51 protein-coding genes (2 of these 51 only partly in view) are annotated in these 56152 nt (G+C 67.0%); 27 read left to right on the forward strand and 24 right to left on the reverse strand.

The window, feature by feature from the left end:
- Together K5Q19_RS07260 and K5Q19_RS07265 are read right to left on the reverse strand one after the other, a co-directional pair.
- Nucleotides 1-863, reverse strand: partial view of a flavin monoamine oxidase family protein gene (locus K5Q19_RS07260; RefSeq protein ID WP_292942763.1) — the 5' portion only. 727 nt of this gene lie to the left of the window's left edge; 863 of the gene's 1590 nt are visible here — the first part of the coding sequence; its start codon is at nt 861-863; the stop codon falls past the left edge of the window.
- 37 nt (nt 864-900) lie between these two features.
- Complete coding sequence (locus K5Q19_RS07265) at nt 901-1344, reverse strand: cytochrome c (protein WP_292942766.1); 444 nt, start codon at nt 1342-1344, stop codon at nt 901-903.
- Between the two features lie 202 nt (nt 1345-1546).
- Here K5Q19_RS07265 and K5Q19_RS07270 point away from each other — a divergent pair, with 202 nt between their 5' ends.
- From K5Q19_RS07270 to glgX, 7 genes are all read left to right on the forward strand, one after another.
- The gene (locus tag K5Q19_RS07270) at nt 1547-2047 is read left to right on the forward strand and encodes a Rid family hydrolase (protein WP_292942768.1); all 501 of its coding nucleotides are present in this window, start codon (nt 1547-1549) and stop codon (nt 2045-2047) included.
- 286 nt (nt 2048-2333) lie between these two features.
- Complete coding sequence (locus K5Q19_RS07275; protein ID WP_292942919.1) at nt 2334-4724, forward strand: glycogen/starch/alpha-glucan phosphorylase; 2391 nt, start codon at nt 2334-2336, stop codon at nt 4722-4724.
- Complete coding sequence (glgB, locus tag K5Q19_RS07280) at nt 4721-6907, forward strand: 1,4-alpha-glucan branching protein GlgB (protein ID WP_292942770.1); 2187 nt, start codon at nt 4721-4723, stop codon at nt 6905-6907. The genes K5Q19_RS07275 and glgB overlap by 4 nt, the downstream gene beginning before the upstream one ends.
- Before the next feature lie 29 nt (nt 6908-6936).
- Nucleotides 6937-8196, forward strand: coding sequence for a glucose-1-phosphate adenylyltransferase (gene glgC, locus K5Q19_RS07285; protein ID WP_292942772.1), 1260 nt, complete (start codon nt 6937-6939; stop codon nt 8194-8196).
- Nucleotides 8197-8313: 117 nt separating this feature from the next.
- Nucleotides 8314-9765: a glycogen synthase GlgA gene (gene glgA / locus K5Q19_RS07290; RefSeq protein WP_292942775.1), complete on the forward strand. Its 1452-nt coding sequence runs from the start codon at nt 8314-8316 to the stop codon at nt 9763-9765.
- On the forward strand, nt 9762-11390 hold the full coding sequence (locus K5Q19_RS07295) for an alpha-D-glucose phosphate-specific phosphoglucomutase (protein ID WP_292942777.1): 1629 nt from the start codon (nt 9762-9764) through the stop codon (nt 11388-11390). The genes glgA and K5Q19_RS07295 overlap by 4 nt, the downstream gene beginning before the upstream one ends.
- Complete coding sequence (glgX, locus tag K5Q19_RS07300; protein ID WP_292942780.1) at nt 11387-13168, forward strand: glycogen debranching protein GlgX; 1782 nt, start codon at nt 11387-11389, stop codon at nt 13166-13168. Before K5Q19_RS07295 ends, glgX begins: the two co-directional genes overlap by 4 nt.
- Here the strand turns inward: glgX and K5Q19_RS07305 are convergent.
- A complete protein-coding gene (locus K5Q19_RS07305; RefSeq protein ID WP_292942783.1) occupies nt 13148-13819 on the reverse strand; it encodes an alpha/beta hydrolase in 672 nt (223 codons plus the stop codon). The genes glgX and K5Q19_RS07305 overlap by 21 nt on opposite strands.
- Before the next feature lie 312 nt (nt 13820-14131).
- On the opposite strand from K5Q19_RS07305, the gene K5Q19_RS07310 reads away from it, so the two are divergent.
- From K5Q19_RS07310 to K5Q19_RS07330, 5 genes are read left to right on the forward strand one after another with little or no spacing between them, the layout of a single operon-like run.
- Nucleotides 14132-14905, forward strand: a complete 774-nt coding sequence (locus K5Q19_RS07310; protein WP_292942786.1) for a polysaccharide deacetylase family protein — start codon at nt 14132-14134, stop codon at nt 14903-14905.
- A complete protein-coding gene (locus K5Q19_RS07315; RefSeq protein WP_292942789.1) occupies nt 14902-16074 on the forward strand; it encodes a glycosyltransferase in 1173 nt (390 codons plus the stop codon). Before K5Q19_RS07310 ends, K5Q19_RS07315 begins: the two co-directional genes overlap by 4 nt.
- 40 nt (nt 16075-16114) lie before the next feature.
- Nucleotides 16115-17065 (forward strand): hypothetical protein, encoded by a 951-nt coding sequence (locus tag K5Q19_RS07320; protein WP_292942791.1) that lies wholly within the window; start codon nt 16115-16117, stop codon nt 17063-17065.
- Between the two features lie 5 nt (nt 17066-17070).
- Nucleotides 17071-17592 carry a DUF2141 domain-containing protein gene (locus K5Q19_RS07325; RefSeq protein WP_292942922.1) on the forward strand — a complete coding sequence of 174 codons (522 nt, stop codon included), beginning with the start codon at nt 17071-17073 and terminating at the stop codon, nt 17590-17592.
- An 8-nt stretch (nt 17593-17600) separates the two neighbouring features.
- Entirely contained in the window at nt 17601-18791 is a 1191-nt protein-coding gene (locus K5Q19_RS07330) for a glycosyltransferase (RefSeq protein WP_292942794.1), read from the forward strand.
- 10 nt (nt 18792-18801) lie between these two features.
- Here the strand turns inward: K5Q19_RS07330 and K5Q19_RS07335 are convergent, their stop codons facing one another.
- Nucleotides 18802-19191, reverse strand: coding sequence for a nuclear transport factor 2 family protein (locus K5Q19_RS07335; RefSeq protein ID WP_292942797.1), 390 nt, complete (start codon nt 19189-19191; stop codon nt 18802-18804).
- Nucleotides 19192-19303: 112 nt separating this feature from the next.
- Here K5Q19_RS07335 and K5Q19_RS07340 point away from each other — a divergent pair, with 112 nt between their 5' ends.
- Nucleotides 19304-19819, forward strand: a complete 516-nt coding sequence (locus K5Q19_RS07340) for a MarR family transcriptional regulator (RefSeq protein ID WP_292942800.1) — start codon at nt 19304-19306, stop codon at nt 19817-19819.
- Between the two features lie 136 nt (nt 19820-19955).
- Nucleotides 19956-20381, forward strand: coding sequence for a DoxX family protein (locus K5Q19_RS07345; protein ID WP_292942803.1), 426 nt, complete (start codon nt 19956-19958; stop codon nt 20379-20381).
- A 78-nt stretch (nt 20382-20459) separates the two neighbouring features.
- Here the strand turns inward: K5Q19_RS07345 and K5Q19_RS07350 are convergent, their stop codons facing one another.
- Nucleotides 20460-23051, reverse strand: a complete 2592-nt coding sequence (locus tag K5Q19_RS07350; RefSeq protein ID WP_292942806.1) for a TonB-dependent receptor — start codon at nt 23049-23051, stop codon at nt 20460-20462.
- 422 nt (nt 23052-23473) lie between these two features.
- On the opposite strand from K5Q19_RS07350, the gene K5Q19_RS07355 reads away from it, so the two are divergent.
- On the forward strand, nt 23474-24166 hold the full coding sequence (locus K5Q19_RS07355) for a murein L,D-transpeptidase catalytic domain-containing protein (RefSeq protein WP_292942809.1): 693 nt from the start codon (nt 23474-23476) through the stop codon (nt 24164-24166).
- A gap of 253 nt (nt 24167-24419) precedes the next feature.
- Here K5Q19_RS07355 and K5Q19_RS07360 read toward each other — a convergent pair whose 3' ends face one another.
- From K5Q19_RS07360 to K5Q19_RS07390, 7 genes are all read right to left on the reverse strand, one after another.
- Nucleotides 24420-24884, reverse strand: coding sequence for a MaoC family dehydratase (locus tag K5Q19_RS07360; RefSeq protein WP_292942812.1), 465 nt, complete (start codon nt 24882-24884; stop codon nt 24420-24422).
- Nucleotides 24885-24980: 96 nt separating this feature from the next.
- A complete protein-coding gene (locus K5Q19_RS07365) occupies nt 24981-26915 on the reverse strand; it encodes a biotin carboxylase N-terminal domain-containing protein (protein WP_292942814.1) in 1935 nt (644 codons plus the stop codon).
- Nucleotides 26912-27376, reverse strand: a complete 465-nt coding sequence (locus K5Q19_RS07370) for a nuclear transport factor 2 family protein (RefSeq protein ID WP_292942817.1) — start codon at nt 27374-27376, stop codon at nt 26912-26914. Before K5Q19_RS07370 ends, K5Q19_RS07365 begins: the two co-directional genes overlap by 4 nt.
- A 5-nt stretch (nt 27377-27381) precedes the next feature.
- A complete protein-coding gene (locus K5Q19_RS07375) occupies nt 27382-29040 on the reverse strand; it encodes a carboxyl transferase domain-containing protein (RefSeq protein ID WP_292942820.1) in 1659 nt (552 codons plus the stop codon).
- Nucleotides 29041-29055: 15 nt separating this feature from the next.
- Complete coding sequence (locus tag K5Q19_RS07380; RefSeq protein WP_292942823.1) at nt 29056-29349, reverse strand: hypothetical protein; 294 nt, start codon at nt 29347-29349, stop codon at nt 29056-29058.
- A gap of 2 nt (nt 29350-29351) precedes the next feature.
- Nucleotides 29352-29753: a nuclear transport factor 2 family protein gene (locus tag K5Q19_RS07385; RefSeq protein WP_292942826.1), complete on the reverse strand. Its 402-nt coding sequence runs from the start codon at nt 29751-29753 to the stop codon at nt 29352-29354.
- Nucleotides 29754-29764: 11 nt separating this feature from the next.
- On the reverse strand, nt 29765-30931 hold the full coding sequence (locus tag K5Q19_RS07390; protein ID WP_292942829.1) for an isovaleryl-CoA dehydrogenase: 1167 nt from the start codon (nt 30929-30931) through the stop codon (nt 29765-29767).
- A 93-nt stretch (nt 30932-31024) separates the two neighbouring features.
- On the opposite strand from K5Q19_RS07390, the gene K5Q19_RS07395 reads away from it, so the two are divergent.
- From K5Q19_RS07395 to K5Q19_RS07405, 3 genes are all read left to right on the forward strand, one after another.
- Entirely contained in the window at nt 31025-31897 is an 873-nt protein-coding gene (locus K5Q19_RS07395) for a LysR family transcriptional regulator (protein WP_292942832.1), read from the forward strand.
- Between the two features lie 63 nt (nt 31898-31960).
- Nucleotides 31961-33229, forward strand: coding sequence for a polysaccharide pyruvyl transferase family protein (locus K5Q19_RS07400; protein WP_292942835.1), 1269 nt, complete (start codon nt 31961-31963; stop codon nt 33227-33229).
- Complete coding sequence (locus K5Q19_RS07405; RefSeq protein ID WP_292942838.1) at nt 33226-34503, forward strand: glycosyltransferase family 4 protein; 1278 nt, start codon at nt 33226-33228, stop codon at nt 34501-34503. The genes K5Q19_RS07400 and K5Q19_RS07405 overlap by 4 nt, the downstream gene beginning before the upstream one ends.
- Here K5Q19_RS07405 and K5Q19_RS07410 read toward each other — a convergent pair.
- Entirely contained in the window at nt 34443-34934 is a 492-nt protein-coding gene (locus K5Q19_RS07410) for a hypothetical protein (RefSeq protein ID WP_292942841.1), read from the reverse strand. The two genes, K5Q19_RS07405 and K5Q19_RS07410, sit on opposite strands and share 61 nt — an antisense overlap.
- Nucleotides 34935-35165: 231 nt before the next feature.
- Here K5Q19_RS07410 and K5Q19_RS07415 point away from each other — a divergent pair, with 231 nt between their 5' ends.
- Complete coding sequence (locus K5Q19_RS07415; protein ID WP_292942844.1) at nt 35166-36452, forward strand: outer membrane beta-barrel protein; 1287 nt, start codon at nt 35166-35168, stop codon at nt 36450-36452.
- A 5-nt stretch (nt 36453-36457) separates the two neighbouring features.
- Entirely contained in the window at nt 36458-37669 is a 1212-nt protein-coding gene (locus K5Q19_RS07420) for a cell wall hydrolase (RefSeq protein WP_292942847.1), read from the forward strand.
- Nucleotides 37670-37710: 41 nt separating this feature from the next.
- On the opposite strand, the gene K5Q19_RS07425 is transcribed toward K5Q19_RS07420, so the two are convergent.
- Entirely contained in the window at nt 37711-38616 is a 906-nt protein-coding gene (locus K5Q19_RS07425; RefSeq protein ID WP_292942850.1) for an MBL fold metallo-hydrolase, read from the reverse strand.
- A gap of 549 nt (nt 38617-39165) precedes the next feature.
- On the opposite strand from K5Q19_RS07425, the gene K5Q19_RS07430 reads away from it, so the two are divergent.
- Complete coding sequence (locus K5Q19_RS07430) at nt 39166-39630, forward strand: HPP family protein (protein WP_292942853.1); 465 nt, start codon at nt 39166-39168, stop codon at nt 39628-39630.
- Here the strand turns inward: K5Q19_RS07430 and K5Q19_RS07435 are convergent.
- A complete protein-coding gene (locus K5Q19_RS07435; protein ID WP_292942856.1) occupies nt 39627-40229 on the reverse strand; it encodes a polysaccharide biosynthesis/export family protein in 603 nt (200 codons plus the stop codon). The two genes, K5Q19_RS07430 and K5Q19_RS07435, sit on opposite strands and share 4 nt — an antisense overlap.
- Before the next feature lie 502 nt (nt 40230-40731).
- Between K5Q19_RS07435 and K5Q19_RS07440 the strand changes: the two genes are divergently transcribed.
- The 4 genes from K5Q19_RS07440 to K5Q19_RS07455 all read left to right on the forward strand — a co-directional run bounded on the left by K5Q19_RS07440 (nt 40732) and on the right by K5Q19_RS07455 (nt 46495).
- A complete protein-coding gene (locus K5Q19_RS07440; protein ID WP_292942859.1) occupies nt 40732-42900 on the forward strand; it encodes a polysaccharide biosynthesis tyrosine autokinase in 2169 nt (722 codons plus the stop codon).
- Nucleotides 42901-43309: 409 nt separating this feature from the next.
- On the forward strand, nt 43310-44347 hold the full coding sequence (locus K5Q19_RS07445; RefSeq protein WP_292942925.1) for a glycosyltransferase: 1038 nt from the start codon (nt 43310-43312) through the stop codon (nt 44345-44347).
- Nucleotides 44344-44898, forward strand: a complete 555-nt coding sequence (locus tag K5Q19_RS07450; RefSeq protein WP_292942861.1) for an acyltransferase — start codon at nt 44344-44346, stop codon at nt 44896-44898. The genes K5Q19_RS07445 and K5Q19_RS07450 overlap by 4 nt, the downstream gene beginning before the upstream one ends.
- 40 nt (nt 44899-44938) lie before the next feature.
- On the forward strand, nt 44939-46495 hold the full coding sequence (locus tag K5Q19_RS07455) for a hypothetical protein (RefSeq protein ID WP_292942864.1): 1557 nt from the start codon (nt 44939-44941) through the stop codon (nt 46493-46495).
- 9 nt (nt 46496-46504) lie between these two features.
- On the opposite strand, the gene K5Q19_RS07460 is transcribed toward K5Q19_RS07455, so the two are convergent.
- The 4 genes from K5Q19_RS07460 to K5Q19_RS07475 all read right to left on the reverse strand — a co-directional run bounded on the left by K5Q19_RS07460 (nt 46505) and on the right by K5Q19_RS07475 (nt 49948).
- Entirely contained in the window at nt 46505-47755 is a 1251-nt protein-coding gene (locus K5Q19_RS07460; RefSeq protein ID WP_292942928.1) for a DUF6596 domain-containing protein, read from the reverse strand.
- A gap of 5 nt (nt 47756-47760) precedes the next feature.
- Nucleotides 47761-48120, reverse strand: coding sequence for a YciI family protein (locus K5Q19_RS07465; protein WP_292942867.1), 360 nt, complete (start codon nt 48118-48120; stop codon nt 47761-47763).
- Nucleotides 48121-48299: 179 nt separating this feature from the next.
- Nucleotides 48300-49304, reverse strand: a complete 1005-nt coding sequence (locus K5Q19_RS07470) for a hypothetical protein (protein ID WP_292942870.1) — start codon at nt 49302-49304, stop codon at nt 48300-48302.
- 62 nt (nt 49305-49366) lie between these two features.
- Complete coding sequence (locus K5Q19_RS07475) at nt 49367-49948, reverse strand: MarR family transcriptional regulator (protein ID WP_292942873.1); 582 nt, start codon at nt 49946-49948, stop codon at nt 49367-49369.
- A 136-nt stretch (nt 49949-50084) separates the two neighbouring features.
- Between K5Q19_RS07475 and K5Q19_RS07480 the strand changes: the two genes are divergently transcribed.
- Complete coding sequence (locus K5Q19_RS07480; RefSeq protein ID WP_292942876.1) at nt 50085-50486, forward strand: OsmC family protein; 402 nt, start codon at nt 50085-50087, stop codon at nt 50484-50486.
- A gap of 265 nt (nt 50487-50751) precedes the next feature.
- Here the strand turns inward: K5Q19_RS07480 and K5Q19_RS07485 are convergent, their stop codons facing one another.
- On the reverse strand, nt 50752-51705 hold the full coding sequence (locus K5Q19_RS07485; protein ID WP_292942879.1) for a GlxA family transcriptional regulator: 954 nt from the start codon (nt 51703-51705) through the stop codon (nt 50752-50754).
- A gap of 79 nt (nt 51706-51784) precedes the next feature.
- Between K5Q19_RS07485 and K5Q19_RS07490 the strand changes: the two genes are divergently transcribed.
- On the forward strand, nt 51785-52474 hold the full coding sequence (locus K5Q19_RS07490) for a DJ-1/PfpI family protein (protein WP_292942882.1): 690 nt from the start codon (nt 51785-51787) through the stop codon (nt 52472-52474).
- Here K5Q19_RS07490 and K5Q19_RS07495 read toward each other — a convergent pair whose 3' ends face one another.
- The 4 genes from K5Q19_RS07495 to K5Q19_RS07510 form a co-directional block, all read right to left on the reverse strand.
- Nucleotides 52475-53044, reverse strand: coding sequence for a twin-arginine translocation pathway signal protein (locus K5Q19_RS07495; RefSeq protein ID WP_292942885.1), 570 nt, complete (start codon nt 53042-53044; stop codon nt 52475-52477). It lies immediately after the preceding gene.
- A 70-nt stretch (nt 53045-53114) separates the two neighbouring features.
- Entirely contained in the window at nt 53115-54578 is a 1464-nt protein-coding gene (locus tag K5Q19_RS07500) for an oligosaccharide flippase family protein (protein ID WP_292942888.1), read from the reverse strand.
- Nucleotides 54575-55648: a glycosyltransferase family 1 protein gene (locus tag K5Q19_RS07505; RefSeq protein ID WP_292942890.1), complete on the reverse strand. Its 1074-nt coding sequence runs from the start codon at nt 55646-55648 to the stop codon at nt 54575-54577. The genes K5Q19_RS07500 and K5Q19_RS07505 overlap by 4 nt, the downstream gene beginning before the upstream one ends.
- Before the next feature lie 7 nt (nt 55649-55655).
- On the reverse strand, nt 55656-56152 hold the 3' portion of the coding sequence (locus tag K5Q19_RS07510; protein ID WP_292942893.1) for a glycosyltransferase family 2 protein. Its footprint extends 373 nt past the window's final position; only the last 497 of its 870 coding nucleotides appear in the window; its start codon lies off the right edge, out of view; it ends in the stop codon at nt 55656-55658.

The following is a 56152-nucleotide window of genomic DNA, read 5'->3' on the forward strand; positions in this document are numbered from 1 at the left end:
TTGCCGATATGGTCCATGCCGCCCTTGGGCTGGAACATCGCCGGTTGCATGACATATTCGGCAAAGAAACCCAATGTTTCCCAGATCTTGCTGTCGAGCGTGTCGCTGAGGCTGAAGGGATCGTTGGGGATCGGCGCGCCGTTCACGCCGCCGCCCGGCGCACGCTCCCAGCCGCGCTGCTCGCCCAGCTTCTCGCTCTTCACATAGGCCATGTTCTTGTCGAGCACGCCCCAGCTGCGCATGGCTTCAAGAAGCTTGGCCTTGTCTTCCTTGGTGACTGCCTGATCCAGTGCACCGGCATTCAGCGCCTTGCCCAACAACTCCGACACGTGGCCCTTCCAGTCGGTCACAACATCGCGGTAGCGCTGTGGTTTTCCGCCGAAGGCCGCCTTGCGGTGGACGAAGGCATTGGTGTTGTTCTGGATATAGGGCTCAAGCTCGACGCCCAGCTCCTTGCAATAGTGCAGCACCGTGCGGTGGTGGTGCGGAATGCGCCAGGGGCCGGGGTTGATGTAATTGCCCTTCGCGAAGCCGACTTTCTGGACCGAGCCGAGTTCGGTGACCACATCGCCGCCGCGCAGGGTCATGTTGCGCCCGCCCGCGCGGCCTTGCGTTTCGAGGATCTGGACCTTGTAGCCCGCCCTGGTCAGTTCATAGGCCGCGAGCATCCCGGCAAGCCCGGCTCCGAGGACAAGCACCGAAGCGCCGGGCTTCGCACCCGAAAGCCCCGGCGGCCCGGTGAACTGAGATTCCGCCGCGTGGCCCATCACCGTCATCGCCTGATAGAGCGCCGCCCCGCCGCCCACCTTGCCGATCAGGCTGAGGAGATCGCGGCGGGTCGTCGGCAGAACGGGCTCGGTCATGCGGGGCACCTTGCAGGCGTGAGGTTCTGGCGGGACATCAGTGGCCGCAGTTGCAATCGGGCACCGGCGGATTGGCGGTGGTGATGCGGTCGAGATCGGCCTCGGTCACCGCATCAGGATAGGCGTTGAAGTGGCCGCGCACGTAATTGATCACAGCCGCGATCTGGGGCCGGGTGAGCATGCCGGAAAACCACGGCATGCCGCCGCGCCCCTTCAAGACGACAATGCTGGCATAATCGTGATCGGCAAGGCGCGGATTGCCGGCGAGCGCGGGGAACATCGCACCGGGAACGCCGCCGCCCCTGGCATCGGCCATGTGGCAGGACTGGCAGATCTGCTCGTAGATCTCGCGCCCCTCGTCCGCCACGGCGATATCCGATGCGCCGCCACGGTCTTGCGCGCGGCCCGGCGCGGCGAAGGCAATCGCGGCCGCAAGCGCAAGCGCGCCAGCGAAAAGGGAAGTCAGGCGATATCCCGGCAAGGTCGTGGTCCCACTCCTGCTACCGTCGGTCTTGCACCAAGCTATGCTGCATTGCAGCGCCGTCAATGCAAAATGTTGCCGAAGTGGTTCGCAGCGCCCTGACCATTCGGGCACAAGCACCGCTTTTGCACCCGCGAATTGTCGCGTATGGTCCGGGCCGGAACCGCCGCCTGCCGCGGCGCTGTATCAAGGGGAACCACCGATGCGCTTCACGCTTCTTCCCGCGCTGGCTCTGGCCGCGCTTGCATTTGCCCAGCCCGCCGCAGCGCAAGTGACCCGCGTGCAGAGCAATCCGCAGTCGCTGATTCTCGACGGGGCGGACGTGAAGGCGGGGACGGACCTGTTCTACCTCTCGGGCCAGCTCGCCTCACCGGTCGATCCGGCCAAGACCTTCGCGGACGTGAAATCGATCGAGGACCTTGGCGATACCAAGACCCAGACGATCAGCGCGCTCGCCAGGATCAAGGCGATCCTCGAGGCGCGCGGCTATGCGATGTCGGACGTGATCAAGCTGACCTTGTTCGTGGTGGCCGATCCCAAGCTTGGCAAGATGGATTTTGCTGGCGTGAACGAGGGGTTCAAGCAGTTCTTCAAGACGGCGGAAAACCCCAATACCGTCGCCCGTTCGACCTTCCAGGTCTCGGCCCTTGCCGGCCCCTATTTCCTGATCGAGATCGAGGCCATCGCTGCGAAGAAGCGCTGATCGATGCGCGGCACGGCGCCGCTGCGTGCGATTGCAATCGTATTCCTTTGGACAGCCGTCCGGGTTCGGTCTCTTTGGCAGCAGATGGTGGCTTGCCGCCGGTAACTTCCGTCGCCTAGTCTGCGAAGTGAAGCTCCGGGAGAGGCCGGAACCATTCAGACGCCAGAGCGAGGGCCGCCGCAGAAGCCCGTGCCATGCCGCGTCTGCACAGGGGGAGTGACAATCCGTGCGCCTCGACCAGAGTGACAAGCCCGCCGCCAGCCCGGCCCGCGCCGAGCCCGGCGACATGCAGGCCCATATTCTCGATGTTCTGCGCCACCGCGTGGGCAAGGACGTCCATTCCGCCACCCCGCACGACTGGTTCACCGCAACCGTCCTCGCGCTGCGCGACAAGGTGATCGACCAGTGGATGGAATCGACGCACCGCACCTATGAAGAGAGCGGCAAGCGAGTCTATTACCTCAGCCTCGAATTCCTGATCGGCCGCCTGCTGCGCGATGCGCTCTCCAACATGGGGCTGACGCGCGAGATGGAGAAGGCGCTCCGGTCCTATGGCTTCGACCTCAGCGCGATCGAGGATCTGGAACCCGATGCGGCGCTGGGCAATGGCGGTCTCGGGCGGCTGGCAGCTTGCTTCATGGAAAGCCTCGCCAGCCTTGATATCCCGGCATACGGCTACGGCATCCGCTACGTGAACGGCATGTTCCGCCAGCGGCTGGACGATGGCTGGCAGGTGGAACTCCCGGAAACCTGGCTGAGCCACGGCAATCCCTGGGAATTCGATAGACGGGAAAGTGCGTACCGCATCGGCTTCGGCGGTGAAGTGGTGGACAGGGGCGACCGCGTCGAGTGGATTCCCGCCGAGCAGGTCGAAGCCTCCGCGGTCGATACGCCGGTGGTCGGCTGGCGCGGCAAGCGCGTGAACACGCTGCGGCTGTGGACCGCAAGCGCGCTCGATCCCATCCGCCTCGATGCCTTCAACGCGGGCGATTATGCCGGGGCGCTCGCCGAGGAAGTGCGCGCCGAAACGCTGGTGCGCGTGCTCTATCCGGCGGATTCCAGCCCGGCCGGGCAGGAACTGCGGCTGCGGCAGGAGTATTTCTTCACCTCCGCCTCGATCCAGGACATCGTGCGCCGCCACGTGCAGACCTATGGCGATATCGCGACCTTGCCGGACAAGGCCGCGATCCAGCTCAATGACACGCACCCGGCGGTGGCGGTGGCGGAGATCATGCGGCTGCTGGTCGATGTCCATGGGCTCGATTTCAACGAGGCGTGGGACGTGACCCGGCGGACCGTCGCCTATACCAACCACACCCTGCTGCCAGAGGCGCTGGAGAGCTGGCCTCTTCCCCTGTTCGAGCGGCTGCTGCCGCGCCACATGCAGATCATCTATGCGATCAACAGCCGCGTGCTGCGCGAGGCCAGGAAGAGCGGGCTGGACGACCGCGCCATTGCCGCGATCAGCCTGATCGACGAGGCGGGCGAGCGGCGCGTGCGCATGGCGAACCTTGCGTTCGTGGGCTCGCACAGCGTCAACGGGGTGGCCGCGCTCCATACCGAGCTGATGAAGTCCACGGTGTTTTCGGACCTGCACGGGCTCTACCCCACGCGGATCAACAACAAGACCAACGGCGTCACGCCGCGGCGCTGGCTGCAGCAGTGCAATCCCGGCCTCGTCAGCGTGATCACCGATGCGATCGGGCCGGCGTTCCTCGACGATGCCGAGAAACTCGCCGACCTCAACGCCTTTGCCGGCGATGCCGCGCTGGGTGAACGGATCGCCGAAGTGAAGCGCGCCAACAAGGTCGCGCTCGCGGCCTATGTGCGCCAGACCATGGGCCTCAGGCTCGATCCCGATGCGCTGTTCGACGTGCAGATCAAGCGCATCCACGAATACAAGCGCCAGCTGCTCAATCTGGTCGAGACCGTGGCGCTCTACGACCAGATCCGCAGCCATCCGGAGCGCGACTGGGTGCCGCGGGTCAAGATCTTCGGCGGCAAGGCGGCGTCGAGCTATCACAACGCCAAGCTGATCATCAAACTGGCGAGTGACATCGCCCGGCGGGTGAATGCCGATCCGTCGGTCGGCGGCCTGCTCAAGGTCGTGTTCATGCCGGACTACAACGTCTCGAAGGCAGAGCGGATCATCCCCGCGGCGGACCTTTCGGAGCAGATCAGCACCGCGGGCATGGAAGCTTCCGGCACCGGCAACATGAAGTTTGCGCTCAACGGCGCGCTCACCATCGGCACGCTCGACGGCGCAAACGTTGAAATCAAGGACCACGTCGGCGACGACAACATCGTGATATTCGGCCTCACCGCAGACGAAGTCGCCGAGAAGCGCGCCGGGGGCTACAATCCGCGCGCGGTGATCGAGCGCAGCCGGGAGCTCCAGCAGGCAGTCTCGGCCATTGCGACCGGGGTATTCTCGCCCGATGACCCCACCCGCTATGCCGGGCTGATGGGCGGAATCTATGACCACGACTGGTTCATGGTCGCCGCCGATTTCGACAGCTACCACGCATCGCAGCGCAAGGTGGACCGCATGTGGGAAGATCAGGCGAGCTGGCGCGCCAAGGCGATCCGCAATATCGCCAATGTCGGCTGGTTCTCGTCCGACCGCACCATCGGCGAATATGCCCGCGACATCTGGGGGGTCGGGGCCGCCTCATGAAGCCCTCCCCCGCCGCGCTCGAGGCCCTGCTCAATGGGACCCATGCCGATCCCTTCGCCTTGCTGGGGATCCACGAGGGACCGGGCGGCGCTTTTGCCCGCGCGGTGCTGCCGGGGGCGGAGACGGCGGAAGCGCATTCCCTTGGCGGCGAGGCGCTGGGCGAGCTCAAGCGCATCGATGATCGCGGTCTGTTCGAGGGCCATGTCACGGGCACCCGCCAGCCGGTGAAGTATCGCTGCGCCGCAGGCCCGCACGAATGGTGGCTGACGGATGCCTATTCGTTCGGGCCGGTGCTTGGGCCGCTCGATGATTTCCTCATCAACGAGGGCACGCACCTCCGGCTGTTCGACAAGCTGGGCGCGCATGTGATCGAGCATGAAGGCGCGCGGGGCGTGCACTTCGCGGTCTGGGCGCCCAATGCCGAGCTTGTTTCGGTCGTCGGCGATTTCAACGATTGGGACGGCCGCCGCCACCCGATGCGTCGGCGCGCGGACATCGGTGTGTGGGAGGTGTTCCTGCCCGATATCGAGGCCGGGCGCGCCTACAAGTACCGCGTGATGGGGCCGAACGGCACGGTCCAGCCGCTGAAGGCCGATCCGTTTGCCTTCCGCTCCGAACTGCGGCCCGCAACGGCGAGCGTGATCGCCGCGCCCGATGCGCATGCGTGGGGCGATGCCGATCACCGCGCAAGCTGGGCCAAGACCGACCCGCGCCGGGTGCCGATCTCGATCTACGAAGTCCATCCCGGTTCATGGCAAAAGCCCAAGGCCGATCTGGGCGATGGCCGCGAGTTCTATTCCTGGGACGAGCTGGCCGACCGGCTGATCCCCTATGTTGTCGAGATGGGCTTCACCCATATCGAGTTCCTGCCCGTCTCCGAACATCCCTTCGATCCCAGCTGGGGCTACCAGACCACTGGCCTGTTCGCGCCCTCTGCCCGCTTCGGAGAGCCAGAAGGCTTTGCGCGCTTCGTCGACGGGGCGCACCGGGCCGGAATCGGCGTGCTGATCGATTGGGTCCCGGCGCATTTTCCAGTCGATGCCCACGGCCTTGCGCAATTCGACGGGACCTATCTCTACGAACATGCCGATCCGCGCCTCGGCTTCCATCCCGACTGGCAGACCGCGATCTACAATTTCGGGCGGCGCGAGGTGCTTTCCTTCCTCGTCAACAATGCGCTCTACTGGGCCGAGCGTTATCATGTCGACGGTCTGCGCGTGGATGCGGTCGCATCGATGCTCTACCGCGATTACAGCCGCAAGGACGGCGAGTGGATCCCCAATCAGGAGGGGGGCCGCGAGAACTGGGAAGCGGTGGCCTTCCTGCAGGCGATGAACCGCGCGGTCTATGCCAGCCATGCCGGATTCCTGACCGTCGCCGAGGAATCGACGAGCTGGCCGGGCGTGACGCTCCCCACCGATGCGGCAGGCCCGCCGCGCGGCGGCCTCGGGTTCGGGTTCAAGTGGAACATGGGCTTCATGCACGATACGCTCGCCTACATGGCGCGCGATGCGGTGCACCGGCGCTATCACCACGACGAGATCACCTTCGGGCTGATGTATGCCTTCAGCGAGAACTTCGTGCTGCCGCTGAGCCATGACGAAGTGGTCCACGGCAAGGGCTCGCTGCTCGGCAAGATGAGCGGCGCGGATGCCTGGCAGAAGTTCGCCAACCTGCGCGCCTATTATGGCCTGATGTGGGGCTATCCTGGCAAGAAGCTGCTGTTCATGGGGCAGGAGTTTGCGCAGGGGCGCGAATGGAGCGAAGCCCGCCAGCTCGATTGGGATCAACTGGACATCGCCGAGCACGCCGGCGTGCAGCGCTGGGTGAAAGACCTCAACCACGCCTATCGCACCCTCCCCGCGCTCCACGCGCGCGATTGCGAGGGCGAGGGCTTCGAATGGCTGGTGGTCGATGATGCCGCCGCCTCGGTCTTCGCCTGGGCGCGCAAAGCACCGGGCGCACCGACGGTCGTCGTCGTCAGCAACATGACGCCGACGCTCCACGGGCAATACCGCCTGCCGTTCCCGCAAGACGGCACGTGGCGCGAGGCGCTCAACAGCGATGCGGGGCTCTATGGCGGATCGGGCCAGGGCAATCTGGGCGGCGTGATAGCGGAGCATGGCGCGGCACTCGTCGTCCTGCCGCCCCTTTCAACGGTCATGTTCGTATTCGAAGGATAAGCCACAAGGCAAACGGAGGGAGATGGGTCATGCGTGATACTTATGGGCAGCCGCTGGCGCGCGACGCCATGGCCTATGTTCTGGCCGGCGGGCGCGGCAGCCGCCTTTATGATCTCACCGACAACCGCGCCAAGCCTGCGGTCTATTTCGGCGGGGTCAGCCGGATCATCGATTTCGCGCTTTCGAACGCGATCAATTCGGGCATCCGCCGCATCGGCGTCGCCACGCAATACAAGGCGCATTCGCTGATCCGCCACATGCAGCGCGCGTGGAACTTCATGCGGCCGGAGCGCAACGAGAGCTTCGACATCCTCCCCGCCTCGCAGCGCATTTCCGAACACGCGTGGTACGAAGGCACGGCCGACGCGGTCTACCAGAACCTCGACATCATCGCGAGCCACGCGCCCAAGTACATGGTCATCCTTGCGGGCGATCACATCTACAAGATGGACTACGAGCTGATGCTGCAGCAGCACGTCGCCACCGGCGCGGACGTGACGATCGGCTGCCTGGTGGTGAAGCGCGAGGAAGCCAAGGGCTTCGGCGTGATGGCGGTTGATGCGGCGAGCGTGATCACCGATTTCATCGAAAAGCCCTCCGATCCGCCTTCGATCCCGGGTGATCCCGAACACTCGCTCGCCTCGATGGGCATCTATGTGTTCGACACGAAGTTCCTGTTTGACGCGCTGCGCCGCGATGCCGACGACCCCAACTCCAGCCGCGATTTCGGCAAGGACATCATCCCCCAGATCGTGAAGAACGGGAAGGCCGTGGCCCACCGCTTCACCGACAGCTGCATCCGCGCCGCCGAGGAAATCGGCGAATACTGGCGCGATGTCGGCACGCTGGACGCCTATTTCGAGGCGAACCTCGATCTGACGGACGTCGTGCCCAAGCTCAACATGTATGACCGCGAATGGCCGATCTGGACCGATCAGGTCGTGGCGGCCCCGGCCAAGTTCGTCCACGATATCGAAGGGCGGCGCGGCATGGCAATTTCCTCGCTGATCTCGCAGGACTGCATCGTCTCGGGCGCGATCGCGCGGCGCTCGCTGCTGTTCACCGGCGTGAAGATGGGCTCTTTCTCCAGCGTCGATGAAGGCGTGATCCTGCCCTATTGCAACATCGGGCGCGGGGCGCGGCTGAAGCGCGTGATCCTCGATTCCGGCGTACGCATTCCCGAAGGGCTGGTCGTGGGCGAGGACCCGATCCTCGACGCCAAGCGCTTCCGCCGCACCGAAAACGGCGTGTGCCTGATCAACAAGGCGATGATCGAGCGGCTGAAGTGATGGGGCTGCACATGCCGCTGCCCACCCCCAACCCCTCCCGCAAGCGGGAGGGGCTAATGAATCGTGTACCTGTCAGTCCCCCTCCCGCTTGCGGGAGGGGTTAGGGGTGGGCCAGCCATGACGAACGTCCTCTCCGTCGCCTCCGAAGCGGTCCCGCTGGTCAAGACCGGCGGCCTTGCCGATGTCGTCGGCGCCCTGCCCGAGGCGCTCGCCCCGCACGGCGTCGCCATGACGACCCTGCTGCCGGGCTATCCCGCAGTGACCGCCACGCTCGGCAAGAAACCCAAGGTCCTGCACAAGTGGGAGAGCCTGCTGGGCGAACCGGCGCGCCTGCTGGCGGGCAAGATCGGCGCCCATCCTCTGCTCGTGCTCGATGCGCCGGGGCTCTATGCGCGCGAGGGCGGGCTCTATGGCGATGCCACCGGGCGCGACTGGGCGGACAACTGGAAACGCTTTGCCGCCTTCGGCCGCGCGGCGGCGGATGTGGCGGGCGGCGTGGTGAAGGGCCTCGGCTTCGACCTTATCCACGCGCACGACTGGCAGGCGGGGATGACGCTGGCCTATCAGCGCTTCTCACCCGCCGGGCCACCGCTGCCTTCGGTGATCACGATCCACAACATGGCGTTTCAAGGCCACTACGGCGCGGACCTGTTCCCCGCGCTCGGCCTGCCGCCGCAGGCCATGGCGATCGACGGCATCGAGTACCATGGCGGCATAAGCTTCCTGAAGGCGGGCCTCGCTTCGGCCAGCCGCATCACAACGGTGAGCCCGACCTATGCGCGCGAAATCCGCGAGCCGGGCTTCGGCATGGGCCTCGAAGGCCTGATCCGCGCGCGTGAAAGCGAGGTAAGCGGAATCGTCAACGGGATCGACGCCGCAGTGTGGAACCCGGCCAGCGATCCCGCACTGAAGGCCGCCTACAGCGGGAAGGCGCTGGCCAAGCGGGCCGCGAACTCGCGGGCGCTGGAGGCGGAGTTCGGCCTCGAGAAAAATGGGGACAGTCCCCTTTTTATCGTGATCAGCCGCCTCACCTGGCAAAAAGGCATGGACGTGCTGCTCGAAGCCGCCGACCACCTTGTCGGCATCGGCGGGCGGCTGGCGCTGCTGGGATCGGGCGATGCCGCTTTGGAAAGCGGCTTTCATGCCGCCGCCGCGCGCCATCCCGGACGGATCGCGGTGCGCATCGGCTATGACGAAGCGCTCTCGCACCGCATGCTGGCGGGCGGCGATGCGATCCTCGTGCCGAGCCGGTTCGAGCCTTGCGGCCTCACCCAGCTCTACGGCCTCGCCTATGGCTGCGTGCCGGTGGTGAGCCGCACCGGCGGCCTTGCCGATACGGTCATCGACGCCAACCTCGCCGCGCGGCAGGCCGGCGTCGCCACCGGCGTGCAGTTCGACGGGGTGCGCTATCAAACGCTAGCGGACGCCCTCACCCGCACGGTGCACCTGTTCCGCGATCCCGCCGCCTGGCGCAGCCTGCAGCGCGCCGGGATGGGCGCGGATTTCTCGTGGCGCGGCAGCGGCGGGGCCTATGCCGACCTCTACAAGAGCCTTACGGTAACCGCATGATCCAGACGATTCCTTCCTCGCCGTTCGCCGATCAGAAGCCGGGCACATCGGGCCTGCGCAAGAAAGTGCGGGTGTTCGCACAGCCGAACTATGCGGAAAACTTCATCCAGTCGGTGTTCGATGCGGTCTCGCCGGAGCGGGGCTCGACCTTGGTCATCGGGGGCGACGGACGCTATCACAACCGGACGGTGATCCAGGCGGCGATCCGGATTGCGGCGGCGAACGGCTATGGCCGCGTGCTGGTGGGGCAAGGCGGCATTCTCTCGACCCCGGCGGCCAGCCACGTGATCCGCAAGTATGGCGCCAGCGGCGGGCTGATCCTTTCGGCCAGCCACAACCCCGGCGGGCCGGACGAGGACTTCGGCATCAAGTACAATATCGCCAACGGCGGCCCCGCGCCCGAGGCGATCACGGACGCGATCTTTGCGCGCACCAAGGTGATCGACCGCTGGCTGACGGTGGAGGCGGCTGACGTCGATCTCGATACACTCGGCACGAGCGAAGTCGCGGGCATGGCGGTCGAGGTGATCGACTCTGTCGCCGACTGGGCGGACCTCATGGAAACGCTGTTCGATTTCCCCGCGATCCGCGCGGCGGTGGCGAATGACCTCACCATGGCGTTCGATGCCATGCACGCTGTCACCGGCCCCTATGCGATCGAAGTGCTGGAGAAGCGGCTGGGGTTCCGCCCCGGCACCGTGCACAACGGCGTGCCGCTGGAAGACTTCGGCGGGCATCACCCCGATCCCAACCGCGTCCATGCCAAAGTGCTGTTCGACCTCATGTTCTCCCCCGATGCGCCCGCGTTCGGCGCCGCTTCGGACGGGGACGGCGACCGCAATCTGATCGTCGGCAAGGGCATCTTCATCACCCCGTCTGACAGCCTCGCGATGCTTGCGGCCAATGCGCACCTCGCGCCGGGCTATGCCAAGGGCCTTGCCGGGATCGCGCGCTCGATGCCGACCAGCGCGGCGGCGGACCGGGTGGCCGAGGCGCTGGGGATCCCCGCGTTCGAGACGCCGACGGGGTGGAAATTCTTCGGCACCCTGCTCGATGCGCAGCTGGCGACGATCTGCGGCGAGGAAAGCGCCGGGACCGGATCGGACCATGTGCGCGAGAAGGACGGGCTCTGGGCGGTGCTGCTCTGGCTCAATATCCTCGCCGTGCGCGGTGAGAGCGTGGAGGCGATCGCCCGCCAGCACTGGGCGAAGTTCGGCCGCAACTACTACGCGCGCCACGACTATGAAGCGCTGCCCAAGGATGTTGCAGAAGCGCTGATGGCCGCGCTGGAAGCCTCGTTCCCCACGCTGCCGGGCAAGTCCTTCGGCCCGCTGACGGTCGAGACGGCAGACAGCTTTGCCTATGACGATCCGGTCGATGGCTCGCACAGCGCCAATCAGGGGCTGCGGGTGCTGTTTGTCGGCGGATCGCGCATCGTGCTGCGGCTGTCCGGCACGGGCACCGAAGGCGCGACCTTGCGGCTCTATCTCGAACGCTACGAACCGGCAGGCGGCACACTCGATGCCGATACCGATGCCATGCTCGGCGATCTGATCGCCGCCGCTGAAGCCATCGCCGGGATCGCCGCGCGCACCGGCCGGAGCGCGCCTGACGTGATCACATGACCCGGCTTTCGGTGCGCGCCCCGCGCGCCGAGGCGGTCATGCTCTGCCTGTTTGACGGGGATACCGAAACCCGCGTGCCGATGGTGCGCGCAGGCGATGACTGGATTGCGCACGCCCCTCCCCCCGGCACCCGCTATGGCCTGCGCGCGGCAGGCGAATGGGCGCCTGAAAAGGGGCTGTGGTTCGATCCCGCCAAGCTGCTGGTCGATCCGCGTGCAGTCGAGCTCGACCGGCCTTTCACATACAATCCGGCGCTGTCTGCATACGGCGTGGACACGGCACCGCTTGTGCCGCGTGCGGTGATGCAGGGCGCGCTGCCGGAGGTACCGCTCGCACCGCCGGTCTTCAAGCGCGGCGGGCTGATCTACGAAGTCAACGTGCGCGGGCTCACCATGCTGCACCCGGATGTGCCGGAAGCGCAGCGCGGCACGGTGGCGGCGCTCGCGCATCCGGCAGTGCTGGCGCATCTCGAAAAGCTGCATGTGAGCGCGGTCGAACTGATGCCGATCACGGCGTGGATCGACGAGCGCCATCTGCCCCCGCTCGGCCTCAGTAATGCCTGGGGCTACAACCCGGTCGTCCCCATGGCGCTCGATCCGCGCCTCTGCCCCGGCGGAGTGGCGGAACTGCGCGAGACGGTCGCCGCGCTTCACGCGCGCGGGATCGGCGTGATCCTCGATCTCGTGTTCAACCACACTGGCGAGAGCGACATTCTGGGGCCGGTGCTCTCCTTTCGCGGGCTCGATGATGCGGCCTATGCCCACAATGCAGCTGGGTCGCTGATCAACGATACCGGCTGCGGCAACACGCTCGATTTCGCGCAGCCTGCGGTGCGCGCGCTGGTAGTCGAAAGCCTGCGCCATTTCGTGCGCCATTGCTGCGTGGACGGGTTCCGCTTTGACCTTGCGACGGTGATGGCGCGCGGGCCGGGTTTTGCGGCGGACGCACCGATCTTCGCCGAAATCGCCGCCGATCCCTGGCTGGCGGATAGGGTGATGATTGCCGAGCCGTGGGATATCGGCCCCGGCGGCTACCAGCTCGGCCGCTTCCCAGCGCACTGGCTCGAATGGAACGACCGGTACCGCGACGATGTGCGGCGCTTCTGGCGCGGGGATGCGGGGCTCGGCCTTCTGGCGACGCGGCTTGCGGGTTCTTCCGACGTGTTCGGCAAGGACTGCCGCGCGGTGAACTACCTCGCCGCGCACGATGGCTTCACGCTGGCGGACACGCTGGCCTACGAACACCGCCACAACCACGCCAACGGCGAAGACAATCGCGACGGGCATGGCGAAAACTTCAGCTGGAACAACGGCGCCGAAGGGCCGACGGACGATCCGGCGGTGCTTGCCCGCCGCGCCGCCTTCGCCCGCGCGATGCTCGGCACGCTGTTCGTCTCGACCGGCACGATCATGCTGACCGCCGGCGACGAGTTCGGCCGCACCCAGCAGGGCAACAACAATGCCTATGCGCAGGACAACGCGGTGATGTGGATCGACTGGGAAGGCCGCGACCGCACGCTCGAAGACCATGTCGCGGCACTGGCAGCATGGCGCGCAGGCCGCGACTTCGCACAGTTCCCGGAAGACGGCACATGGCACGCGCTGGACGGCGCGCCGATGGATGCTGCGCGCTGGGAAGACCCGGCAACCCCGGGCTTTGCATGGCACGCAAAAAGCGAGGCGGCGCGATCAACGGGATTGCGGATCGATCGCGCCGCCCCCTATGCCGGCCCCGGAGTGAACGGGGCCGAAAAGGGATCAGGCACGTTGCCAGAGTAGCGCCGGATCGAATTCTTCACGTGCCGCAGGTTGCGCGCGCGGCGTATCCTGCACCACCGGCAGCGGCTCGGGCAGCAGGGTGTGGAGCAGCAGCCTTCCAAACGCCCAATCGCCCAGATCGGACGCAGCATTGATGTGCCCCGCCTCCCCTGCATCGGCGAGGCGCGCACCCCAGCGGCGGGCAAGGCCGCGGGCCTGCGCCATCGTCAGGTAGGGATCGTTGCGGCTGGCGACGAGGACTGTAGGGAACGGCAGCGCGCTTTCAGGCACCGGCGCAAAGCAGGTGAGCCGCCGGTCAAGCGGGCGCTCCTCGACATCGGGCGGAGCCACCAGCAGCGCGCCGATCACCTTGCCGCCATCGACCGGGCCTCCGGGCCGCTCATACTCCGCCCACCACGCCACTGCGAGGCAGCCGAGGCTGTGCGCCGCGAGCACCACCGGCCCTTCGGCGCGCTGGATCGCAAGGTTGAGCTTGTTCACCCAGGTGTTGCGGTGCGGATTGTCCCACAGCCCCAGATCGACCCGGCGGCAGCGCGGCAGCTGCGCTTCCCAGATCGTCTGCCAGTGACCGGGGCCGGAGTTGCCAAGGCCCGGCACGGTGAGGATCACGGGTGGGGCAGGATCATTCAAAGTATTGATTTCATGGGCCATATTACGTCTCCAGGAGAGGAAATGGCCGGTCGACTCGGTGTACGTCCCGACCAGCTCGATGTTAACTCAACCCTTTCGATAGACAATAGCCTCGCGACGAAGCGCGCGGGGATTTCGCCGGTCTGCGCACTGATGCCCGCCATCTTGCGAATTGCGGGTGCGATTGCCATGTCCACGCCGCAGTTGGCGTGCAGAAGCAAGGCAGGCGAACCAAACCAGTTCACGCGCAGGGGTCACACCCATGAAGACAAAGCATAGCGGGATGTGGCTGCGCCTTGCGGCAATGCAGCATGTGGTGATACCGGCACGCGCATGACCGCCCCCGCGCCTTCCTCCTCTGCTTCTGCGCGGCGGCTGCTCGTTTCGATCCACGATGTTTCGCCGCGGTTCGAACGTCAGGTCGATGCACTGGCCGAGCGGCTGGCGCGGCACGTCGGCGAGGCAAAGTTCGCCATGCTGGTGATCCCTGACCATTGGCGCGGCGCACCGATTGCCGGCAACGCAGCCTTCGCGGCGCGGCTTCGCGGCTGGGCCGATCAGGGCATCGAGATGTTCCTCCACGGCTGGAGCCACAAGGACGAAACGCCGGCGACCGAAGGCCTAGCTGCGATCAAGGGCAAGCATATGACCGCGGGCGAAGGCGAATTCCTCAACCTGCCGCAGGCCGAAGCGCTGGCCCGCATGCGCGATGGCCGCGCGCTGGTGGAAGACACGATCGGCCGCCCGGTTGCTGGCTTCATCGCGCCTGCCTGGCTCTATGGCGAAGGCGCGCACGCGGCGATGCGCGAACTTGGCTTTGCGCTCGCCGAAGACCACATGAAAGTCTGGCGCCCGGCGAGCGGCGAAGTGCTGGCGAAAGGCCCGGTGATCACCTGGGCGAGCCGCAGCAAGGCGCGCATCGCCAGTTCGCTGTTTGCAGCATCGCTGGGCCGGGCCGCGCTGCCTTTCACCCGCACGATCCGCGTGGCAGTGCATCCGGGCGACACGACCGTGCCCACATTGCTGACGAGCATCGACCGCACCTTGGCGCGGTTTGTGCGCACGCATGCGCCTTCACGCTATGCATCGCTGAGTAGCGCGGCATGAATGCGCTGTCGGCAGGCCTGAACCAGCTGACGCCTGCCGCCGCGCGGCCGCTGCGCGTCCTCACGTTCCTGCACAGCTTCGAGCCCGGCGGGGTGGAGCGGGTAGCGCTGCGGCTGCACGAGGCGTGGCGCGCGCAGGGGCTCGACGCGCGGCTCGTGCTGGGGCGCACGGCGGGGGCGATGAAGCGCGAGTGGCCGGACCTCGGGTACGAGATCCTCGGCCCCGAGGCGATCCCCAGCAGCGCGTGGGAAACGCTGTGGATGATCTTCCATCTGCCGCGCGCGATCCGGCGGATCCGGCCCGACGTGCTGTTCTGCGCGGGCAATTCCTACACCATCGTCGCCGTGGCGATGCGGCTGCTGCTGGGCAAGGCCTGCCCGCCGGTCGTCGCCAAAATCAGCAATGACCTGACGCGCCACGACCTCCCGGCCCCGGCCCGGCCGTTCTACCGCCTGTGGCTGCGCATCCAGGGGCGGATGCTGCAGCGCCTTGTCGGCATGGCGCCGCCGATGCGCGCGGAGATCGGCAGCCTGATGCGCGTGGAGGATGCGCGGATCGCGGTGATCGACGATCCCTCGCTTTCCGAAGCCGATATCCAGCGCCTCGCTGCCGCGCGCGCCGCGGCAAACGCGGCGCCGCGCGGGCCCGGACGGCGCTTCCTTGCCATCGGGCGGCTTGCTGCGCAGAAGAATTTCGGCCTGCTGATCGATGCCTTTGCGCGCATGGCCGGGCCGGATGACCGTTTGGCCATCATTGGCGAGGGCTCCGCGCGCCGCGCGCTGGAAGCGCAGATCGAACGGCTGGGGCTCGGCGCGAAAGTGCGTCTGCCGGGCCACATCAGCCCGCTCGATGCCGAACTGGCCGCGGCCGATGCACTGGTGCTTTCCTCGGACTATGAAGGTGTTCCGGCCGTTGTTGCAGAGGCGCTGGCGGCCGGACTCCCGGTGGTCTCGACCCGCTGCAGCGTGAGCATGGACGACATGCTGGGCGGCGGCCGCTTCGGCCTGCTGGTGCCGGTCGGCGATGCGGCGGCGCTGGCGCAGGCCATGGGCAACATTGCCAACTTGAAATTTGACGAAGCGGCTGCGCGAGACCAATCGCGTCGGTTCACCGTAGAGATAGCTTCGCATGGCTATCGCGCTCTGATGGAGGACCTCGCCCGTGCTTAACGTGGATGGCGAGGCAGGCTCCTCGAAGGATATCTCTCCCATGGCACCACCCGAAGCGCTGATTGAGACCTTGCCACCGGTTCTGCCCACCGCGCTCCCGTCCGCCGCGCCGCTCGAGCGCAGCCTGCGCAAGTGGAGCGGCTGGGTGGGTCCGGCCATTTCGCTCGCCATTCTGGCTGCCGTGCTGTGGCAGCTGCGCAAGATCGACTGGAGTCAGGTCTGGTCGATCGTGCCGACAAGCCCGTGGATCTGGCTGGTGCTGGCGGCGAGCTACTTCGCGGGGCCGATGGCGGACTGGGTGATCTTCCGCAAGCTGTGGGGCATTCCGGTTTCGGGCATCCTGCCGCTGCTCAAGAAGCTGATCGGCAACGAACTGCTGCTGGGCTATGTCGGTGAAGTCTATTTCTACGATTGGGCGCGCCGCCACGTGAAGATGGAAGGCTCGCCCTTCGGCGCGGTGAAGGACGTCGCGATCCTTTCCGCGCTGGCCGGCAATATCATGACCGTGCTGCTGCTGATCGTCACCTGGCCGATCATCAGCCAGCTGGGGCTCGATGGCGCGGGCAGCAGCAACGGGCATGTGCTCAGTACCTCGATCGGCGTGGTGCTCATCACCAGCCTCGTCATCATGTTCTTCCGCAATGGCCTGCTCAGCCTGCCCAAGGCCGACCTTGCGTTCGTGTTCGTCGTCCACACCCTGCGTATCGTCGCCAACACCGGCCTCTCCGCGCTGGCCTGGCATCTGATCCTGCCCGGCGTGGGGATCGGCTCGTGGCTTCTTTTCGCAACCGTCCGGCTCCTCCTGTCCCGTCTTCCGCTCATTCCCAATAAAGATGTCGCCTTCGCCGGTATCTCGACCCTGCTCGTTGGTAGTCAGGTTCAGACTAGCGACATGATTGCCATGATATCGCTCCTGATCGTGGCAACGCATGTGGTGTTGTTCATTGGCTTGATGCTGCTTGATCTGGTGCAGCAGGAGAAGAACGCTTGAAACGCATTGTTTTCCTTGGCGCGGCACTGCCTCTACTGGCGGGCGCGGCGCAGATTCAGACATCGCCCGAGCTTGGCAAGGCGGAAGGCCAGTGCCGGCCCGGCGAAAGCGGACCGGCGTTTCTGGTCGATCTGGTCGGCGTCAAGGATCGCGCGGGCCGAGTGAAAATCGAGGTCTACCCGGCCACCGATGGCGATTTCCTCGCCGACGACAATATCCTGCTCATGGCGGGCAAGACCTTTCGCCGCGTGGAAGTGCCGGTGCCGGCCGAGCCCGTCCCGCGGCTGTGCATCCGCATACCCGGTCCCGGCACCTATGCAGTGACGGTGCTGCACGATCGCAACGCCGATCACAAGTTCAGCCTCTCCCAGGATGGTGTCGGATTCTCGGCCAATCCCAGGCTGGGCTGGTCGAAGCCGAAGGCCGCGGCTGTAGCGGTGAATGCGGGTGGCGGGCTAACGACATTGCGCGTCGTGATGAATTACCGTACCGGGCTGTTCTCGTTCGGGCCGCTCAAGAGATCGTAGGTACTCGCATGAAGCTCGTCGACGTCTGCGCCTTCTACGCGCCCAAAGGTGGCGGCGTACGCACGTATGTTGATCGCAAGCTGAAGGCCGGAGCGGCCTTGGGCCACGAAGTCGTCGTCATCGCGCCGGGCGAGGAAAACCGCATCGAGGAACGCGGGCCGAACGCGCGGATCGTGTGGCTCAAGAGCACGGTGTTCCCGCTCGATTTCAACTACCGCTACTTCAGCGACGTGCCAGCCCTCTACGAAGCGCTGGACCGCGAAGCGCCGGACATGGTCGAGGCGTCTTCGCCCTGGCGCAGCGCGAGCCTTGTCGGCGAATGGCACGGCACAGCGCCGCGCGCGCTGATCATGCATGCCGATCCGCTTTCGGCCTATGCCTACCGCTGGTTCGATGGCGTTGCCCCGCGCCCGGTGATCGACAAGGCTTTCGATCGCTACTGGCGCCACTTGCGCAAGCTCGACACGCAGTTCGACATGATCGTGAGCACGAGCCAGGGCCTTTCGGACCGGCTGACCAGAGGCGGCCTTGGCAGCGTGGTGACGAACCCGATGGGCGTCGATCCGGGCGTATTCGCCCCCGCCCACCGCGACGAACGGCTGCGCAAGGGCCTGCTCGAGCTGTGCGAGCTGCCCGAGGAGGCGACGCTGCTGATAGGCGTGGGCCGCTTCGCCCCGGAGAAGCGCTGGCCGATGCTGGTCGATGCGGTGACCGCCGCCGGCACGCGCCGCCCCGTGGGCATGGTGCTGGCAGGCCAGGGCCGCGATCTCAAGGCCATCGAGAAGCGCATCGGCGGCAATCCGCATATCCGCATCCTCGAGCCGATCACCAACCGGGCCGAACTGGCGCGCGTGATGGCGAGCGCCGATGCGCTGGTCCATGGCTGCGAGGCCGAAACCTTCTGCATGGTCGCTGCCGAGGCGCGCGCCAGCGGCCTGCCCCTCATCGCCCCCGACGAAGGCGGTGCGGCGGATCAGGCGCGGGCATCGGGCGGCTGGATCTACGAATCCGCCAATGCGTCGGCAGCAGCGGAAACCATTGTGGAATATTGCATCGCGCGCGAAAGCGGGATCGATGGTCCGCGTGCCAGCATCCCCTCACCCCGCGTGATGGATGATCACTTCGCCGAACTGTTCGCCAGCTACGAACGGCTCGTGTCCGATGCACGCCGCCAGCCGGACCCGCGCCGCGCGGCCTGATCCGGCGCGCTCAGCCAGCCGGCTGGAGCACTGCGGAATCGAACACCACATGTTCCTCCACCGCCATGCCATCGGCGATGCGCATGCGATCGATGCCGTTCCATGTCCGCGTTTCACCGCCGATCCGGGCGCTGGCCTGCCAGAAGATGTAAAGCAGATCGCCTGACCCCGCACAGTCGAGCGGGGTGACCGTGAAGGCTTCCATCGCGGCGAGAGTGCCGGCCATGACATCGATGTATTCGCGGCCCGAAAAGCTGCCGACCCCGCTGAAATGAATGACCGCGTGCGGTGCGATGAGCTCGGCGACACGGGGACCGCTGGGGGCGGCCCAGAACGACTGGAACCGGGCGTAGAAATCGGCGTGTTCGGGGGTCAGTTGGGGCATGGTTGCGGCTGTCATGGCGATCTCCCGGGCGATTCCCGATCAGACCGGGTCGCCATGGCAAATTTATGTGCGGAGCGCACTTATTGGTCAAGTTGATATTTGTGCCGAACGCACATATCACCCTGCGATGACCGACCGGACCGCCAATCTCCTCGGCGCGCTGGGCCTTGCGGTGGCTGACCGCATTGGCGAAGCGGCGCGGCAGACCCTGAACCACGCGGGCGAAACCCCTGCGGCGCTGGTGGTCATCGGCTATGGCCTCGGGCCCTCGAACGACCAGCTGCGGCGCATCCTCGGGCTTTCGCATCCCGGCTGCGTGCGGCTGGTGGACCGCCTGGTGGCGGACGGCCTTGTCGAGCGCCGTGAAGGACACGACCGCCGCGCCATCGCGCTGCACCTCACCCCGCAGGGAGATGCGCTGCGCGAAGCGTTGCTCAAGGAACGCCTCGCCATGATCCGTCCGGTGCTCGAGCCGCTGACGAGCGACGAGGAGCAGACGCTGGCGGCACTGCTGCACAAGCTGCTGGCCTCGCTACCCGCCACGGACCTCGAGCGCTGCACGCTGTGCCGCTTGTGCGACAATGGCGTCTGCACCGACTGTCCGATCCCGGCCGAGTTCCGCACAGCCGCACCCAAGCCTTGAGCGGCTGGCGCAGCTTTTTCACTTTATCGAACAAATGGGACGACATTATCCGGATTTTCCGGATCTACGCATGCGCCTATCCAGCTCTCAACAGACCGGACGCCCCCGCCCGGCATGACAAGCAAAGGATCACGCCATGACCACCACCACTGCCTCCGTCACCTCGGCCCCGAGTTCCGCTCCCGCCACCGGCCACGTTCTCGCCGCCGCCGGCCGCGTGCTGATCGCCGCGATCTTCATCCTCAGCGGCATCGGCAAGATCGCCAATCCGGAAGCCACCATCGGCTACATCGCCAGCGCCGGCCTGCCCTTCGCCCCGGCTGCGCTGATCGCGGCGGCGCTGATCGAGGTCGGCGGCGGTCTTGCCCTCATCGCCGGGTTTCGCACGCGCTTCGTGGCGCTGGCGCTTGCCGGCTTCAGCGTTGTCGCAGCGCTCGCCTTTCACGCCCAGTTCGCTGACCAGAACCAGTTCATCCACTTCCTGAAGAACCTCGCCATGGCCGGCGGCCTGCTGCAGGTCGCAGCTTTCGGCTCGGGCCGGATCGGCCTCGACAAGCGCTGATCGCGCCTGCTGCCCGAACGAAAAACGGCGGCCGGATCGCTCCGGCCGCCGTCATTTCGTGTGCGGTGCGCGCTGCGATCAGAACTTGATCGAAGCGTCGAAACCGAAGGTGCGCGGCATATTGAAGTTGCCGTAGTCGCCCAGCACGCTGCCGTTGTTGCCGATCACGACAACGTTCCGGCCCTGCGCATCGTTGGTCTGGACAGCGGGAAGGCTGTTCGACGGATCGCGGCGGTAGACGAACTGGTAGTTGAACAGGTTGCGGCTCCACAGCCCGATGTTGAGCTTGTTGGAACCACCGCCGAGGTTGATGTCCATCACCGAGAGGCGGGCGTTGACGATGAAGCTCGAGTCAGCCTTGGTTGCAAACTGGTCGAAGCTCTGCGTTGCCTGCGCGTAGTTGGCATCGACGTGGAACTTGGGGCGGGCCCCGCCAAGGATTTCAGGCAGTTCGTAATCGATCGACGCGCTCGCAGCGTTGCGCGGCGTGTAGACGATGTAGAACTTCTGATTGACGGTGGTGCTGAACAGTGCGGTGCCCGCGCTGTTGAACTGCGTGTACGTTACCGGCACCAGCGGAATGTCGGTGTAGGTATAGGCATACGAGAGGTTCATGGTCAGGCGGCTGACCGGCTTCACCGTGAGGTCCGCTTCGATGCCGCGGATCTTGGTGGTACCCGGGGCGTTGAACGTCACGAGGTTGTTGAAGTTGCCGGTCGCGGTCGGCTGGATCGTCGAAAGGTCGACCTGGCTGCCGGTGCGGTCCATGATGTAACCCGCGAGGTTGAGGCGGGCACGACGGCCGAACAGGTCAGCCTTCACACCGATTTCGTAGCTCTTGACGTCTTCCGGGTTGAACGCGCGGTAGTCCGAGGTGCGCGAGCTGGCACCGCCGGCACGATAGCCGGTCGCGTACTTGGCATAGGCATGGACATCGTTGTTGAAATCGTAGGCAACGGTGACCAGCGGGTTGAACCGGCGCCACTTCCGGTCGAGCGGCTGGTAGCCGTTCTGCGCGGCGATCGTCGGGTTGGCCCGATAGTCGACGTTGCGCGACCAGGTCAGCTGGCCCTGCTTCTCATCCCAAGTGTAGCGTCCGCCCACCGTGATGTGGAGCTGCTCGTTCGCATTCCAGGTGGCCTGACCGAACACCGCATAGCTCTTGGAATTGACCTGCGAGGCGCGATCGATCGGGCAACCGTTCACAGCCTGACCGACAAACTCCGGCGTATCGGCGGTGCAGAACACGTTGGGCACGTAAGTGGCCTGCGTCGGCGTGTTGTAGATCACGCGCATCGAGTTCGGCGTGGCGGCCGTGTCGCTCACGTGTTCGTTGAAATAGAACAGCCCGGCGACGTAATCGACGGAGCCGATCGTGCCGACAGCCTGGATTTCCTGGCTGAACTGGCGCTGACGCAAGTCGGCAAGGCTGTAGCGGCTGAACGTGCAGTTCGACGGGCCGTTCGCAGTGCACTCGGGACGGTAGTTGACGACCGGCACACGGTGCGCGCCGCCCGAGTTGTCCCACTGCTGCACGTCGACACCGCGCCATGCGGTGATCGAGCGGAGCTCGACTTCGGGCGAGATCTTCCACTTCAGGACGTTGGTGAAGCCATGCGTCTCGTCGAAGCTGCGGCGCTGCGGCACGCCAATGTCGGCCTCGCGCATCAGGGTGTCGCCGTTCACCACGACGCCGGGGAGCAGCGGACGAATGGTGCCCTGCGTGCCGACAAATGCGGTGCCGGGGGTGATGCAGGTGCTGCCGGCGGGGATCGCCAGCGGTGCGCTGTTCGAACCGCCACTGAGGCAGTTCTCAGGGTTGTAGTTGAGCAGCTGGCTGTAGAACGGCGTGTTCTCGTCGCGCGCGACGTCATAGGTGAAGTCGTTGGTCACGCCGTCAACCGGCTTCCAGCGCACAGCGGCACGGAAGCCCTTGCGATCGAACAGGCCCCAGCCTTCCTCGCCGCGGAGCGGATTCTTGGTCACCGGATCCTGGTGCTGGTAGACACCGTCGAGCTTGATCGAGAAACCCTTGAACTCGGGCAGGTTGAGGTGGATCGCTCCGCTGCGCGAACCGATGTTGCCAACGCTGCCATCGATGCTGCCGCCGAATTCGCCGGTGGGTGCCTTCGAGACGAGCGAGAGCGCGCCGCCTTCGGTGTTGCGGCCAAACAGCGTGCCCTGCGGGCCCTTGAGCACTTCAACGCGCTCGATGTCGAACAGGCCGGTGTTGAGGCCGTGCTGGCGGCCGAGGTAGACGCCGTCGATGTAGATGCCGACGCCCTGTTCGCGGGCGGGCTGGTTGGCATCGAGCGGCACGATGCCGCGAATGCCAATGGTCAGCGCCGACTGGCGCGCTTCGAAGGTCGCGACGCGGAGGCTTGGTACGCCGCCGTCAGCGAGGTCGAGCAGGCTCTGCACGCGGCGCTCGCGGATGGTTTCGGCATTGACCACCGAGATGGAGATCGGGGTCTTCTGCAGGTTGGTCTCGCGCTTGGTCGCGGTGACGACGATTTCCTCGATCGGCACGCCGTCCGGCAAGCCTGCGGCGGGCGCAGGCGCGGCTTCGGCCTGCTCATCGACTGCGGCGGCGAAGGCGGGGGTCGCCGCGAACGCGACGAGGCACACGCCGGCCAGCAGGCCGGTGCGCAGCGAGTTTGCGAGTTTCATAGATAACCTCAGTTAGGGAGAGTGCGTCTCTGCTGAGGGGGCTCTAGTCGGGTTTCGTGACAGTTTTCTGACAGACTGCCACATTTTGTCATTCAAGAATGGCGGATTTCCGTGGTTTGCAACGTACTGTTGCGTGAAATCCACCACATTATTAAATCACTGCAACATTTTCAGATCGCCGATCCAGTCAGGTTCGGTTCAGATTGGGCATCTAAAGTAGGTATTACCTCCTAGCGGACGTTAATTTTACCTCCACGCAGGTAGAAGCGCAGGGCGAGGCCGGTCGAGTCCGTATCTTAACGGTCAGTGGCACGTGAGCCACGCTTCGTCGCAACAGCAAGGCCATGGGGGTTGGATCATCAACCTTTGCGTGGCCTTAGTCATGCCCGGGATCGCCAACGCGTTCGGGGTTTGCTGGGACAATGATTATCAACCGGCGCCATTTTCTTGGCGCCCTTGCCGGAACCGCTGCATCGCTTGCCTTACCGCGCGAGGGCTCGCAGGCGCAGGAAGCCGAACTGCCGGGTGGCACGTTCTGGGGCACCTTGCCTGTGCCCGATGAGATCGCACCGGTCGTCCAGGGTGAACCCGTCACCATCGCGCGCTCGGGCATTCTGCCGCTCATCCCGCGCGCACTGGCCGCGCTGGACCAGCACGGCGCGGCGATCTCGGTGCGCGACCGGATCGGCATCGTCGATTTTTCGCAGCCTTCACGGCAGGCGCGCTTCCATATCGTCGACCTTGTCGGCGGCACGGTTTCCACGCCGCTGCTCGTCGCGCATGGCCGGGGGTCGGACCCGGCGAATCGCGGCATTGCCGAACACTTCTCGAATCTGATGGACTCCGAAGCCTCCTCGCGCGGCAGCTATGTCACGGGCGAGCTTTACTATGGCAAGCATGGCCGCTCGCGGCGGCTGGTCGGGCTCGATCCGGATAACGACCGGGCGCTGCAGCGCGGCATCGTGATCCATGCGGCAAGCTATGTGTCACCCGCCGTCGTCGCCGCGCAGGGCCGCGTCGGCCGCAGCCAGGGCTGCTTCGCGGTGAACCCGCGCGAGATCAACCAGGTGCTTGAATCGCTCGGCGCTGGCCGCCTGCTCTTTGCGGCGACCTAGAGCCTGTCCTGATGAGGTGGAGGCATCGTCATCGCGTCAGGAAGCTTCTCGGCAAGGAGCGCCGCGCAGTGCGGGCTGGTAGCCCGTGCCAGCGGCGCGACGCTGTCCGAGAGGCTTCCTGACGCGACCCCGAAGGGGCGGGCCGCTTTTGGCCCATCGCAGCGTTGATCGTCAGTCACTATAGGCCAGCATAGCTCCCTCCTCTCGCCTCGCGCTGGGCCAAAATCGGCTCCGTGCCGATGCCTCCACCTCATCAGGACAGGCTCTGAGCCGGCTTCTTCTGCAACAGCGCCATCCTGAGGCACCGGCAGACGACTTCGTCCCGCTGGTTGAGCGCCTCGTGCGCAAAGGTCACGATCCCCGCATCGGGGCGCGACTTGCTCGCGCGCAGTTCCACCACTTCACTGGTCGCGCGCAGGGTATCGCCGAGGAATACGGGCGCGGGCATCACCAGCTTGTCATAGCCCAGATTGGCAACCAGCGTGCCGACGGTGGTATCGCCCACCGAAAGCCCCACCATCAGCGCAAACGTGAAAGTGCCGTTCACAAGGATCTGGCCAAACTCGCTCGCCCGCGCGGCTTCGGCATCGATATGCAGCGGCTGCGGGTTGTGCGTCATCACCGAGAACAGCAGGTTGTCCGTCTCGGTCACCGTCCGCCGGATCTCGTGCGCGATCCTGTCGCCCACCTGCCATTCATCGAAGTAGCGCCCTGCCATTCTATCCAATCCCTTCATCCCCAAACCGTTCTTGTCGAGCGAAGTCGAGACACAGTGCGCGGTGTCTCGACTTCGCTCGACACGAACGGATGTGGCTTATTCCGCCTTCTCCACCCGCACCAGCAAGGCTTCCACCTGCACTTGCGAGCCCACCGCCACAGTCAGCTCCGCCACCGTCCCATCAAACGGCGCGGTGAGTGCGTGCTCCATCTTCATCGCTTCGAGGACGAGCAGCTTCTGGCCCTTGGTGACGGTATCGCCTGCCGAAACTTCCACCGCGATGACCTTGCCGGGCATGGGGGCGAGGATGGCGCCGTCGCCGGCGTGATGGGTGTTCGTACCCCGAGATTCGCGGACCGTGATGCGGACCGTTTCACCGATGGAGGAGGAGAAAACTGCGTCTCCGATGCGTTCGGCGGGAAAATGGCGCTCGTGGTCCTCGTTAAGTTCGTAGTCGAGGCGGCCAACCATGGGCTTCCCGTCGACACTGAGGAGCACCTCCCCCTCCGCCTCAGCATTGAGACGAAAACCCGTCAGTCCAATGGGGATGGCAGGCGAGGTCAATAGCTTTGCAGCGTGAACCAAGGCCGACCCGCTCGGGCCTTCATCCTCGGCAAAGCGGGAGGGGTGTTCCTCGATGAAGGCGGTCGATAATCGTTCCCTGTTGAAATCTGGTTCAACCAGCAGGCCGAACAGCATTGATGCGTTTGTCTTGACCGGCCAGCAGCCAACCTGACCTACCGCCTGCGTCAGCGCAACCGCAGCTTCCAAGCGATCCGGCCCATGGGCGATCATCTTCGCGATCATCGGATCATAGAACGGGGTAACCTCGTCACCCTCCTCGAACCCACTATCAACGCGAAGCCTCGAATCGTAGTGGTTCCAGTTCCAGGTTCCATCCACGGCCTTGTATTCATAGGGCTCGAGTTTTTCAGGCAGTCGGAAGTATTCCAGCTTCCCGATGCTGGGCAGCGAGCCCTTTGTTGGATCTTCCGCGTAAAGGCGCGCCTCGATGGCGTGGCCTTTGATCCGGATATGATCCTGCCGCCTCGGCAGCGCCTCCCCGCTCGCCACCCGCAGCTGCCATTCCACCAGATCGACGCCGGTGATCATCTCCGTCACCGGATGCTCCACCTGCAGCCGGGTGTTCATTTCCATGAACCAGATGCGGTCGGCGCGCAGGCCCTCGCTGGCATCCGCGATAAACTCGATCGTGCCCGCGCCGACATAATCGACCGCCTTCGCCGCCTTCACCGCCGCCGCGCAGAGCGCCTCGCGGGTCGCTTCGTCCATGCCCGGCGCGGGGGCTTCCTCAATCACTTTCTGGTGGCGGCGCTGAAGCGAGCAATCGCGCTCGAACAAGTGCACCACATTACCGTGCGTATCGCCGAAGACCTGCACCTCGATATGGCGCGGGCGCTGGATATACTTCTCGATCAGCACATGCGCGTTGCCAAACGAAGCCGCCGCCTCGCGCTGGCACGAGGCGAGCGCGTCGGCAAAGTCCGCCGCCGCCTCCACCTTTCGCATCCCCTTCCCGCCCCCGCCCGCGACGGCCTTGATCAGCACCGGATAACCGATCTCGCCAGCGCGCTCCGCAAGGAAGGTCGGGTCCTGATTCCCGCCCATATAGCCCGGCGTAACGGGCACACCCGCCGCCGCCATCAGCGCCTTGGCCGCATCCTTCAGGCCCATCGCGGTGATCGAGGCGGGCTTCGGCCCCACCCAGATCAGCCCCGCATCGATCACCGCCTGCGCAAACTCGGCATTCTCGGAAAGAAACCCATACCCCGGATGAATCGCCTCCGCACCCGTCGCCTTGGCAGCAGCGATGATCTTCTCCCCCACCAGATAGCTCTCGCGCGCGGGTGACGGCCCGATATGCACCGCCTCGTCCGCCTGCCGCACATGCAGCGCCTTGGCATCGGCATCGGAATAGACGGCAATGGTGCGAATGCCCCGGCCCCGCGCCGTGCGGATGATGCGGCAGGCAATCTCGCCGCGATTGGCGATGAGCAGGGACTGGATCATGCGCCGCACCCTTCCGTGCGTGAGGAAAACGTCAGGTTCATCACTTTCCACTGGCCGTTTTCGCGCACCAGATCGAAGTGATCGAAACCGCAACTGACGAGCTTGCCCTCGATCGAGACGGTGAACGGCGCCCAGACCATCGCGACATCGCCGTCACGCTCGATCACCATGTCGCCGATCTCCTCATGGAAGCCCGCGCCCAGCTTCATCGCGCCGGCGTACTCGGCAAAGCTCTGGCTGCGCAGCCCGGTGTACCCGCTGCGCAGCGTACCGCGCGCGGTGACGCGGCCCTGCGGATAGACCAGCTCAAGGAGCGCCGGACCATCGCCGGCTTCAAGCTTGGCAAACAGCGCATAGACGACAGCCATTACCTCCTTGTCGCCAAAATCGGGCGGCGGGAGGCGGTCGGCCTGAGGGAGTGGCTGCGCAGCGAGCGCAAGGGCGGAGAGGAGCGTGATCATGGGCATCACATCCGAAACACCCCAAACCGGGGCGCCTCCGCTATCGGCGTTTCCAGACACACCCCCAGCGCCAGCCCGAGTACATCGCGGGTCTGCACCGGATCGATCACCCCGTCGTCCCACAGCCGCGCCGTCGCGTAATAAGGATTGCCCTCATCCTCATACTTCTGCCGGATCGGCGCCTTGAACGCCTCGGCCTCCTCCGGCGTCCATTTGTCCGCATCGCGGTGGACGGTCGCCAGCACCGAAGCCGCCTGCTCCCCGCCCATCACGCTGATGCGGGCATTGGGCCAGGTGAAGAGGAAGCGCGGATCATAGGCCCGCCCGCACATGCCATAATTGCCCGCGCCGAAGCTGCCGCCGATCAGCACGGTCAGCTTGGGCACTTGCGCAGTGGCGACAGCTGTCACCAGCTTGGCGCCATGCTTTGCAATGCCTTCGGCCTCATACTTGCCGCCGACCATGAAGCCTGAAATGTTCTGCAGGAACAGCAGCGGAATGCGGCGCTGGCAGGCGAGTTCGATGAAATGCGCGCCCTTGACCGCGCTCTCGCTGAACAACACCCCGTTGTTGGCAAGGATCGCCACCGGCATGCCCCAGATATGCGCAAAGCCGCAGACCAAAGTGGTGCCGTAAAGCGCCTTGAACTCGTGGAACTCGCTGCCATCCACGATCCGCGCAATCACCTCATGCACATCATAAGGCGCGCGGACGTCTTCGGGGATGATGGAGTATAGGTCCTCCGCGTCATACTTGGGCGGGCGAGGTACAAAAATAGGGACAGTCCCCATTTTCGCATCACCCCCTCCGCTTCCCCCACCAGCTTGCCCGAAAATGGGGACTGTCCCTATTTTTGTGCCGAGGTGCGACACGATATCGCGCACGATGGTCAGCGCATGCTCGTCATTGTCAGCCAGATGATCGACCACGCCCGATTTGCGTGCATGCAGATCGCCGCCGCCCAGTGCTTCGGCGCTGATTTCCTCACCCGTCGCGGCCTTCACCAAGGGCGGCCCCGCAAGGAAGATCGTGCCTTGTTCGCGCACGATCACGCTTTCATCGCTCATCGCGGGGACATAGGCGCCGCCGGCGGTGCAGCTGCCCATCACGCTGGCGATCTGCGGAATGCCCGCCGCGCTCATCTGCGCCTGATTGTAGAAGAACCGCCCGAAATGGTCGCGGTCCGGAAAGACCTCGGCCTGGTTGGGCAGGTTCGCCCCGCCGCTGTCGACGAGGTAGATGCACGGCAGACGGTTTTCCCGAGCAATTTCCTGCGCGCGTATGTGCTTCTTCACCGTCATCGGGAAGTAGGTGCCACCCTTCACCGTCGCATCATTGGCGAAGATCATGCACTGGCGACCCGATACGCGCCCAATCCCGGTAATGATGCCAGCGCCGGGCACTTCGTCACCATACATCCCGTTCGCGGCGAGTTGGCCGAGTTCAAGGAACGGCGAGCCGGGATCGAGCAGGCGCTCGACGCGGTCACGGGGCAAGAGCTTGCCCCGCGACACATGCCGGGCGCGGGACTTTTCATCGCCGCCGAGTGCGGCCTTGGCGACGCGCGCGCGCAGCTCTGCCGCCAGCGCCCGGTTGTGCGCGGCCCGCGCCTGCGCTTCGGGGCTGGAAAGGTCGAGATTGGAGGATAGGACAGGGGCGCTCATGCGCAAGGCTCCAGATCAGTCACGCGGCAACTCGCGGATTTCGACAGTGCCACCCGCTTCATAGACGGGATTGCCGGTGAGGAAGGTTTCGGCTTCGGCAAGGCTCTCGGCGCGGATGCGGAGGAAGCCCACCAGCGGGAGCGCAGCCAGCCAGCCAGCCCCGCCCTTGCGGTAGCGCCCGCCAGACCCGATAGAGCTCCCGCCATCAAATTGGCCTGAGGCATGGAGGCGTGCGAAATAGGCATCCCACAGCGTGTCGTCTTCAGGCGAGATCGCATCATCGTGCAGGAAGAAGATGAAATCCTTCACCCTCACGCCCCCTGCATCGAAAGCGATTGCGCCGATTGGACCATTTCCCAGGTGTTCCATTCCTCGACGATCTGCCCGCCCCGGATCACCGCGAGGTTGATGCCGACCATCGTCATCGGCTCGCCGCTCTCGCGGCTGCGGACATGCGCGGTCATGCGAGTCGCTACCTTCTCGCCATCCACGAATTGGTCCTCGACGATGAAGGCATCGGGCGCATAGTCGAAGATCGCGTGGAAATTGAGGATACTCTGGCGAAACTCCGCCCAGTTGCGGTCCCCGGCCGAGGTGTGGCCGATATAGTCGGGGGCGATGAGCGGCTCCATCGCGTCCACATCGGCGCGTGCGTAGCAATCGATCAGCCGCCGGAACACGGCTTTCCTGTCTTCGGCAGTCTCGGCAGCCATCGCGCGTCCCCTTACCCCTGCGCCCCGATCAGTTCGCGCCCGATCAGCATGCGCCGGATCTCGTTCGTCCCCGCGCCGATATCGAGCAGCTTGGCATCGCGCAGATAGCGCTCGACCGGCCAGTCCTTGGTATAGCCCGCCCCGCCCAGCGCCTGCACCGCCTCGCCCGCCACACGGAAGGCGTTCTCGCTCGACATCAGGATCACGCCCGCCGCATCGAAGCGCGTCGTCTGCCCCGCATCCGCCGCACGCGCCACCGCATAAGTATAGGCCCGCGCCGATTGCAGCGCGACATACATGTCCGCCACTTTGCCCTGCATCAGCTGGAACGCGCCGATGGGTTTGCCGAACTGCTTGCGCTCCCGCACGTAGGGGATGACCGTGTCGAGGCAGGCCTGCATGATGCCGAGCGAAATGCCCGCCAGAACCACGCGTTCGTAATCAAGGCCGCTCATCAGCACGCCCACGCCGCCATGCAGCGGCCCCATCACATTCTCTTCCGGCACGAAGCAATCGTTGAACACCAGCTCCGCCGTGGGTGAGCCACGCATGCCCATCTTGTCGATCTTCTGGCCGATCGAGAAACCGGCCATGTCCTTCTCGATCAGGAACGCGGTGATGCCCCGGCTGGCGGCCTCCGGTGCGGTCTTGGCATAGACCACCAGCGTATCGGCATAGGCCGAGTTGGTGATCCAGAACTTGGTGCCGTTGAGCAGGAAGCCGCCCTGCACGCTATCCGCACGCAGTTTCATCGAGACGACGTCCGATCCCGCGCCCGCTTCCGACATGGCAAGGCTGCCGATGTGCTCGCCTGAAATCAGCTTCGGCAGATACTTCGCCTTCTGCTCGTCATTGCCCCAGCGGCGGATCTGGTTGACGCAAAGGTTCGAATGCGCGCCATAGCTGAGGCCGACCGAAGCCGAGGCGCGGCTGACTTCCTCGACCGCCATGATGTGATCGAGATAGCCGAGCCCAAGCCCACCCCATTCCTCTTCCACGGTGATGCCATGCAGGCCCAGCTCGCCCATCGCGGGCCACAGATCGCGCGGAAACCAATCTTCTGCATCGACCTTGGCGGCCAGCGGCGCAATCTTCTCGTCGGCAAAGCGGCCCGCCGCCTCGCGGATCATCAGGGCGCTTTCGGGCAGGGCGAAATCAAGCTCGGGCGTCGCGCGCATGTCAGGTCAGGCTCCTCTTTATGCGGGCAATCTATGGCAAATCCGAGCTTCGGAAAAATTGAATTTTTGGCGAGAGCTCTATAGGAAAAACCTATGCTGAACCGCCGCCACCTCCGCCAGTTCCTTGCACTTGTCGATACCGGCTCGTTCACCGCGGCGGCGAACCAGCTGCATGTGGCGCAGCCCACGCTCTCGGCCGGGATTGCCGAACTGGAACGCACGCTCGGCGCGGCGGTCATCGTGCGCGAGCGGCGCGCGCTGCGGCTGACCGAGGCGGGCAACCGGCTGCTGATCCACGCGCGCGCGATCGAGCGCGAGTTCGGGCTGGCCGAGCGCGGGGTGCTCGCCGCGCCCGCCCCGGCCCCGATCCTGCGGCTGGGGGTGATCGCCTCGCTTTCCACGCGCATGGTCTCCGCGATTGCCGCACGCTTTGCCGCCGCAAGCGATGGACGCGCGCGGCTGATGCTCACCGAAGGCACCGATGCGGAGCTGCGGCGGCGGCTGGCGGAGCACCGGCTGGACGGCGTGCTCACCACGCTGCGTGGCGGCGAGACGGGGGCGGACGTGCTGCTTGAGGAAGGCTACGCAATGATCTTGCCCACCGCCCACCGCCTTGCCGCGCAGGGCAGCCTGCAGCCCGAGGAACTGGCAGGCGAAACGATGATCGCGCGGCGCAGTTGCGAGATTCTGGCCGAGACCAGCCGCTTCTTCACCGCACGCGGGGTGCGGCCGCACTTTGCCTTTCGCGGCGCCAACGACGATCGCTGCCTTGCGCTGGTGGCAGCCGGTGCCGGCGTGACGACCGCGCCGGTCTCGCTCGCCGGGCCGGGCACGGTGGCGGTGACCTTGCAAGGCTATGACTTTCGCCGCCGGATCGGGCTGATCGTGGCGGAGGGGCAGGATGATCTGCTGGCGGCCAGCGGACTGCGCCCTGTGCTCGACGAGGTGCTGGCGGAGCAGGACTGATCCGCTCGATTCCGGGTCTATCCCGGCTTGCGATGGGGGACGTTGGCGTGACACCGACCGGGCATGAGCACCGCCGCGCCCCCTTCCGATGCCCCCGCCCCGCCGCGCCGGATCGCGCTGCTCAATGTGAAGTACAGCCCCAATCTGGGTGACGGGCTGCTGTCCGAATGCCTTGAGGCGGAACTGGCGCGCACGTTCCAGACGATCGCGCCGGGCACGGAGGTGTTCTCGATCGATCTGGCCGGGCGGCGCGCCTATCCCGCCATCGCCCCCAGCCGCCGCGCCGCGCTGATCAGAGTGCTGGAGGCGCTGCCCGCCAGGCTCCGGCAGCTGGCGACCCGGATCGCGCTCGCCGCGCTGGTCCGGCTGCGGCTGCGCCAGCATGTGCGGGCGCGGCTGGCGGGCTGCGATGCGGTGGTGCTGGGCGGGGGCAATCTCCTCACCGATGCCGATCTCAACTTTCCGATGAAGATCGCGGGCGCGCTTTCGCAGGCAGCGCGGCTGCGGCTGCCGATCGCCGTCTATGGCGTGGGGGCAAACCGGCAGTGGTCGAAGGCCGGGCGCCGCCTGTTCGGCCGGGCGCTCGGCGGCGCGAAACTGGCGCATGCGGCGGTGCGCGATGCCCGCAGCCAATCCGCCTGGCGCGATCTGCTGGTGCCGCAGGGCGTGCGCCCCGCGGCGCTGAGCGGCGATCCGGGGCTGCTTGCCAGCTGCCATTTTCCGCGCCCGCCGCTGCCGTTCGATGCGCCGCTCGCCGGTCTGTGCATAACCGCGCCGATGGCGCTGCGCTACCACGCGACCGGGCCTGGTCCGACTGATGGCACCACGCTCGATGCCTGGTATGCGGCGGCCGCGCGCGCGCTGGTCGAGGCGGGCTTTCGCGTCGCCCTCTTCACCAATGGCAGCCCGGAAGACCGCGACTATCTCGCAAGGATGGGGCCATCCTGGATCCTTGCCGCCAAGGGGCCGGTAACGCTGACCAACCCGTTCGCCGATCCGGCTGAAATGATCCGCTTCATCGCCGGCTGCCAGCTGATCGTGGCGCACCGCATGCATGCCTGCATTGCCGCGCATTCCTTCGCCATACCCACCATCGGCCTGCGCTGGGACGTGAAGCTCGACAGTTTCTTCGCGCTGGCCGGGCGCGGAAACTATATCGCCGATACGGCCTCGCTGAACGGCCCGGCGCTGACCGCGCTGGCGCGGCAGGCCGTCGCCGAAGGCGTGGACCGGGCCGCACTGGAAGACCTCATTGCCGGCACCAGGAGCGATATCGCGCGCATGGCGGCTGCGCTCGCCCGCGCCATGCAGCCGGCAAAGGAAGCGGCATGAACGCCGGGATCGACCGCATCGTGGTGATCAACGATCTTTCGCACGCCATGGGCGGGGCGAGTGCGCTGGCCGTGGGCTCCGCGCGCCGCTTTGCCGAGCGCGGCTACCGCGTCACCTTGCTGGCTGGCGATGTCCCCGATCCCTCGCTCGGCGCGGCGGGCATTGCGGTGACGGGCCTCGGGCAGGCGCGGCTGATGGGGCGGGCGGGTGCGCTGCTCGATGGTCTGTGGAACCGCTCGGCGGCGCAGATGCTGCGGCGCTGGATCGCGGAAAACGATACGCCGCGCACCGTCTATCACCTCCATGGCTGGTCGCAGATCCTTTCGCCCTCGGTGTTTGCCGCGCTGGCGCCGGTGCGCGACCGGCTGGTGATTTCGGCGCACGATTTCTTCCTCGCCTGCCCCAACGGCGCCTTCACCAACTTCGCGACCGGCGCGCCCTGCCCGCACACCGCGCTTTCGCGCGCCTGCCTTGCCGAAGCGTGCGACCGGCGGGGCCAGGCGCACAAGGCTTGGCGGGTGGCGCGCCATGCGGTGCAGCGCCTTGCCTTCCGACCGCACAGTTCGCCGCCGGTGCTGGCGATCCATGCCGCGATGCGCCCGATGCTGGCACGCGCGGGGATTCCGCCCGAGGTGATCCACCCGCTGCCCAATCCGGTCGTCCCTTTCAGCACGAAGCGGATCGCCGCCGAGCGCAACGACGCAGTGATCTTCGTCGGCCGGATCGAGGCAACCAAGGGCGCCGATCTCGCCCTCGCCGCCGCCCGCCGCGCCTCGCTGCCGATCATCCTCGTGGGTGACGGCGCGGACCGCGCCCGCCTCGCCTCCGAATACCCCGAAGCGCACTTCGCCGGCCGCCTCGTCCCCGCCGATATCGCCCCCCTCGCCGCCACCGCGCGCATGCTGGTGATGCCCAGCCGCTATCCCGAACCCTATGGCCTCGTCGCGATGGAAGCCGCACTGGCGGGCCTGCCGGTCATCCTGCCGCCAACCGCGCTGCTCGCGGCCGATCTTGTCGCAGCAGGAGCAGCGGTCATGGTCGATCCGCAGGATATTGCCGCGCACGCCGCTGTCCTCGCCGCGCTGGCGCAAGATGATGCGAGAGTGGAGGCGATGAGCCACGCGGGCTTTACCGCCACAGGCCACCTCGCGCTCTCACCCGAGGACTGGATCGACCGCCTGCTCGCGCACTATGCCGCACGGCTGGAAGCGCTTCAGGCGCCGGCGGGCGCCCTATCCGCGTCCGGATCGAAGCTGATCGCGGCAGGCGTGTAAGGCGCCGTTTTTTCCGGCACGACAGTCCAGACGCGGCGATCCAGTTCGCCCAGCGGCCGGTAGGGATTGCTGCGGGCCAGTTGGCGCAAGTGCTGCACTTTGATCGGCACGATCACTAGGCTGAGCGTCGCCAGCACAATCGCCCAGCGCCAGAGGTCGAAATGTCCGCTTTGGATGGCAGCCATGAACTCGGCATAGGTCAGCCAGATCGCCAGCGCACCGAGCAATTCGGAACTGCGCTGGTTGGGGAAGGCAAGCAGCGTCAGCACAGCGAGGAAGAGCGAGCCGACCCCCGCCATCTCGAGCGTGAGGCGGTCGGTCACGTAGCCCGCCATCAGCGCAAGGGCGATCAGCAGCGCGCCGATGCGGGCGAACCGGGCGACATGGCCGGGCGTGATGCGGGCAAGCAAGGCGTCCATGAGGAGGACCATGCCCGATCCTGCTCAAGGAACGCTTTCCCCCATTGGTTAACCGCGCGCCAGCGAAAGGCTCCGCATTGGGCCCGGCTGAAAAAGCCCGATATTCAGGGCGTGAGCCCCACTCCGGGGCCGAACCCTAAGGGAGATTGCTCAGATACGGGGCTAATTGCGCGAAGGGGCGGCGGGAAAGAATGGTACCCCCGGGCCATGGGACCCGTTCGGTGCAGGATCAGGGATTGGGCGATGGCCTTCAGACAGCCGCGGCAATCGCGGGCGCTTTCGGTGTGCCTGCTCGGCCTTGTTGCGCCGCTGGCCGATGCCCGCGCGCAGACCACGGTGGATCCGCGGATGGAGCGCGATACCGTGGGCGCGCGCTCGCGCCCTGAGGTGGAAACGTCGGGCGCAAGGGTGGGGGCGCTGCTCATTTCGCCCAGCTTCGGGATCGAGGCGGACGCGACCGACAACCTTTTCGCGCGCGGCGATGTGAAGCGCGGCGATGTCGCGCTCGCGATCCTCCCCGCGCTCGCGGTGCGTTCGCAGTGGTCGCACCACGCCCTCGGTATCTCGGCGGAAGGATCGGTCAAGCGCTATGCCAGGCGCAAGACCGAGAATATCGAGACGTACGCGGCCAAGCTGGATGGCCGGCTCGATATCTCGGGTAACACCCGCCTCTCGGGCGAACTCGGCGCGGCGCGGCGGATAGAGGCGCGCGGCACCACGGGCGATACGCTGTTCGGCGCGGCACCGATCGCCTTTACCGTGGTCACCGGCGGCGGCGAGATCGAACAGACGTTCAATCGCGCGCGTATCACGCTCGGCGGGCGGTATGAGCGCTATCGCTATCAGAACCGCGTGCTGGACGGCACGGTGATCGATCTTTCCCCGCGCGATTACGAGGCGCTTTCGGGCTCGCTGCGCGCGGCAATCGGAATCGGGCCGGGCGTCGCCGGCTTTGTGAGCCTTGCCTACAATCGCAACCGCTACCCCGCCCCGCCCGTCGGGCCGAGCCGCAACTCGCACGGGTTCACCGCGCTGACCGGCGTTGCCTTCGGGCTCAACCGCCTCTTGCAGGGCGAAATCGGCGTGGGCTGGGTGCGGCAGGATTTCAGCGCACCGATCTTCCCGCGCATCAGCGGCCTTGCCTACAATGTGCAGCTGAAGTGGAGCCCGACGCGGCTCACCACGCTGCGGCTTTCCGGCGGGCGCACGTTCCAGCGATCGCCGATCATCGGCATTGCCGGTATCCAGCAGCACGAAGTCATGCTGTCGGCCGAGCATGAATTGCTGCGAACGCTGATCCTGCGGCCCGCGCTGCGCTATGTCGTGGCCGATTTCCAGGTGCCGCAGGGCGCGGCAAAGCGGCAGGAGCGCTTTTTCACCGGCGCCTTCGGGGTCAGCTGGCGGCTGACCCAGCATTTCGAGATCGCGGGCGACTATACCCACAGCCTTGGCCGCAATTCCGGCGCGGTCGATCCCGGCCGCGCCTATGACCGTAACCGCGTGGCCCTGTCGCTGCGCTGGCGGCTCTAGCCGCAATGGCCAGCCTGCCACGCCCAGCAACGCGGGATTGGGACCTGCCGCCGCCCCTCCCCCGTTGGGCCGCCCGGCCGCGCCATCTGGCGGTGCGGATGGTGTTCGCGGCGCTGTTTGTCGCCGCGCTCGGCGCGGCGCTCACGCTGCTGGCGCCGCCGCCGGCGGGGCCGCTGGTGCGCTTTGCCTTCCCGCCGCCCCTGCCAGACCCGGCGGCGCTGCTCCCCTACCTGCCCGAGACGGCGCGCGCGGCCAATGCGGCCATGCCGATCGAGCCGCCCCGCGCTGCGGCGCCCGCTTTCAGGCTCGGCTCGGCAGACGCGCTCGGCGCGGCACGCGCGCTCGATTGCCTCGCCGCTGCGGCCTGGTACGAGGCGGGCGACGATCCCTCGGGGATGCGCGCCGTCGCCCAGGTCGTGGTCAACCGCGCGCGCCATCCGGCTTTCCCCGCCAGCGTCTGCGGCGTGGTGTTTCAGGGGTCGGAGCGGCGCACCGGCTGCCAGTTCAGCTTCACCTGCGATGGCTCGATGGCATCGCGCCACCCCGGCCCCGCTGCCTGGGCGCGCGCGCGGGCGGTGGCGGCAGCAGCGCTGGCGGGCGCGGTCGATCCGCGCGTCGGGCTCGCGACGCATTACCACGCCGACTATGTCGTGCCGGTCTGGCGCAGCGGCCTCGTCAAGCTCGCGCAAGTGGGCCTGCACTTGTTCTATCGCTGGCCGGGAAGCTGGGGCTCGCCCGCCGTCCTGCGTGGCAGCGCGAGCGGGGAGGAGCCGGGGATTGCCGCGATGGCTGCACTGTCTCCCGCGCATGGCGGCGCGGACGCGCGACAGGCAGAGGCGGCTCCGAATGTGGGTGCACCGCAGGCGTACCTCCCACTTGAGGAAGCGGATGGCCCCTCCCGCTCCGCCATCCGCAGCGCCCTGCCCCCTGCATCCCCGGCGGGCGGGCGCATCGTGCTCGCGCTCGATCCGGCAGCGTTTCCCGGCACTTATGCCACGCGCGCGCTTGCCGCCTGTGCCGAGCGTGAACGCTGCGCTGTAGTGGGCGAGCTTATCGGCGCCGCGCCCGGGCAAGGCCCCGCCTTCGTCTATCTGCGAGATCGGCGGAGCGGCGCGGAAGGCGCTTGGTGGGATTGCACCGCGCTGCCCCGCGCCAATCCCGCGCGCTGCCTGCCGGGGGGCGCTGCGCTGGCGCGCCTGCTGGCGGACTGGGGCTGAGGAACGATCCCGTCAGCGCTCCCGGCAGAACGCAACTTGAGTCAAGATAGCCCCAGCTCTCCCAGCACCGGGCGAAAGCCCGTCCCTTCCCGCAGCACCCGCGCCACATGGCTACCACCGAAATGCGCCGGCACCAGCAGCGCCTCGCGGCTGGCGGCAAGGTCCAGCACCATGCGCCGCGTCTCGCGCGCCTGATCAGGCGCCTCGCAGAACACGCTGTTCCATTCCGGCCGGTAGATCTGCGCCGGATGGTGGACGACATCGCCCACAAACAACGCATTATCCTCCTTGCCCGCCACTTCGAGCATCATGCTGCCGGGAGTGTGGCCCGGGCAGGCATGCAGCGTCAGCCCTTCGGCCACCTCGAAGCCCGGCTCGGCCCATTCCGCGCGGCCGGCAGCCACGATCGGCGCCACGCTGTCCTCGTACATCCCCGCATTGACCGCCGCGCCCACGCCCTCAGGCACCGCGGCGCCGTCGTCCGGGTCCCAATAGGCGCGGTCGGCCAGCGGAAGCACATAGCGGGCATTGCGAAACGTCGGCTCCCAGCGCCCCTCCACCAGCCGCGTGTTCCAGCCGACATGATCGATGTGGATATGCGAGCAGACCACCACGTCGATATCCTCCGGCTGAAACCCCGCGCGGGCAAGATTGCCGAGGAAGTCGGTCTGCAAGTTGCTGAAAATGGGAATGTTCGGCCGGTCCTTGTCATTCCCCGCGCCGGTATCGAACAGGATGCGCTCCTTGCCGGTATCGAGCACCCAGCTCTGCAGGAAGGCATAGAGGTGGCCGGTCTGCGGATCGAAGTATTCGGGCGCGAATTCCTCCGCATGCGGATCCCAGCCTTCGGGGGTATAGCCCTGGAACAGGTAGGACGGCGGTGCGAACGTGCCCTGCCATTCCTCGATGCGGTGGACGGTGACGTGGCCGATCCGAAAACGGTCCATTCTGGCGCTCTCCCCGCCGGGCGGTTCCCCGACGACAGGCAGAGTGCAACAGCGCGGCGCCTTGCGCAATCGGCGGGCGCCTGATGCCTCCACAACGGCCCCTGCATCCCCACGCCTCCCCGGCACGGGGAGGGGGCTATCCGCAGGGATGGTGGTGGGGCAATCCCTCTCCGAGCTCGCCTCCGGCAGGCAACAGCCCGAAGGACTGACGAAGAGGCCTTATCCGAATTTCGGCACCCTAAGGACAAATTCCTGGCATGCGCGATCGCGAGGGGCCTGCCCCGTACCCCCTCCTGTCGCTGCTTCCGCTTCATTGCCTCGTGCTGCGCGAAATGCTTTTTTCTGTCCTACACCGCCGGTTCCGGTCAACAAACAGGGCATGACCAATCAATCTGCCACGCACTGCACCGAGTCGGCTCGCCGGGGCCGTCTGATCTACATCATCGATCAAAGACGCCCTATTGATCGATTGCAATTATTCCTCAGGACAGTGTCAACCGTGTCAACCCCTCCCTTTCCGGGACAAGTGGGCGCGGCGGGACCGGCGGCATGACGCCGCGCGCAGGTACGGTGCTGGGGATCTTTGCGCTGACGCTGCTGATCCTGCAGGCGCTGGTGCTCGCCTCATGGATTGCGGGCTTTGCGTTGATGCTGCCCTCTTGGGCCTCCAGCACCGCGCTGATCGTGGGGTGCCGCGATGTGCCCGCCGCCCGGCCCCGCGCGGCGAGCCTTGGCCATCTGGTCTGCGGGGCGACCGGTGTGGCGGTGTTTGTCCTCGCCGGTCCCGCCGCGCACCCTTGGGCGCCGTGGCTGGCAGCGCCGGCCGTGGCCGTCGGCGTCACGCTCATGTGGCTCGTGCACTGCTATCACCCGCCGGCCGCTGCCAATGCGGCGATTCCGCTGTTCACGGCGGCAACGATGCCGGTCTATGCGGGCGCAGTGGCACTTGGGGCGGCGCTGCTGCTGATCGCCGCCCATGCGCTCGACCGTGCCGATGGAAGGGCTGCAGCCTAGAAGTAGCGTTCACCAATGCGGATCGTATCGCCTGGCAAAACAGCCACTTGCGCACTGCGAAGCGAGACCGCACTCTCGGCCTTGCCGGTCTGCCGGCGCAGGAACACCGTCTTCTCGTTCGCGCGGTAGGTGAAGCCGCCGGCGCGGGCGATCGCCTGCTCCACCGTCATCCCCGAGGCATAGGAGTATTCACCGGGACGGTTAACTTCGCCAAGGATGTAGAACGGCCGGTAGTTCAGCACCTCGACACTGACTCGCGGATCGTTGACATAGCCTTCGGCGAGCTTTGCCGTAAGCTCCTGCTGCACCGCATCGATCGTGCGCCCACCAGCGGCCACGACGCCGATCAGCGGGAAGGCCAGCGCGCCGCCGGGGGTGATGTTGTATTCGCCGGTCAGCGTCGGCTCGTTGAAAACCGTCACGCGAACGCGGTCTCCCGCGCCGAGATGGTAGCTTTCAAGCCCCGCCGCGACGTCCGCCGTCGAGATCGGGGGCGCCGACGCGCCGACGCAGCCGCCCAGCAGGAGGGCCACCGCGCCAGTCACGGCGAGCGCCAGGTGGTGCCGCGCGCGTTGACCGCCATCGTGCTTGCTATCCATGCGAAAACTCCAATGCTTCTGCCTGCTTCTGATCACTGCCCACAAGTCTATGCGGCGCGTCCGAAAGCGCAATCACCCCGCCCTTGGCCGAATCCTCCAACTTGGAGACGTTCCTGCGCGTGCTTGCAGAAGGTTCGGACCGCAGCCGCCAAACCTGCTCGCGCCGGTATCGGGGCAGTCACGCACGCCGCATATGGTGCACAAATCCTTAAGCACTCACCCGGATTTGCCCCCGGTCCGGCGATGCGGGATGCAGGACCGCACGAAGCTTCGGACTGCGCCCGCGAAGGCGCGCAGCGATCCTGCGGCCATGATCGGAGCGCGTACTGCCTCCGGTTTGCCTCCGCAGCGGATACGCTTCGCCTTCCCCGTCGCGGCCCCTTGCCTAGTCTTGCACCATGCCGTGAGGGGAGCATTTCTCCCGGATCGGCCATTTTTACCATATGGGTTCCTCTGCTGCGCGGGCGGCTGAAGGCTAACCTGTCGACCGAGGAGAACAGGGGTGAACACGGCAGTCGGCCTCTATCGCAACGCCGGGGGTGTGCCAGGGATGGCGCCAACCCTCGCCTTCGAACCCAGAGTTCCGCCCCCGGCGGCGGACCGGGTGGACCTGCGGCTGCTCTTTGCGGTGTTCCGGCGTCGGCTTGGCGTGTTCCTTGCCGTCCTGCTCGCGGTGCTGGGCACCGGCCTGCTGCTCACCGCGCTGCAACCGCGCACCTATACCGCGCGCGCCGAAGTCACGCTCAACAGCCGGCCCCAGCCGATCGCGCCGACAAGCACGAGCGACGGGCCCCAGCAGGCCGCGATCCCCAGCGAAGGCTATGTCGATACGCAGGTCGCCGTGGTGACATCGGAGGCCAATCTCGGCGCCGTGGCAGACAGCCTGGGGCTGGCGAAGGAGGACCGCTTTGCCAAGAGCGGAGCAGGCGCGAAGGCGGCGGCGCTGGCGTGGCTGCGCAAGGGCGTGGTCGCCACGCGCATCGGCACCACCTATGGCATCGCGATCACGTTTGAGGATACCGACCCTGCGCTCGCGGCGCGCGTGGCCAACACGTTCGCGCAGCAGTACACGGCCGGCGCGCTCGAGGCGAAGCGGCGGAATGCGCGGGCAACGACGACCGCGATCGCCGAGCGGCTGGAGCAGCTGCGCCAGCAGGCGCTTGGCGATACGGCAGCGGTGCAGCGCTATCGCATTGCCAACAACCTCCTCTCGACGACGATGGGCTCGCTGACCGAGCAGGAAATCTCGAGCTACAATCAGGCAGTGACCACCGCGCGGGCCGCGGCGAGCGAGGACGGCGCCCGGCTCGATGCAGCGCGGCGGCAGCTTGCATTAGGTGTCAGCGCGGGCGGCGTGGGCGAAGTGGCCTCCTCGCCTGCGGTCGGATCGCTGCGCGCACAGCAGGCCAGCGCGGCGACCGAGCTTGCTTCGCTGACCGCCCGCTATGGCCCGCGCCATCCCGATGTGCTGCGCGCAAAGGCGGCACTCGGCGCGATCGATGCGCGGATTGCGGACGAGACGCAGCGGGTGATTTCCAGCCTCGAAGCGCGGGCGCGGGTCTCGCAGCAACGGCTGGCCTCGCTCACCGGATCGCTCCAGCAATCGCGCGGCACGCTGGCGCAGAACAACGCGGCGATGGTCGGCCTGCAGGATCTGGAGAAGCGCGCCGAGACCTCGAACGCGCTCTATGAGAGTTATCTCAACCGGTTCAAGGAGCTCACCGCGCGCGAAGGGACCGAGCAGGCGGATGCCGACTTGCTCCATCCGGCTGCGGTGCCGCTGAAGCCGACCAGCCCCAATGTGGCGCTGAATCTCGTGCTTTCAGTGGCGCTCGGGCTCGGGCTTGGCGTGGCGGCGGCCTTTGCGGCGGAGATGACCTTCAGCGGGCTCACCACCGGCGACGACATCGAGCAGCGGCTGGGGGTGCGCTATCTAGGCTCGATCCCCACGCTCGGTTCGGTCTGGCGGGGCGAGGAGTCAGTGCCGATGGCGGCGCTGCTGGAGGATCCGCGCTCGGCCTTTGCCGAAAGCTTCCGCTCGCTGCGGGCCTCGATCGCGATGAACACCACGCAGGCCCGGATCATCGCGCTGACCTCGGCACTGCCGGACGAAGGCAAGACGACGACCTCGATCTGCCTGGCCCGTTCGATGGCGCTTGCGGGGGACCGCGTGCTGCTGATCGACGGCGACCTGCGCCGGCAGGGGGTGAGCCGGTTCCTGCGCGGCGATGCGGGGCGGCCGGGGCTGATGGACGTGCTGGGCGGCAGCGCGCCGCTCGAAGCCGCGCTGGTGGTGGACCCGGCAACGGGCCTCAACATCCTGCCGCTGGCCGAAGGCAGCGACAAGGCGCCCGAGCTCCTGACCGGGGACGAGATGGACCGCATGCTGGATGCCGCGCGCGCGATGTTCGATGCGATCATCATCGATACCGCGCCGGTGCTGCCGATCGCCGACGCGCGGCTGATGCTGCGCAAGGCCGATGCCTCGGTCTTCGTGGTGCGCTGGCGCAAGACACCCGAGGCGGCATTGCGGTCTGCACTGCGGCTGCTGCCCGATGACCGGGTGCAGCTCGCAGGCGTTGCGCTGACCCGCGTCGATATGCGCAAGCAGGCCCGCTTCGGCTATGGCGATGATGCGTTCTACCATTCGTACAAGCGCTACTATGCCTGAGGCGGCCACCCCTTCCCCCCGGCCTTCGCCGCGCCAGCCCGTGCTCGCAGCGGGGGGTGACCACGGCGGGGACATCCCCTTCCTGCTGCAAGGCGGCGGGGATGGCCGCGAGGCACATGGGATGACCGGGGGGACCGGCGCGACATCGCCAGCGATGGCGGCGGACGGCGCGGCGAGCGATGATATCGGTTTGTCACGGCGGACCGGTACGGCGCGGGAGAGCCTCCATCCTGCAGCGCATGCCGGACGTCTGGCCGGGCTCGATCTTGCGAGCTTGGGACTGGCAACACCGCTGCCGGTTCCTGAAGGGCCGCGCCGCCCGTTTGTGATCCAACCCAGCGCTGTCCTGCCGGCTGATCCGCGCCGGCGGTACCGGCGGGTGGCGATCATCCACTACTGGCTGGTGACGATGCGCGGCGGGGAACGGGTGCTGGAGCGATTGCTGCAGCTGTTTCCCGATGCCGATATCTTCACCCACGTCTATGATCCGGCGGCGATGTCGGCCGCGATCCGCGCGCGCACGGTGCACACCAGTTTCATCCAGAAGCTGCCGGGCGCGCGCAAGCACTATCAGGCCTATCTGCCGCTGATGCCGATGGCGCTCGAACAGCTCGATCTGCGCGGCTATGATCTGGTGATTTCCAGCGAAAGCGGGCCGGCCAAAGGCGTCATACCAGCGCCCGATGCGCTGCATCTGTGCTATGTCCACTCGCCGATGCGGTACTTGTGGGATCACTACCACGACTACCGGGCCGAGGCGGGCTGGCTGCGGCGCGCGCTCATGCCCATGCTCTGCCACGGCCTGCGCCAGTGGGACACGAGTTCGGCGGCGCGGGTCGACCGTTTGCTTGCCAATTCCAACTTCATCCGCGAGCGCGTGGCCAAGGCGTGGCGGCGCGACGCCGAGGTGGTGCACCCGCCGGTCGATCCCGCGCTGTTTGCGCCGTCGGACGAAGTGGAGCCGGGCTATCTCTGGGTGGGCCAACTGGTGCCCTACAAGCGGGCGGACCTTGCGATCGACGCGTTCAACGCGCTGGGCCTGCCGCTAACGGTGGTGGGCGATGGCCCGCAGGCAGCGATGCTGAAAAAGCGCGCGGGGCCGTCGATCCGGATGATCCCGCGGCTCGATTTTGGCGAGTTGCGCCGCGCCTATGCCCGCTGCCGCGCGCTGGTGTTCACGGCGGAGGAGGACTTCGGGATCGTGCCGGTCGAGGTCATGGCCTCGGGCCGGCCGGTGGTGGCTTATGGCCGCGGCGGGGCGCTCGACAGCGTGGTGGAGGGGCGCACCGGTCTGTTCTTTGGCGAACAGACGACCGAAGCGCTGGTCGCGGCCGTGCAGCGGCTGGAGCGGTGGTTGCCGCATTTCGATCCTGCCGAGGCCATCGCGCGGGCGCACGACTTTGCGCCCGAACGCTTTGACGCGGGCGTGCTGGGGGCGCTGGCATGAAGCTGCAACCGCTCAACCGACTGCGCACCTTGCTCACGGTGCTGCGCCTGCGCCTGCGCGGGGACGCACCGGGCAAACGCTTCTTCGTGCACAGCGGGCTCCCGCGCATCGAGGGGCGCGGTCGCCTGACCATCGGCGAGCGCGTCAACTGGAGCTGCCATGGCGCACCGGTGGCGGTTGAGGTGGGGCCGGGAGCGCTGCTCGAGATCGGGGCTCGCGCCTTCCTCAATGCGGGGGTGGAGATTGTCTGCCACCAGTGGGTGCGGATCGGCGAGAATTGCCGCATCGGCCCGCGCTGTGTGCTGGCCGATACCAACCACCATCCGGTGCATGAAGGACAGGGCGTGCGGGTCGCGCCGGTGAAACTTGGGCGCAACGTCTGGCTGGGGCGCGGCGTGACGGTGCTGCCCGGTGTGACGATCGGTGATCACGCGGTGATCGCGGCCGGTTCGGTGGTGTTCAGCGACGTGCCGCCGCGGGAAGTGTGGCGAGGCAATCCGGCCGGATTCGTGAAGGCGGTGCGCGCCGGGGACGGGTACGCGCGGCCATGAGCGTGGTGGGCAGGCAGGCAATGGCAGGAAGGGCGCGGCCATGGAATTGACCTTCATCGGCGCGGTGCAGGTGCTGGTCGGCCTTGCGCTGTTCGTGGCGGGATCGGTCGAGGCGATGTTCGCCTTCGCGCTCGTTTCAGCGCTGTTTGGCGGATCGGCGGCGATCCTGCTGCCGGTGCTCGGCAATTCCTCGATCCCGCCGGTGCAGTTTGCCTTGCTGTTTGTCGCCATGCGTCTGCTGGTGCCGGGCGCGGGGCAGATGGCAGCGGTGGGCCGCGCGCTGCGCGCCAACGGCTGGCTGGTGTGCTTCGTGGTCTACGGCGTGGCCATCGCCTTCATTGCGCCGCGCCTGTTCGCAGGGCAGATCGAAGTGACTCCGCTGCGGGGTCGCGTGGAGGCGCGCTATGTCTCGACGCTGGCCTATGTCTACGCGGTGCGGCCGCTGGTGTTCACCCCGCAGAACCTGACGACGGCTGTCTATCTGATCGGCACGCTGCTGGCGGGGATCGCAGCCTTCATAGCTTGCCAGCGCGAACGCGGGCGCGAAGTACTGGTGCGCACGCTGGCGATCCTGGGCATGGCGCATGCGCTGACAGGCTTCATGTCGGTGGCGGTGCGGGGCACGCCGGCCGAAGTGGTGCTTTCGGTGTTCCGCAACGCGGCCTATGCGCAGCTCGACCAGTCGTACCTCGGCTTCGTGCGGATGACGGGTCTGTTTCCCGAGGCATCGACTTTTGCCAATTATGGCCTGCTCCTGTTCGTCTTTTCGTTCGAGTGCTGGCTGCGGCGGATTGATCCGCGCTGGACGGGGCCCGCCGCGGCACTGCTGGCCACCGCGCTGGCGCTCAGCACGTCAAGCACGGCCTATGCCGGTCTGCCGACTTATGCCGTGCTGGTGGCGGTGCGTGCGCTGCTGTTCCCCGGCGCGCTGCCAGCCGACCGCGCCTTGTGGATCGGCGCGGCCATGCTGGTGCTCACCGCCGTGGGCTGCGCGGTGATGATCTGGCAGCCGCGCTTCGCCGATGGCTTTGCCGACATGATCCGCCACATGACCGTCGAGAAAAGCGAAACGCTTTCCGCGATGCAGCGGCGGTTCTGGGCCTGGCAGGGCATCCATGCCTTTATCGAGAGCGGCGGAATCGGGATCGGGCCCGGCAGCTTCCGCTCGTCGAGCCTCGCGACAGCGGTGCTGGGCTGCACGGGAATCATCGGGGCCGTGACGCTCGCTCTACATTTCGTCACCGCGCTCAGCCCGCTGCGGCAATCGACGTGGACGCCGGTGGAGGACAAGGCGCTGTCGACCGCAGCGGCCTGCGGATGGGCGATGATGATGGGTGTGATGATGGCGTCGATCTCGTCCCCCACCTGCGATCCCGGCACGGACATCGCGATGCTGGGCGGCGCGGCGCTTTCGCTGCGGCGGCGCCCGGCCGCGTTGCCGAGGCCGGTGAAGCAAAGCCCGCTGACGGCGCCCACACCGGCCAGCACCATCCCCGCCCTGCCGGATCGGCCGTTCCTGCTGAGTGGTGCCGGGGCGCCGCGCGGCTTTGTAATGCAGGAGCCGCTCGTACTCGACAAAGCGCTGGAAATTGCCTGAGCGGAACGTTCAGGTGCGCTTTCCAGCCTCTGCGGCAAAGCGGTAGCCTCCGCCGAGCAGGAAGGCGCGGATCGCAGGGTCTGCGCTGAGGCCGGCCGCCGTGGCCGCGGCAGCAGCGGCGCCTTCCGCATCGCCGGCCAGCCACGATACGCGGGCAAGCGCGGCCCACCATGGCTGGTAGGTCTCCGTGCCGGTCATCATCCGCAATTGTTCGAGCGCGGGGCTGCTGGCGCCATCTTCGGCATAGGCCACGGCGCGGGCGACCATCACGCCGGTGGTTGGCGCGATGCTGGCGAGCACATCATAGAGCCGGGCGAGCGGGGCAGTGAAGCGCTCCCCGGTCATGCGCTGGTGCGCGTGGAGCGACTGGATCGCGGCCTCGGTCTGGAAGCGGCCGGGTGCGCCGAACCTGGCGGCGCGGCGCAAGGCGGCTTCGGCCTCCATGACCATCGGGCGCGACCACAGCTGCGGGTCCTGCGCGTGGAGGGGGATGAAAGTGCCATCCGGCGCGCGGCGGGCGGACTGGCGCGCCTCGCAGTGCAGGATCAGCGCAAGGAGGCCAAGCGCTTCGGGCTGATCGGGCATCAGTTCAGCAATCAGCCGGGCGAGGAACAGCGCCTCGCCGCGCAGGCCCGCCAGCCGCGAATCCGCGCCGAGCGTATCGTCCCACGCGGTGCCGTAGGCCGCATAGATCGCCGAAAGCACACCGCCGAGGCGCTGGGGGGCATCGGCCGGATCGGGTACCGCAAAGGCAATGCCGGCATCGCGGATCTTGCGCTTGGCGCGCACGAGGCGCTGGCCCATCGTCGCGCCGCTGACAAGGAACGCGGCGGCGATGCGCGCGGCATCGAGGCCGAGCACGGTCTGCAGCATGAGCGGCGCCTGCGCATCGGGATCGATCGCCGGGTGCGCGCAGACGAACAGCAGCGCGAGGCGCTGGTCGAGGAACGGGCTGCCGACCGCGTCCTCCTGCTCTTCGGCCAAGAGCGCAAGGACATCACCGGCGCGGGAGGCGGTGGCGGCGCGGGCCTGCTGATGGCCAGCGGCGCGGCGGGCGGCGGTGAGCAGCCAGGCTTCGGGATTGGCGGGCACGCCCTGCTCTCCCCACTGGGCCAGTGCGGCGGCGAAGGCCTCAGCAAGCGCATCCTCGGCGGCGGCAATATCGCGTGTGCGGGCCGAGACCAGCGCGAGGAGACGGCCATAGGACGCGCGCGCCGCCTGCTCTGCAGCGGCGGAAGAACGGCGGCGCGCGGCATCCATCGCGGTCAATCCGCAGCAGGCCCCATCACCGGGCGGACTTCGACCGAGCCCGCAGCCGCACAGGGCGCGCGCGCGGCCCATTCCAGCGCCGCATCGAGATCGGCGACCTCAAGCACGACATAGCCGCCAAGCGCTTCCTTGGTATCGGCAAACGGGCCATCGACGACATGGCGCGTGCCATTGGCGATACGCAGCGTGGTGCCGGTTTCAGGCGGTTGCAGGCCATTGCCGCTCTTCATCACCCCGGCCTGCGCCATCGCGCCCATATAGGCGTTCCACGCGCCCCAATAGGGCTCGGCCGCAACGGGATCAGTGCGCTTGGCGCGCTCTTCGGCATTTTCGAGGAAGAGGAGAACGTACTGCATCGATCGGTTCCTTCATCGGTCTGAGCCGGGTCCTCCGGCAAGCAGCAGGAGCTGCCTGCAAAGGTGTGCGGCGAGAGGGCGCGGTTTCGACAAGGTGAGCGAAGAAATGTGCAAGGTGCGGCGCATCAGGGACCAAACATGCGCGAAGAAAAGGCGCAGAGGAAGGGGCTTCGCGCCCCTCAGCGCTCCCCTCGATGCCGCGCTTCGGCGCGTTGCTTGATGATGGCGAGCACGTTGTTCTGGATATCGCCGAGCAGGATCTCGCCCCAGAACCGGGCGTAAGGATTGACGTGGGTCTTGGCGATGTAGTTCGTGCGCAGGGACAGGCGCGTCTTGCCGGGGCCTAGCGGGGTCAGCGTGTAATCGCCGGTATCGATCTTGAGGAACTCTCCATCGGGCGAGATGTGCTTGTCGGTGTAATCCTGCAGCGACGTGTTGGTGAAGGCGAAGGACCAGCCGAGGCGGCGTCCGGGGTTCCAGGCGGTGATGCGTTCCTCGAAATTGATCTTGTCGCCCCAGTAGGCGGTGCGGACGGCACCCTCCCCCGCGCCGCTGACCGTGGTCGCGCGCGGGCGGGGCAGGCCGAGGATGTTCTGCGTGAAGGTCCAGCGGCCTTCGCTTTCGGCGATATGGGGATTGGTGACAGCGTAGGGCCAGATTTCTTCGGGTGATGCCGCGATGATCACATCGCGGGTGAGTGTGATGCGGTCATGCGCAATGGGCACCTGGGCCTCGAGCGCACCGGCGAGCAGCGGCATCAGCACAAGCGAGGAGCGGAAGGTGTTGGGATCGACACTCGTCTGGCGATGGCGCCGCATGAGGTAGGCACCAAGCCAGCCGAAGAAGAGCCACAGCGGCGCAAGCATGATGAGGCAGATCACGCCTTCGCGCAGGATGGCGACCGAACCCACGATGACGATGACGGCGAACAGCGGCGGCACGCTGGTGTAGAACGAGAGCGGACGCGTGCCATCGCGGTCTCCTACGTAGCAGATCAGGGCACAGAGGTAGGCTGGGAGGAAGGTGAGGAACCACAGGCTGCCGAATGCGACTTTGGTGGCGCTGCTGGCACTTATCAGGAAGAAGGCGCTGAGTGCGATCACGAGGGCAAGGCTGAAGCCGGCCATGATGCGCCCACGCGCACGCAGATTCACCGAGAGGGGGTTGTTCGCGGCGTCCTTCATATCACCTCCTGCATGACGTTCCGATATTTCTGTAAATTGAGAAATCAAGCGGCAAAAAAATATCAGCCGTCTCCGCCCGGCTTCGCGCTCCGGCGGGTGACGAACTTGAGCAGGCCGACCACACGCGATCCCATGCGGATCAAGGTCATGATCTGGGAGGGCGGCACATCGAGCATCTGCTGGTACCAACGGTCCACCGTGGTCACGAAATCGTGCATCGCCACGAGGCGGCTGCGGACCTTGGTGCTGATGTGCGGATCATCGATGGTTTCCATCGCGGCGGTGATCGCGCGTACCATCGGATCGATTTCACGCTCCTTGCGGCCCTGCGCGACTTTGGTGGCCATCTGCCAGAGATCGGTTTCCGCCTCGAAGTGATCGCGCCGATCGCCAAGGACGGGGACGCGGTGGATGAGCTTCCAGGTGAGCAGTTCCTTGAGGCTGTTCGAGACGTTGGAACGCGCCATGCCGAGCTTTTCGGCAATGTCTTCCGCGGTCAGCGGGCGATCGGACAGGAACAGCAGGGCCTGAATCTGGGCAACCGAGCGGTTCACGCCCCATTGCGAGCCCATATCGCCCCAGCGCAGCACGAACTGCTCGACCGCTTCGGGCAGGTTTCTCGACTCGCTGTTTATTTCTGTCATGACAGAAATATCTGATGATCGGATTGCGAAGTCAAGCGTGAGTTGCCGGGGCGCCGCCTTGATGTCTGCAACAGCTTGCTTGACCGGACTGGTGGCTGGTGCTGCAGTGGGCGCGTTGAACCCGGAGGGAGCGCAGATGATCACGGTTACACGCATCGATCCGGCAGGCACCGCGCATCGCATTGCCGTGCGCGGGCACGAATTCGTGACGGACATGACACCGGCTGCCGGGGCGGACAACGAGGGGCCCGATCCGCACGAGATCTATGACGCGGCACTGGGGGCCTGCAAGGCGCTGACGGTGCTGTGGCTGGCGCAGCGCAAGGGCATGGCGCTGGAGGACATCGAAGTGGTGGTGACGCGCGATGATTCGGCAGAGCGCAGCGGGGTCTACCGCCTGCGCACCGCGCTGATGCTGACCGGCGATCTCAGCCAGGAGGAGCGCGAGGCGCTGCTGGCGGCGGCGAAGAAATGCCCGGTGCACAAGCTGATGAGCGAAGTGACCACCGAGATCGAGACGGTGCTGGTCGAGCTTTAGAGCACTTTCCGACCAATCTGGCTGACCGTGACGGAGCCGATTTTGGCCCAGCGCGAGGCGAGAGGAGGGAGCTATGCTGGCCCATAGTGACCGACGATCAACGCTGCGATGGGCCAAAAGCGGCCCGCCCCTTCGGGGTTGCGTTAGGAAGCCCCTCGGACTGCGTCGCGCCGCTGGCACGGGCTACCAGCCCGCACTGCGCGGCGCTCTTTGCCGAGAAGCTTCCTGACGCAATCACGGTGAGCCAGATTGGTCGGAAAGTGCTCTAAGCCGCCTGCCCCCGAGCCAGCCGGCGCATCGCCTGCGGGGGCTGGCCGAACGCGCGCAGGAAGGCGCGGCGCATGCGTTCGGGATCATGAAAGCCGAGCGCAGCGGCGATCTGCTCGATGGGCGCGGGGCTGCCTTCCACGCGTTCGCGCGCGACTTCGAGGCGCAGACGCTCGACCGCGCGAGCCGGGCTGACGCCGAGTTCGCGGGTGAAGGCGCGGGAGAAGTTGCGCGGGCTCATCGCGGCCCTCTCGGCCAGCACTTCGACGGTGAGGCGCTGATCGAGATGGCCGCGGATCCATTCGAGCAGCGCGGCAAAAGGCGTTTCCTGCCCGCCGAGATCGGCCAGCGCCGAGAATTGCGACTGCCCGCCCGGGCGCCGGTAGTAGACCACCATTTCCTGCGCGACGCGGCGGGCGGTGTCTTCGCCAAGGTCTTCGGCGATGAGCGCGAGCGCGAGATCGATGCCCGCAGTGATGCCGGCGGAGGTCCAGACATCGCCATCGCGGATGTGGATGCGATCGGGCTCCACCGCGACCTTGGGGAAGAGGCGCGCGAGCTGGGCAGCGCGGCGCCAGTGCGTGGTCGCGCGGCGGCCATCGAGCAGGCCGCCGGCGGCAAGCAGGAAGGCGCCCGAGCAGACGCTGCAGAGGCGGCGCGTGGTGGCGGCGGCCTCACCCAGCCAGGCCAGGGTGGCGGCGTGGCGCATCGCGGTGCGGCTGCCATCGCCGCCGGAGACGATCAGCGTATCGAGCGGCGGGCCTGCACTGGCGGGCAGGGTTTCGAGCAGGACACCGGCGGAACTGCGCACCGCGCCGCCTTCAGTCGAGATAAGAATGAGGCGGTAGGCGCCGGGGGCGAAGCGCTCGGCCACTTCGAAGCTGGTTAGCGGGCCGACGACGTCGAGGATCTGGAAGTCGGCGAAGAGGAAGAGGCCGATGGTTCTGGGCATGGCCTAAAATGAGGGATCATTGACATTTCGTCAACCGGAGATCGGCGCGATAACGGGGCGACAGGCAGAGGAGATTGGCATGACCGACCAGCCGTTTCGCATTGTGTTCGCGGTGTTTCCGGGGATGACCCAGCTCGATTTCACCGGCCCGCACCAGTTCCTTTCGCGCGTTCCGGGGAGCGAGACGATTGTCGCCAGCCGCAATGGCGGCGAGGTGCCGGCGGAAGGGCTGGTCTTTGCCGGCACGCGGGTACTGGCCGAAATCAAGGCTTGCGACCTGATCTGCGTGCCGGGCGGAGTCAATGCGAGCGAGGCGGCGCTCGATGCCGCGTTCGTGGGCGAAGTACGGCGTCTGGCGCTGGGCGCGCGCTATGTGACGTCGGTCTGCACCGGCTCGCTGATCCTCGGCGCGGCGGGGCTGCTGACGGGCAAGCGCGCTGCGTGCCACTGGGCGTGGCGGCATTTGCTGCCGCTGTTCGGCGCTGTGCCCGATGCGGGGCGCGTGGTGCGCGATGGCAATGTGATCACCGGCGGCGGCGTGACGGCGGGGATCGACTTTGCACTGACGGTGCTCGCGGAGATCGGCGGCGATGCGCTGGCGCAGACGCTGCAGCTGGGCCTCGAATACGCCCCTGCCCCGCCCTTTGATGCCGGTCGGCCGGAGACGGCGCCTGCCGCCATCCTTGCCGGCTATCGCGCGCGGATGGACCCGATCATGCCGCAGCGCGAGGCCGAAGCGCGGGAGGCGGCGGCGCGGCTGGCGCTGTGATCACTTCGCTTTGGTGAGCGCATCCCACTCGGCCCAGGGGATATCGCGGCCGGGCCAGGCGACTTTCCTGAACGGCCACTTGGCAGCGATCCACTTGTGCGCCCATGCCTCGAGCCGTTTGTCGAAGCCGGCATCGTATTCGGCCTTGGTGACCCAGATGCGCACGACCGCGTCATAGCCCGCGACGGGGCTGGGGGCGACATAGATGCAGCCGCGCTCCCTCTTGCCGTCGGGCGTGAGGACCGAATAGGCGAAGCTTTCGCGGCGCTGGAAGCGGCCCTCTTCGGTCTGCATGTCGAGCAGGGCATCGGCATCGCTGATCCCGGCGTGGGGCCAATCGGTGCTGCGCGTGAAGGTCTGCTGGAGATGCTCGACCGAGGACATGTAGGCATCGAAATCGATCTTCACGAGATCGGGCCCGAGCGGCTGGAGGCGGAAACCGGGGCCTTTGGCGCTGGTGGGGACGGCGAAGCCGGGCGCGACCAAGGTGGTGGCCGGGGGTTCGGCAGCCGTGGCGACGGCGGGGATGGCGGAAAGCAGCAGGGCTGCGGCGAATGTGATGCGCTTCATCGGTGGCGGTCCCCTTTTTGCAGCTGCGAAGGTTCCACGACAGCGCGCCGGGGGCAAGCGGGATTTGGGGTCAGGCCGGGCTTGGTGCCGACGACAGAAGCCCGGCGGCGCGGCGCAGCGCGGGGATGACCGGCCACGCGGCCAGCATCCAGCCGGCAGCGGCGCAGGCAAGCGGCAGGGCGAGCGCGACAAGCGGGGCGGAGCTGCCGAAGGCGCGGTCTGCGGCGAGGCCCGCAGCGAACGCTCCGAAGAGGGGGAAAAGGACGAGGCGAGCAGCCTCAGCAAGGGCGGGGCGATCGTGGCGCTGGAGGGCCGCGAGCGCCATGGCGGCGGCGGCGACTACGGCCACGCCAGTCGCGACGAGCGCGGCGCCGATCGCGCCATAGGGAGCGGCGAGTATGGTGAGGGCGGCGGTAGCGAGGGCAGCGGCGGTCTGCACAGCAAGCACCCTGCCTTGCCGGTCTGTGACGATGAGTTCCGCCGTGGCGACGGCGGTGACCAGCGCGGCCATGCGCGCCACGCAGAACACCGCGACGACCGGGGCGGCGGCAGCCCAGGCGGGACCAAGCGCAAGCGGGACCACGCGGCGCGCAAAGAGCGCCAGCAGCGCGAGCGCGGGCCAGCCGAGGGCTGCGAACAGGGCTGCGAGGCGAGGCCATGCGCCGGGGCGGCCCTCGCCCTCGCCCCGCGCGCGATCAGCGGCAAGGGTGGTGAGCGCGAGCATGCCGGCGGGCTGGACGAACATGTCTGCCAGCGCGGTGACCATGCGATTGGCGGCGCGGTAGAGCCCGGAGGCGGCGGGGGACAGGACCACGCCGAGAATGAGATCGCCGCTGTAATTGGCGAGGAACGTGACGAAGACCGAACCGAACCGGCTGGCCGACCAGCGCAGCACGTCTGCCACCAGCGCGCGCGGCGGGGCGGCCAGCGCCAGCGGCGGCCCCAGTGCGCCGAGCGCGAGGGCCATGAGCAGGGTGCGCGCGTAGATCTGGAGGACGAGTGCCCAGAGGCCCCAGCCGGCGGCGAGCAAGGCGATTGCGGCGAGACCCGCGCCGACTTCGGCCAGCACGGTGATCGCGTAGTAGCGCCGGACGGCCCCGCCGCGCAGCATCAGCGATTCCGCAAAGGCCGCGAGCGCGCCGAGGAGGACCGAAGGCGCGAGCGCGAGAATCACCGGCGCAACCCCGCCGCCCTTGAACACGAAGGGCGCGGCGAGGCCGAGGAGGACGAGCAGCGCGATCCAGCCCAGCGCGACCAGCACCGTCGCGGCGAGGCAGGCGCCTGCGCCCTGCGGCTGATCGGCATCGTGCGGAAGCTTGAGCAGATACTCGAACGGGCCGGTGTAGAGCATGGTCCGCGCCAGCATGGCCAGCGCCCCTGCAATGGCGAAGACGCCGAAATCGGCGGGCGCGAGGTGGCGCGTGGCGACCAGCGTGACTGCGACCATCGCAAATTGCCCGCTGACGCGCGCGGCCATGGCGATCATGGCGGTGCCGCCCCCGGCGCGGGCAAAGCGGGCAAGGCGCGCCTTCATGCTTTCTGCGCCAGTTCGCGCAGCGCGGTGAGCAGATCGCGCCCGGCGCGGGCCCAGGTGTAGCGCGCGGCGCGGGCATGACCGGCGGCAATGAATGCACTGCGCGGCAGATCGGAGAGCGCCGCGCGCCAGGCAGCGGGGTCATCGGGATCGGCGTAGAGCGCGGCATCGCCGCAAATTTCCGGCACAGCGCCGCAAGGGGCCGCGATGACCGGGCAGCCGCAGAGCATGGCTTCCACCGGCGGCAGGCCGAAGCCTTCGGTGCGCGAGGGGAACAGCAGCGCCTCCGCCCCTTCATAGAGCGCGCGCAGCACGGCATCGTCGCAAGGCCCGGCGAACAGGGCATCGGGCGGCGGGGTGAGCCCGGCGGCTTCCAGCGCAGCGCGCGGCGGGCCGACGACGACGAGACGCAAGGGGGCCAGTGCGCCGCCGGCAAAGGCGCTGAAGACGACGGCATTGTTCTTGTAGGCCTTGGGACTGCCGAACATCAGCGCATAGCTGCGCGGCGCAAGGCCGAGGCGGGCAAGTGCGGCGGGATCCGCCCGCGCCTCGAGAATATGGTCGGCGCCGTTGTGGAGCACTTTAGCCTCCACCCGGCCGGTGACGCCGCCGCGCGCGAGCTCGCCTGCCGAGAAGGCCGAGACCGTGAGCACCCGCGCGCTGGAGCGGGCCATGAGCGGGGTGAGCAGGCGATACCCCATGCGCTGGCGCCAGGGATAGGAACTGTCCGCCCGGAGGAACTGCGCATCGTGCAGCATGGTGAGCTTGGGGCGATGCGCGACGGGGGCGAGATTGGCGAGATTGACCAGCAGACCGCCCGCCGCAAGCTTGGGCAGGCGCAGTTGCTCCCACGGCTGCGAAGCGGGGCGATCATCCTCGATCAGCTGGATGGCGGCGAGCGGCGGCCCATCGGCGCAGCCCTTGGGCACGATCAACGCACAAGGGGGATCATCGGGCGCGGGCGCGCTCGCGAGGAGATCATCGACTTCGCAAATCAGCCGCGCGGCGACACGGTGGACTCCGTTGAGCCCGCCGGCGCGGAATTTTCCGTTGAAGACGACGCGGCGCATGCGGGGGCTACATCCGCTCGATCTTGCGCGGATCGATCCGCCCGAGCGCAAGATCGGCCAGCGCGCGCAAGTTTCCAGCGAGGCGACCGGCGCGATCGATATGCGGTTCGGGGAAGGGCGTGCGCAGCAGATTGGCGGCGAAGTTCTGCCAGAACAGACGCTTGGCGAGCCAGCGCGGGATCGTGCCCTTGCGCAGCAGGTAGACGAGATTGGCGACCTGCGAATAGCCAAGTCGCCGCCCCGACGTGCGACCGCCGCGCACGCCGAGATGAACGCCGGTGACCCGGCCGCTGGAGATCAGCCGCCCGCGCCGGGCAAGCTGCATGGTGAGATCGATATCCTCCTGCCAGCCATAGAGGGGCAGCGCCTCATCAAAGCGCAGGCCGCGCATCAGCGACATGCGCAGCGCCATGTTGCACCCATAGAGCGCTTCGCGCGGGATAATGGCAGGATCGAGCGCCGAGGCATCGAGCGCGATCAGATCGAGCGCCTGCTGCGCGGTGA

The sequence above is a fragment of the Novosphingobium sp. genome (assembly GCF_019748365.1).
Taxonomy (GTDB): domain Bacteria; phylum Pseudomonadota; class Alphaproteobacteria; order Sphingomonadales; family Sphingomonadaceae; genus Novosphingobium.

What these genes read in the sequence shown, in the direction of transcription:
- glgC (WP_292942772.1), top strand. Translation starts at nt 6,937, where the DNA reads ATGCGTGATACTTATGGGCAGCCGCTGGCGCGCGACGCCATGGCCTAT.
- K5Q19_RS07475 (WP_292942873.1), bottom strand. Translation starts at nt 49,948, where the DNA reads ATGACAGAAATAAACAGCGAGTCGAGAAACCTGCCCGAAGCGGTCGAG.
- K5Q19_RS07355 (WP_292942809.1), top strand. Translation starts at nt 23,474, where the DNA reads ATGATTATCAACCGGCGCCATTTTCTTGGCGCCCTTGCCGGAACCGCT.
- K5Q19_RS07480 (WP_292942876.1), top strand. Translation starts at nt 50,085, where the DNA reads ATGATCACGGTTACACGCATCGATCCGGCAGGCACCGCGCATCGCATT.
- K5Q19_RS07385 (WP_292942826.1), bottom strand. Translation starts at nt 29,753, where the DNA reads ATGGCTGCCGAGACTGCCGAAGACAGGAAAGCCGTGTTCCGGCGGCTG.
- K5Q19_RS07505 (WP_292942890.1), bottom strand. Translation starts at nt 55,648, where the DNA reads ATGCGCCGCGTCGTCTTCAACGGAAAATTCCGCGCCGGCGGGCTCAAC.
- K5Q19_RS07405 (WP_292942838.1), top strand. Translation starts at nt 33,226, where the DNA reads ATGAACGCCGGGATCGACCGCATCGTGGTGATCAACGATCTTTCGCAC.
- K5Q19_RS07430 (WP_292942853.1), top strand. Translation starts at nt 39,166, where the DNA reads ATGACGCCGCGCGCAGGTACGGTGCTGGGGATCTTTGCGCTGACGCTG.
- K5Q19_RS07425 (WP_292942850.1), bottom strand. Translation starts at nt 38,616, where the DNA reads ATGGACCGTTTTCGGATCGGCCACGTCACCGTCCACCGCATCGAGGAA.
- K5Q19_RS07365 (WP_292942814.1), bottom strand. Translation starts at nt 26,915, where the DNA reads ATGATCCAGTCCCTGCTCATCGCCAATCGCGGCGAGATTGCCTGCCGC.
- glgA (WP_292942775.1), top strand. Translation starts at nt 8,314, where the DNA reads ATGACGAACGTCCTCTCCGTCGCCTCCGAAGCGGTCCCGCTGGTCAAG.
- K5Q19_RS07320 (WP_292942791.1), top strand. Translation starts at nt 16,115, where the DNA reads ATGGCACCACCCGAAGCGCTGATTGAGACCTTGCCACCGGTTCTGCCC.
- K5Q19_RS07445 (WP_292942925.1), top strand. Translation starts at nt 43,310, where the DNA reads ATGCGCGGCGGGGAACGGGTGCTGGAGCGATTGCTGCAGCTGTTTCCC.
- K5Q19_RS07345 (WP_292942803.1), top strand. Translation starts at nt 19,956, where the DNA reads ATGACCACCACCACTGCCTCCGTCACCTCGGCCCCGAGTTCCGCTCCC.
- K5Q19_RS07330 (WP_292942794.1), top strand. Translation starts at nt 17,601, where the DNA reads ATGAAGCTCGTCGACGTCTGCGCCTTCTACGCGCCCAAAGGTGGCGGC.
- K5Q19_RS07435 (WP_292942856.1), bottom strand. Translation starts at nt 40,229, where the DNA reads ATGGATAGCAAGCACGATGGCGGTCAACGCGCGCGGCACCACCTGGCG.
- K5Q19_RS07310 (WP_292942786.1), top strand. Translation starts at nt 14,132, where the DNA reads ATGACCGCCCCCGCGCCTTCCTCCTCTGCTTCTGCGCGGCGGCTGCTC.
- K5Q19_RS07305 (WP_292942783.1), bottom strand. Translation starts at nt 13,819, where the DNA reads ATGGCCCATGAAATCAATACTTTGAATGATCCTGCCCCACCCGTGATC.
- K5Q19_RS07470 (WP_292942870.1), bottom strand. Translation starts at nt 49,304, where the DNA reads ATGAAGGACGCCGCGAACAACCCCCTCTCGGTGAATCTGCGTGCGCGT.
- K5Q19_RS07395 (WP_292942832.1), top strand. Translation starts at nt 31,025, where the DNA reads ATGCTGAACCGCCGCCACCTCCGCCAGTTCCTTGCACTTGTCGATACC.
- K5Q19_RS07340 (WP_292942800.1), top strand. Translation starts at nt 19,304, where the DNA reads ATGACCGACCGGACCGCCAATCTCCTCGGCGCGCTGGGCCTTGCGGTG.
- K5Q19_RS07390 (WP_292942829.1), bottom strand. Translation starts at nt 30,931, where the DNA reads ATGCGCGCGACGCCCGAGCTTGATTTCGCCCTGCCCGAAAGCGCCCTG.
- K5Q19_RS07420 (WP_292942847.1), top strand. Translation starts at nt 36,458, where the DNA reads ATGGCCAGCCTGCCACGCCCAGCAACGCGGGATTGGGACCTGCCGCCG.
- K5Q19_RS07500 (WP_292942888.1), bottom strand. Translation starts at nt 54,578, where the DNA reads ATGAAGGCGCGCCTTGCCCGCTTTGCCCGCGCCGGGGGCGGCACCGCC.
- K5Q19_RS07270 (WP_292942768.1), top strand. Translation starts at nt 1,547, where the DNA reads ATGCGCTTCACGCTTCTTCCCGCGCTGGCTCTGGCCGCGCTTGCATTT.
- K5Q19_RS07375 (WP_292942820.1), bottom strand. Translation starts at nt 29,040, where the DNA reads ATGAGCGCCCCTGTCCTATCCTCCAATCTCGACCTTTCCAGCCCCGAA.
- glgX (WP_292942780.1), top strand. Translation starts at nt 11,387, where the DNA reads ATGACCCGGCTTTCGGTGCGCGCCCCGCGCGCCGAGGCGGTCATGCTC.
- K5Q19_RS07460 (WP_292942928.1), bottom strand. Translation starts at nt 47,755, where the DNA reads ATGGATGCCGCGCGCCGCCGTTCTTCCGCCGCTGCAGAGCAGGCGGCG.
- K5Q19_RS07400 (WP_292942835.1), top strand. Translation starts at nt 31,961, where the DNA reads ATGAGCACCGCCGCGCCCCCTTCCGATGCCCCCGCCCCGCCGCGCCGG.
- K5Q19_RS07450 (WP_292942861.1), top strand. Translation starts at nt 44,344, where the DNA reads ATGAAGCTGCAACCGCTCAACCGACTGCGCACCTTGCTCACGGTGCTG.
- K5Q19_RS07465 (WP_292942867.1), bottom strand. Translation starts at nt 48,120, where the DNA reads ATGCAGTACGTTCTCCTCTTCCTCGAAAATGCCGAAGAGCGCGCCAAG.
- K5Q19_RS07360 (WP_292942812.1), bottom strand. Translation starts at nt 24,884, where the DNA reads ATGGCAGGGCGCTACTTCGATGAATGGCAGGTGGGCGACAGGATCGCG.
- K5Q19_RS07315 (WP_292942789.1), top strand. Translation starts at nt 14,902, where the DNA reads ATGAATGCGCTGTCGGCAGGCCTGAACCAGCTGACGCCTGCCGCCGCG.
- K5Q19_RS07485 (WP_292942879.1), bottom strand. Translation starts at nt 51,705, where the DNA reads ATGCCCAGAACCATCGGCCTCTTCCTCTTCGCCGACTTCCAGATCCTC.
- K5Q19_RS07295 (WP_292942777.1), top strand. Translation starts at nt 9,762, where the DNA reads ATGATCCAGACGATTCCTTCCTCGCCGTTCGCCGATCAGAAGCCGGGC.
- K5Q19_RS07335 (WP_292942797.1), bottom strand. Translation starts at nt 19,191, where the DNA reads ATGACAGCCGCAACCATGCCCCAACTGACCCCCGAACACGCCGATTTC.
- K5Q19_RS07370 (WP_292942817.1), bottom strand. Translation starts at nt 27,376, where the DNA reads ATGATCACGCTCCTCTCCGCCCTTGCGCTCGCTGCGCAGCCACTCCCT.
- K5Q19_RS07275 (WP_292942919.1), top strand. Translation starts at nt 2,334, where the DNA reads ATGCAGGCCCATATTCTCGATGTTCTGCGCCACCGCGTGGGCAAGGAC.
- glgB (WP_292942770.1), top strand. Translation starts at nt 4,721, where the DNA reads ATGAAGCCCTCCCCCGCCGCGCTCGAGGCCCTGCTCAATGGGACCCAT.
- K5Q19_RS07495 (WP_292942885.1), bottom strand. Translation starts at nt 53,044, where the DNA reads ATGAAGCGCATCACATTCGCCGCAGCCCTGCTGCTTTCCGCCATCCCC.
- K5Q19_RS07410 (WP_292942841.1), bottom strand. Translation starts at nt 34,934, where the DNA reads ATGGTCCTCCTCATGGACGCCTTGCTTGCCCGCATCACGCCCGGCCAT.
- K5Q19_RS07415 (WP_292942844.1), top strand. Translation starts at nt 35,166, where the DNA reads ATGGCCTTCAGACAGCCGCGGCAATCGCGGGCGCTTTCGGTGTGCCTG.
- K5Q19_RS07455 (WP_292942864.1), top strand. Translation starts at nt 44,939, where the DNA reads ATGGAATTGACCTTCATCGGCGCGGTGCAGGTGCTGGTCGGCCTTGCG.
- K5Q19_RS07350 (WP_292942806.1), bottom strand. Translation starts at nt 23,051, where the DNA reads ATGAAACTCGCAAACTCGCTGCGCACCGGCCTGCTGGCCGGCGTGTGC.
- K5Q19_RS07490 (WP_292942882.1), top strand. Translation starts at nt 51,785, where the DNA reads ATGACCGACCAGCCGTTTCGCATTGTGTTCGCGGTGTTTCCGGGGATG.